The organism is Bacillus sp. SRB_8 (assembly GCF_003264205.1).
GTDB classification, from domain to species: domain Bacteria; phylum Bacillota; class Bacilli; order Bacillales; family Bacillaceae_G; genus Bacillus_A; species Bacillus_A mycoides.
Genome location: NZ_NADT01000021.1, coordinates 34,773 through 92,443 on the forward strand (window position 1 = coordinate 34,773; position 57,671 = coordinate 92,443).

57 protein-coding genes, 1 pseudogene and 1 riboswitch (1 of these 59 only partly in view) are annotated in these 57,671 nt (G+C 35.8%); of the genes and pseudogenes, 18 read left to right on the top strand and 40 right to left on the bottom strand.

The window, feature by feature from the left end:
- From B5P40_RS34395 to B5P40_RS20160, 4 genes and pseudogenes are all read right to left on the bottom strand, one after another.
- On the bottom strand, positions 1 to 333 hold a 333-nt coding region (locus B5P40_RS34395; RefSeq protein WP_483296263.1), incomplete at its 3' end, for a prealbumin-like fold domain-containing protein.
- 15 nt (positions 334 to 348) lie between these two features.
- Positions 349 to 714: pseudogene (locus B5P40_RS34400) on the bottom strand (MSCRAMM family protein); the annotation flags it as partial.
- A 12-nt stretch (positions 715 to 726) separates the two neighbouring features.
- Positions 727 to 3,555 carry a SpaA isopeptide-forming pilin-related protein gene (locus B5P40_RS20155; RefSeq protein ID WP_258402165.1) on the bottom strand — a complete coding sequence of 943 codons (2,829 nt, stop codon included), beginning with the start codon at positions 3,553 to 3,555 and terminating at the stop codon, positions 727 to 729.
- A 421-nt stretch (positions 3,556 to 3,976) separates the two neighbouring features.
- On the bottom strand, positions 3,977 to 4,849 hold the full coding sequence (locus B5P40_RS20160) for a Cof-type HAD-IIB family hydrolase (protein ID WP_113709744.1): 873 nt from the start codon (positions 4,847 to 4,849) through the stop codon (positions 3,977 to 3,979).
- Positions 4,850 to 4,983: 134 nt separating this feature from the next.
- On the opposite strand from B5P40_RS20160, the gene B5P40_RS20165 reads away from it, so the two are divergent.
- Positions 4,984 to 5,598, top strand: a complete 615-nt coding sequence (locus tag B5P40_RS20165; RefSeq protein WP_033729802.1) for a DNA-3-methyladenine glycosylase — start codon at positions 4,984 to 4,986, stop codon at positions 5,596 to 5,598.
- A 179-nt stretch (positions 5,599 to 5,777) separates the two neighbouring features.
- Here B5P40_RS20165 and B5P40_RS20170 read toward each other — a convergent pair whose 3' ends face one another.
- From B5P40_RS20170 to alsS, 4 genes are all read right to left on the bottom strand, one after another.
- On the bottom strand, positions 5,778 to 6,887 hold the full coding sequence (locus B5P40_RS20170) for a glycosyltransferase (RefSeq protein WP_078176315.1): 1,110 nt from the start codon (positions 6,885 to 6,887) through the stop codon (positions 5,778 to 5,780).
- Between the two features lie 50 nt (positions 6,888 to 6,937).
- Positions 6,938 to 8,017 carry a glycosyltransferase gene (locus tag B5P40_RS20175; protein WP_113709745.1) on the bottom strand — a complete coding sequence of 360 codons (1,080 nt, stop codon included), beginning with the start codon at positions 8,015 to 8,017 and terminating at the stop codon, positions 6,938 to 6,940.
- Between the two features lie 218 nt (positions 8,018 to 8,235).
- Entirely contained in the window at positions 8,236 to 8,994 is a 759-nt protein-coding gene (gene alsD, locus B5P40_RS20180; protein ID WP_113709746.1) for an alpha-acetolactate decarboxylase, read from the bottom strand.
- A 16-nt stretch (positions 8,995 to 9,010) separates the two neighbouring features.
- The gene (gene alsS / locus B5P40_RS20185; RefSeq protein ID WP_078176314.1) at positions 9,011 to 10,699 is read right to left on the bottom strand and encodes an acetolactate synthase AlsS; all 1,689 of its coding nucleotides are present in this window, start codon (positions 10,697 to 10,699) and stop codon (positions 9,011 to 9,013) included.
- A 412-nt stretch (positions 10,700 to 11,111) separates the two neighbouring features.
- On the opposite strand from alsS, the gene B5P40_RS20190 reads away from it, so the two are divergent.
- Both B5P40_RS20190 and B5P40_RS20195 read left to right on the top strand, forming a co-directional pair.
- Positions 11,112 to 11,669 (top strand): HAAS signaling domain-containing protein, encoded by a 558-nt coding sequence (locus B5P40_RS20190; protein ID WP_002188462.1) that lies wholly within the window; start codon positions 11,112 to 11,114, stop codon positions 11,667 to 11,669.
- Positions 11,670 to 11,693: 24 nt separating this feature from the next.
- Entirely contained in the window at positions 11,694 to 12,290 is a 597-nt protein-coding gene (locus B5P40_RS20195) for an NDxxF motif lipoprotein (protein WP_002188460.1), read from the top strand.
- 153 nt (positions 12,291 to 12,443) lie between these two features.
- Here B5P40_RS20195 and B5P40_RS20200 read toward each other — a convergent pair whose 3' ends face one another.
- Together B5P40_RS20200 and B5P40_RS20205 are read right to left on the bottom strand one after the other, a co-directional pair.
- Positions 12,444 to 12,797, bottom strand: a complete 354-nt coding sequence (locus B5P40_RS20200; protein ID WP_002125511.1) for a YlbF/YmcA family competence regulator — start codon at positions 12,795 to 12,797, stop codon at positions 12,444 to 12,446.
- 143 nt (positions 12,798 to 12,940) lie between these two features.
- Positions 12,941 to 14,086, bottom strand: coding sequence for a DUF445 domain-containing protein (locus B5P40_RS20205; RefSeq protein ID WP_113709747.1), 1,146 nt, complete (start codon positions 14,084 to 14,086; stop codon positions 12,941 to 12,943).
- Positions 14,087 to 14,211: 125 nt separating this feature from the next.
- Here B5P40_RS20205 and B5P40_RS20210 point away from each other — a divergent pair, with 125 nt between their 5' ends.
- Positions 14,212 to 15,264, top strand: a complete 1,053-nt coding sequence (locus B5P40_RS20210) for a YheC/YheD family protein (protein WP_113709748.1) — start codon at positions 14,212 to 14,214, stop codon at positions 15,262 to 15,264.
- 19 nt (positions 15,265 to 15,283) lie between these two features.
- The gene (locus B5P40_RS20215; RefSeq protein WP_002188444.1) at positions 15,284 to 16,744 is read left to right on the top strand and encodes a YheC/YheD family endospore coat-associated protein; all 1,461 of its coding nucleotides are present in this window, start codon (positions 15,284 to 15,286) and stop codon (positions 16,742 to 16,744) included.
- A 16-nt stretch (positions 16,745 to 16,760) separates the two neighbouring features.
- On the opposite strand, the gene B5P40_RS20220 is transcribed toward B5P40_RS20215, so the two are convergent.
- A complete protein-coding gene (locus B5P40_RS20220) occupies positions 16,761 to 17,006 on the bottom strand; it encodes a hypothetical protein (protein WP_002087367.1) in 246 nt (81 codons plus the stop codon).
- A gap of 490 nt (positions 17,007 to 17,496) precedes the next feature.
- On the opposite strand from B5P40_RS20220, the gene sasP reads away from it, so the two are divergent.
- Entirely contained in the window at positions 17,497 to 17,700 is a 204-nt protein-coding gene (gene sasP, locus B5P40_RS20225; protein WP_000013349.1) for a small acid-soluble spore protein, SasP family, read from the top strand.
- Positions 17,701 to 17,751: 51 nt separating this feature from the next.
- Here sasP and B5P40_RS20230 read toward each other — a convergent pair whose 3' ends face one another.
- The 5 genes from B5P40_RS20230 to B5P40_RS20250 form a co-directional block, all read right to left on the bottom strand.
- The gene (locus tag B5P40_RS20230) at positions 17,752 to 18,486 is read right to left on the bottom strand and encodes an amino acid ABC transporter ATP-binding protein (protein ID WP_113709749.1); all 735 of its coding nucleotides are present in this window, start codon (positions 18,484 to 18,486) and stop codon (positions 17,752 to 17,754) included.
- A gap of 28 nt (positions 18,487 to 18,514) precedes the next feature.
- Positions 18,515 to 19,213, bottom strand: coding sequence for an amino acid ABC transporter permease (locus tag B5P40_RS20235; RefSeq protein ID WP_012260384.1), 699 nt, complete (start codon positions 19,211 to 19,213; stop codon positions 18,515 to 18,517).
- Positions 19,200 to 19,997 (bottom strand): amino acid ABC transporter substrate-binding protein, encoded by a 798-nt coding sequence (locus B5P40_RS20240; protein ID WP_002030008.1) that lies wholly within the window; start codon positions 19,995 to 19,997, stop codon positions 19,200 to 19,202. The genes B5P40_RS20235 and B5P40_RS20240 overlap by 14 nt, the downstream gene beginning before the upstream one ends.
- A 303-nt stretch (positions 19,998 to 20,300) precedes the next feature.
- Entirely contained in the window at positions 20,301 to 22,301 is a 2,001-nt protein-coding gene (locus B5P40_RS20245; RefSeq protein WP_002188440.1) for an ABC transporter ATP-binding protein, read from the bottom strand.
- Positions 22,298 to 24,058 carry an ABC transporter ATP-binding protein gene (locus B5P40_RS20250; RefSeq protein ID WP_113709750.1) on the bottom strand — a complete coding sequence of 587 codons (1,761 nt, stop codon included), beginning with the start codon at positions 24,056 to 24,058 and terminating at the stop codon, positions 22,298 to 22,300. Before B5P40_RS20250 ends, B5P40_RS20245 begins: the two co-directional genes overlap by 4 nt.
- A gap of 627 nt (positions 24,059 to 24,685) precedes the next feature.
- Between B5P40_RS20250 and gapN the strand changes: the two genes are divergently transcribed.
- From gapN to B5P40_RS20285, 5 genes are all read left to right on the top strand, one after another.
- Positions 24,686 to 26,125 (top strand): NADP-dependent glyceraldehyde-3-phosphate dehydrogenase, encoded by a 1,440-nt coding sequence (gene gapN / locus B5P40_RS20265; protein ID WP_002010835.1) that lies wholly within the window; start codon positions 24,686 to 24,688, stop codon positions 26,123 to 26,125.
- A 177-nt stretch (positions 26,126 to 26,302) separates the two neighbouring features.
- Positions 26,303 to 26,484: riboswitch (Lysine riboswitch) on the top strand.
- Positions 26,485 to 26,630: 146 nt separating this feature from the next.
- Positions 26,631 to 28,055 carry an amino acid permease gene (locus B5P40_RS20270; RefSeq protein ID WP_002010833.1) on the top strand — a complete coding sequence of 475 codons (1,425 nt, stop codon included), beginning with the start codon at positions 26,631 to 26,633 and terminating at the stop codon, positions 28,053 to 28,055.
- A gap of 60 nt (positions 28,056 to 28,115) precedes the next feature.
- The gene (locus tag B5P40_RS20275) at positions 28,116 to 29,315 is read left to right on the top strand and encodes an ABC transporter permease (protein ID WP_002188438.1); all 1,200 of its coding nucleotides are present in this window, start codon (positions 28,116 to 28,118) and stop codon (positions 29,313 to 29,315) included.
- Positions 29,316 to 29,597: 282 nt separating this feature from the next.
- The gene (locus B5P40_RS20280; protein WP_002029999.1) at positions 29,598 to 30,113 is read left to right on the top strand and encodes a type 1 glutamine amidotransferase domain-containing protein; all 516 of its coding nucleotides are present in this window, start codon (positions 29,598 to 29,600) and stop codon (positions 30,111 to 30,113) included.
- A 251-nt stretch (positions 30,114 to 30,364) separates the two neighbouring features.
- Entirely contained in the window at positions 30,365 to 30,568 is a 204-nt protein-coding gene (locus tag B5P40_RS20285; RefSeq protein WP_002010828.1) for a hypothetical protein, read from the top strand.
- Positions 30,569 to 30,619: 51 nt separating this feature from the next.
- Here B5P40_RS20285 and B5P40_RS20290 read toward each other — a convergent pair whose 3' ends face one another.
- Complete coding sequence (locus B5P40_RS20290) at positions 30,620 to 31,882, bottom strand: MDR family MFS transporter (RefSeq protein WP_113709751.1); 1,263 nt, start codon at positions 31,880 to 31,882, stop codon at positions 30,620 to 30,622.
- A gap of 251 nt (positions 31,883 to 32,133) precedes the next feature.
- On the opposite strand from B5P40_RS20290, the gene B5P40_RS20295 reads away from it, so the two are divergent.
- Both B5P40_RS20295 and B5P40_RS20300 read left to right on the top strand, forming a co-directional pair.
- The gene (locus tag B5P40_RS20295; protein ID WP_002188434.1) at positions 32,134 to 33,873 is read left to right on the top strand and encodes an SgrR family transcriptional regulator; all 1,740 of its coding nucleotides are present in this window, start codon (positions 32,134 to 32,136) and stop codon (positions 33,871 to 33,873) included.
- Between the two features lie 32 nt (positions 33,874 to 33,905).
- Positions 33,906 to 34,424, top strand: a complete 519-nt coding sequence (locus tag B5P40_RS20300; protein WP_113709752.1) for a general stress protein — start codon at positions 33,906 to 33,908, stop codon at positions 34,422 to 34,424.
- 54 nt (positions 34,425 to 34,478) lie between these two features.
- On the opposite strand, the gene B5P40_RS20305 is transcribed toward B5P40_RS20300, so the two are convergent.
- Complete coding sequence (locus B5P40_RS20305) at positions 34,479 to 35,027, bottom strand: NAD(P)H-dependent oxidoreductase (RefSeq protein ID WP_088038590.1); 549 nt, start codon at positions 35,025 to 35,027, stop codon at positions 34,479 to 34,481.
- A gap of 19 nt (positions 35,028 to 35,046) precedes the next feature.
- Entirely contained in the window at positions 35,047 to 35,586 is a 540-nt protein-coding gene (locus B5P40_RS20310; protein ID WP_113709753.1) for an ester cyclase, read from the bottom strand.
- 169 nt (positions 35,587 to 35,755) lie between these two features.
- Between B5P40_RS20310 and B5P40_RS20315 the strand changes: the two genes are divergently transcribed.
- The gene (locus B5P40_RS20315; protein ID WP_002188429.1) at positions 35,756 to 36,094 is read left to right on the top strand and encodes a winged helix-turn-helix transcriptional regulator; all 339 of its coding nucleotides are present in this window, start codon (positions 35,756 to 35,758) and stop codon (positions 36,092 to 36,094) included.
- A 53-nt stretch (positions 36,095 to 36,147) separates the two neighbouring features.
- Here the strand turns inward: B5P40_RS20315 and B5P40_RS20320 are convergent, their stop codons facing one another.
- From B5P40_RS20320 to B5P40_RS20340, 5 genes are all read right to left on the bottom strand, one after another.
- Positions 36,148 to 37,350: an MFS transporter gene (locus B5P40_RS20320; protein WP_002140503.1), complete on the bottom strand. Its 1,203-nt coding sequence runs from the start codon at positions 37,348 to 37,350 to the stop codon at positions 36,148 to 36,150.
- A 210-nt stretch (positions 37,351 to 37,560) separates the two neighbouring features.
- A complete protein-coding gene (locus tag B5P40_RS20325) occupies positions 37,561 to 38,139 on the bottom strand; it encodes a TetR/AcrR family transcriptional regulator (protein WP_002063960.1) in 579 nt (192 codons plus the stop codon).
- Between the two features lie 138 nt (positions 38,140 to 38,277).
- On the bottom strand, positions 38,278 to 38,592 hold the full coding sequence (locus tag B5P40_RS20330) for a DMT family transporter (protein WP_002063959.1): 315 nt from the start codon (positions 38,590 to 38,592) through the stop codon (positions 38,278 to 38,280).
- A 2-nt stretch (positions 38,593 to 38,594) separates the two neighbouring features.
- The gene (locus B5P40_RS20335; RefSeq protein ID WP_002188428.1) at positions 38,595 to 38,951 is read right to left on the bottom strand and encodes a DMT family transporter; all 357 of its coding nucleotides are present in this window, start codon (positions 38,949 to 38,951) and stop codon (positions 38,595 to 38,597) included.
- A 492-nt stretch (positions 38,952 to 39,443) separates the two neighbouring features.
- Positions 39,444 to 39,803, bottom strand: a complete 360-nt coding sequence (locus tag B5P40_RS20340) for a MerR family transcriptional regulator (RefSeq protein WP_002188427.1) — start codon at positions 39,801 to 39,803, stop codon at positions 39,444 to 39,446.
- 140 nt (positions 39,804 to 39,943) lie between these two features.
- Between B5P40_RS20340 and B5P40_RS20345 the strand changes: the two genes are divergently transcribed.
- Entirely contained in the window at positions 39,944 to 40,714 is a 771-nt protein-coding gene (locus tag B5P40_RS20345; protein WP_002188426.1) for an SDR family NAD(P)-dependent oxidoreductase, read from the top strand.
- Between the two features lie 78 nt (positions 40,715 to 40,792).
- Here B5P40_RS20345 and B5P40_RS20350 read toward each other — a convergent pair whose 3' ends face one another.
- Both B5P40_RS20350 and B5P40_RS20355 read right to left on the bottom strand, forming a co-directional pair.
- Positions 40,793 to 41,248 (bottom strand): N-acetyltransferase, encoded by a 456-nt coding sequence (locus B5P40_RS20350; RefSeq protein WP_002166324.1) that lies wholly within the window; start codon positions 41,246 to 41,248, stop codon positions 40,793 to 40,795.
- 290 nt (positions 41,249 to 41,538) lie between these two features.
- Positions 41,539 to 42,033: an Lrp/AsnC family transcriptional regulator gene (locus B5P40_RS20355; protein WP_002188423.1), complete on the bottom strand. Its 495-nt coding sequence runs from the start codon at positions 42,031 to 42,033 to the stop codon at positions 41,539 to 41,541.
- A gap of 205 nt (positions 42,034 to 42,238) precedes the next feature.
- Between B5P40_RS20355 and B5P40_RS20360 the strand changes: the two genes are divergently transcribed.
- A complete protein-coding gene (locus B5P40_RS20360; protein WP_078176307.1) occupies positions 42,239 to 43,150 on the top strand; it encodes a DMT family transporter in 912 nt (303 codons plus the stop codon).
- Positions 43,151 to 43,183: 33 nt separating this feature from the next.
- Here B5P40_RS20360 and B5P40_RS20365 read toward each other — a convergent pair whose 3' ends face one another.
- The 10 genes from B5P40_RS20365 to B5P40_RS20410 all read right to left on the bottom strand — a co-directional run bounded on the left by B5P40_RS20365 (position 43,184) and on the right by B5P40_RS20410 (position 51,711).
- Positions 43,184 to 43,666: a PRK06770 family protein gene (locus B5P40_RS20365; protein ID WP_002087394.1), complete on the bottom strand. Its 483-nt coding sequence runs from the start codon at positions 43,664 to 43,666 to the stop codon at positions 43,184 to 43,186.
- Positions 43,667 to 43,754: 88 nt separating this feature from the next.
- The gene (locus B5P40_RS20370; protein ID WP_002188421.1) at positions 43,755 to 44,159 is read right to left on the bottom strand and encodes a nuclear transport factor 2 family protein; all 405 of its coding nucleotides are present in this window, start codon (positions 44,157 to 44,159) and stop codon (positions 43,755 to 43,757) included.
- Positions 44,159 to 44,959 carry an MBL fold metallo-hydrolase gene (locus B5P40_RS20375; protein WP_002125460.1) on the bottom strand — a complete coding sequence of 267 codons (801 nt, stop codon included), beginning with the start codon at positions 44,957 to 44,959 and terminating at the stop codon, positions 44,159 to 44,161. Before B5P40_RS20375 ends, B5P40_RS20370 begins: the two co-directional genes overlap by 1 nt.
- A 182-nt stretch (positions 44,960 to 45,141) precedes the next feature.
- Entirely contained in the window at positions 45,142 to 45,546 is a 405-nt protein-coding gene (locus B5P40_RS20380; protein WP_001077751.1) for a DoxX family protein, read from the bottom strand.
- A gap of 152 nt (positions 45,547 to 45,698) precedes the next feature.
- Complete coding sequence (locus B5P40_RS20385; RefSeq protein ID WP_002188419.1) at positions 45,699 to 46,772, bottom strand: DUF871 domain-containing protein; 1,074 nt, start codon at positions 46,770 to 46,772, stop codon at positions 45,699 to 45,701.
- 48 nt (positions 46,773 to 46,820) lie between these two features.
- Positions 46,821 to 48,185, bottom strand: coding sequence for a PTS transporter subunit EIIC (locus tag B5P40_RS20390; RefSeq protein WP_000711310.1), 1,365 nt, complete (start codon positions 48,183 to 48,185; stop codon positions 46,821 to 46,823).
- A 23-nt stretch (positions 48,186 to 48,208) separates the two neighbouring features.
- Complete coding sequence (murQ, locus tag B5P40_RS20395; protein WP_002166328.1) at positions 48,209 to 49,093, bottom strand: N-acetylmuramic acid 6-phosphate etherase; 885 nt, start codon at positions 49,091 to 49,093, stop codon at positions 48,209 to 48,211.
- Positions 49,094 to 49,248: 155 nt separating this feature from the next.
- Positions 49,249 to 50,112 carry a MurR/RpiR family transcriptional regulator gene (locus tag B5P40_RS20400; protein ID WP_002188418.1) on the bottom strand — a complete coding sequence of 288 codons (864 nt, stop codon included), beginning with the start codon at positions 50,110 to 50,112 and terminating at the stop codon, positions 49,249 to 49,251.
- Positions 50,113 to 50,129: 17 nt separating this feature from the next.
- Positions 50,130 to 50,459, bottom strand: a complete 330-nt coding sequence (locus tag B5P40_RS20405; RefSeq protein WP_002186673.1) for a hypothetical protein — start codon at positions 50,457 to 50,459, stop codon at positions 50,130 to 50,132.
- Between the two features lie 124 nt (positions 50,460 to 50,583).
- Positions 50,584 to 51,711, bottom strand: coding sequence for a cation:proton antiporter (locus tag B5P40_RS20410; RefSeq protein ID WP_000899801.1), 1,128 nt, complete (start codon positions 51,709 to 51,711; stop codon positions 50,584 to 50,586).
- Between the two features lie 289 nt (positions 51,712 to 52,000).
- Between B5P40_RS20410 and bcaP the strand changes: the two genes are divergently transcribed.
- Complete coding sequence (gene bcaP / locus B5P40_RS20415) at positions 52,001 to 53,404, top strand: branched-chain amino acid transporter BcaP (protein WP_002188416.1); 1,404 nt, start codon at positions 52,001 to 52,003, stop codon at positions 53,402 to 53,404.
- Positions 53,405 to 53,548: 144 nt separating this feature from the next.
- Here the strand turns inward: bcaP and B5P40_RS20420 are convergent, their stop codons facing one another.
- The gene (locus B5P40_RS20420) at positions 53,549 to 53,752 is read right to left on the bottom strand and encodes a hypothetical protein (protein ID WP_000391506.1); all 204 of its coding nucleotides are present in this window, start codon (positions 53,750 to 53,752) and stop codon (positions 53,549 to 53,551) included.
- Between the two features lie 80 nt (positions 53,753 to 53,832).
- Complete coding sequence (locus tag B5P40_RS20425; RefSeq protein WP_113709754.1) at positions 53,833 to 56,295, bottom strand: LamG-like jellyroll fold domain-containing protein; 2,463 nt, start codon at positions 56,293 to 56,295, stop codon at positions 53,833 to 53,835.
- 353 nt (positions 56,296 to 56,648) lie between these two features.
- Here B5P40_RS20425 and B5P40_RS20430 point away from each other — a divergent pair, with 353 nt between their 5' ends.
- Entirely contained in the window at positions 56,649 to 57,074 is a 426-nt protein-coding gene (locus B5P40_RS20430) for an S-Ena type endospore appendage (RefSeq protein WP_002087412.1), read from the top strand.
- A gap of 59 nt (positions 57,075 to 57,133) precedes the next feature.
- Here the strand turns inward: B5P40_RS20430 and B5P40_RS20435 are convergent, their stop codons facing one another.
- Both B5P40_RS20435 and B5P40_RS20440 read right to left on the bottom strand, forming a co-directional pair.
- Positions 57,134 to 57,478 (bottom strand): DUF3992 domain-containing protein, encoded by a 345-nt coding sequence (locus B5P40_RS20435; protein ID WP_000525803.1) that lies wholly within the window; start codon positions 57,476 to 57,478, stop codon positions 57,134 to 57,136.
- Between the two features lie 20 nt (positions 57,479 to 57,498).
- Positions 57,499 to 57,671: the 3' portion of a DUF3992 domain-containing protein gene (locus B5P40_RS20440; protein WP_002087413.1), read on the bottom strand. Its footprint extends 196 nt past the window's final position; the window shows 173 of its 369 coding nt (coding positions 197–369); its start codon lies off the right edge, out of view — the gene reads right to left on this strand; its stop codon occupies positions 57,499 to 57,501.

Below are 57,671 nucleotides of genomic sequence, written 5' to 3' on the forward strand. Positions count from 1 at the left end.
TGTTTCTGTCTCTCCACATGGTTTCTCTGGACCTTTTCCTGTTTCTTTTTCATTGGTAATTTGAAGCTTTATAACTTCTACTTTCTCATTAGAAATCGTAAATTCAATTCCCTTATCAGATAAATTATATCCTTCTGGAGCCTGGACTTCTTTTAAAACGTAATCTCCTGGTTCCAGTTTCTTCGAAGTTGCTTTACCATTTTTATCTGATGTTAATGTGTCTATTTTTATTCCATCTTTCAGAATTTCAAACACTGCACCTTCTAATTTTTTATCTGTATCATTAGCATCTATCTTTGTAATTTCTACTTGACCTGTGATTTTTTCTTTCACTTTTTCATTCAATACTTCTTGTTTTACTACTTCATTTGCTACAACATTTACTTCCACTTTTAATTCTACCGCTTTGTAGCCTTCCGGCGCTTTCGTTTCTTCTAACGTATACTTACCTGGCACTAAGTTTTCGAATGTCACAACACCATCTTTATTCGTTGTTTTCGCTGCTCCAACTACTTGACCAGTTTCGTTTTTCAGTCTGAATTCTGCGCCTTCTAGAACTTTTCCACTCTCTGCATCCTTTTTGATTACTTGTAAGCTTCCTAGTTCTTTCGCATTTTCTACTTGTACTTGTACTACTTTGTTTGCTTCCACAACGACTTCAATTTCTTCTTTTAGTAATTTATATCCTTTTGGTGCTTTCGTTTCTTTTAACGTGTATTTTCCTGGTTATAATTTTCCAGAGATGACTTTACCTGTTTTATCTGTTCGTAACATCTCTACTTTCTTACCATCTTTATACACTTCAAATTCTGCGTCTGATAAAAGCTTCGTTTTATCGTTTGCATCTACTTTTACGATTTCAAATTGACCAAGGCTCTTACTATTCGTTACTTTTACATCAACAACTTTTTCACCGTCGACTGTTACATGAATTACTTGTTTTGTTAACTCATAACCTTCTGGTGCTTTTGTTTCTTCTAACGTATACTCACCCGGTACTAGTCCTTCTACTTTAACCGTTCCAGACTTATCTGTTGTAATTTTTTCTTTTACAACATTTCCTTTAGCATCTTTCAATGTAAATACTGCGCCTGCTAAACGTTCCGCTTGATTTTTATCATCTGTTTTAATAATTTGTAGAGAGCCCAAGAGTTTTTCATTTTCTGCCTCTACTTTTACTACTTCTTTCTCATTTTGAATTGTTACTTTCCATTCTTTATTTGAAATCTTGTAACCTGCTGGTGCTTTCGTTTCTTTCACTGTGTATTCACCTAATGGTAATTTCGGTAACATCGCTTTTCCACTCTCATCAGTTTTCAACTCTGCTACCTTTTTACCATCTTTATACACAGTAAATTCTGCATCTGATAATAGCTTCGTTTTATCATTCGCATCTACTTTTACGATTTCAAATTGACCCAGAACTTTTTCGTTCATTACTTCCTGTTTTACTACTTCATTTGCTACAACATTTACTTCCACTTTTAATTCTACCGCTTTGTAGCCTTCCGGCGCTTTCGTTTCTTCTAACGTGTACTTACCTGGCACTAAGTTTTCGAATGTCACAACACCATCTTTATTCGTTGTTTTCGCTTCTCCAACTACTTGACCACTTTCGTTCTTCAGTCTAAATTCCGCGCCTTCTAGAACTTTTCCACTCTCTGCATCCTTTTTGATTACTTGTAAGCTTCCTAGTTCTTTCGCATTTTCTACTTGTACTTGTACTTGTACTACTTTGTTTGCTTCCACAACGACTTCAATTTCTTCTTTTAACAACTTATATCCTTGTGGTGCTTTCGTTTCTTTTAATGTGTACTTTCCTGGTTCTAATTTCGTAGATATTACTTTACCTGTTTTATCTGTTCGTAACGTATCTACCTTTTCACCATCTTTATACACTTCAAACTCTGCGTCCGATAATAGCTTCGTTTTATCATTCGCATCTACTTTTACGATTTCAAATTGGCCTGTAGCTTTTTCAGCGATTTTTTTATTCAACACATCTACAGTCACTGTTTTATTAGCAGCTACATCAACACGAACTGAGCTAGATGATAGTTCATAACCTTTTGGTGCTTCAACTTCTTTTAATGTATATGTTCCAACTGGAAGTTGTTTTGATAAAGCTGCACCTTTACCATCTGTAATAATTGTTTCAACAACATTTCCATCTTTATCTATAACATCAAATTTTGCACCTGGTAGAAGTTGACCAGATTCACTATCTTTTTTCAACAATTTAAATTGACCATTCTCTACTTTTTTCGTATTCTTCATAACAATTTCAATTACGTTTGTACCATTAATTGTTACTTTTACTGGTGTATCAACTTTTATATATCCTTCTGGTGCACTTATTTCTTTTACAAAATAGTCACCAAGTGGTAAATCCTTGACTTCAGCAATACCCTTTTCATTCGTTGTAACAGTAGCTACAACATTATTGTCTTTGTCTATAACATCAAATTTTGCATCTTTTAAAACAATGTTTTCATCGTTTGCATCAACTTTTTTAATTTGTAAATTTCCTTTTTCAACTGATGGATTTTTCCATTTCGGCCAGTTAAATTTAAAATTGTGAACCTCAAACCCATCTCTTTGGTGTAATCCCCCAACATAGGCTTGTCCATTAATAGAACCACCCTTTGTCTCTACAACAGCATTTGGAGCAAACACACTTCCTACTACGCCATATCCTTTTGTTGATATTTTTGTAGCATTCGGAAACGCCCAAATTACTTTACTAGCTAACTCAGTAAAAGGTGAATTAGGATCATATGCTTGTGATGTATTAATTAAGTCTGTTGCCATCCCAGTATTTTTCGTATCGTACAAAATTGCACCGCTACCAAAATTCACTTCTTCTGCGTCTGAATAAATAACAATAAAGTCTTTGTTATTTACATTCGGAAGATAAACATCTCTTACATCAAATGTTTTCTTTCCTGTTAAGCCTGAAGAAACATAAATATTAGGATTGTTTACATCCTCTCCGATGCCAAAACTCATATTAGGTTTTGGTTTATCAGTATGTAATTGACTCGCATCTCCAATTACACCATCAACGTCTTTTCTAAATTCTTTGAACTTGGCATCAATCTCTGCTTGCTCTTTATAAGAGATACGGTCATAAGATGACTTCATTGCACCTTCTGGGTCACCATCTTTTGTCATCGCCACTGTTCCATCTTGAATGATTACTTGTCCTGCTCCCGCTTTCGTAAATTGACCACCTAGTAATAATGATGGATATCCTTCATCTTTCCATGTTGCTCCAGCTAAGTTGTTTGCTCCAGTTGCAGCCGCTACGACTGTATAACTTGATGCGTTCATGTTCTTTTGAACAGCCATCGCACCCTCAATATCCGCACTCGTTGCACTATGATCACCAAAAATGATTGCGTTATAATAAGATGTATCGCCTAAACCTTTTAATTCTGTTGTAGCTGCCTCCGCTTTATACGGTAAATGGATTAAAAAATTCATACATACTAACAATATAATTATAAAACTACTGCATATCTTTTTTACTTTTTGACTTAATGATTTCCTCAAGAAATTCATTCCCCCTTTTCAAATTTCAAAAACTTATAACAAGAAGTACATTTCAGATGTACTTAAAACCTATTCATACTAATTTACAAATAATCCATTTAAATAAAACAAAGAAGCTCTACAACTAATTGGCGAAACTACTACAATTCATTTTTGAGATAATACGTGAACTAAACTAACATGCTGAAGTGTTTTTACGTACGGGAGCTCAATAAAATTAACTCGAAGAATATTTCATGTGGTGTAACTATTTTGGCAACATCATCCACTCTACAACAGTTTTCTAAAGTATTCAAGTGAATTGTATGGATTACAGACACAATTCTTCGCCTGAAACGCTTTCATTTCTTATTGGAATATTGATTTAAACTTTTCAAATAAAGTCGACAAAAAAACGTAGCCAAAAAGCTACGTTTTTCTTTCATCGTTTCGGTGTATGTTTATGATTCTTTAAAAAAGGAAGCGGGAATTGCTTACGAAAATGCTCTTTAATCATGTACTCTACGCCGTTCTCAGTATTAGAACGTGTAATCCAGTCCGCCGCTTGCTTTAATTCTACAGGAGCGTTCCCCATCGCTACCCCAAGCCCAACATTTTCAATTACCTCTAAGTCTTCTATGCTATCTCCAATCGCAACCATTTCACTAAGGTTAATATTTAAATGCTCCCCAAGTAATTGTAAACCACGTAGTTTTGATACATTTTGAGGGAGAATTTCTATACGTCTTTCATCACACTCAACGTACTCTACATCTTGAAATGCCTTTCTTAACGTATTCATCCCTCTTTCTTTTTCACCTTTCGTATGGAAAACAATATCAATTTTTGGCGCAGCTACTGGATGATCACGCAGTGCATCCCCTAGCGAATCTACAAATTGAACCGGATAAAATAATGGATCTGCGCTTGATAATACAGTACGCGCAATTAAGTTTGGTGTATTTCTCTCACGATTCCCAATTGAATATCGTTCATGAGAAATGCGAACATTACAATCAAAATGCTCTAACACTTGCACGATATTAAAGGTTTTCTCTTCAGATAATCTCCTTTGAGCGAACGGCTTATCTAACGATGCTGAAACGAAAGCACCGCCATGCGTAACTAATATAGAATCTAATTTTAACGCCTTCGCTATTTTATGAGCAGATTGAAAATTACGATTCGTAAATAATGTAACGTATACATCTTTTCTTTTCACAAATTCAATTGTTTCTCGTATCCCTTTTGCGATTTTTCCGTTGTTGTATAGTAGTGTCCCATCTATATTAAGAGCTAGTAAGCGATAAATCATGTCGCACTCCCCCTCTTCGCTGTTGTACTCTATCCATAATTTATGAAATAAATGTAGTAAATAGAACGAGTTAGAATTACTACTGAAAATTTGGTTTACTATATACATATACAACTGGCAAAGGAGATAGTACAATGCAGGCACCACCTTCTTTTTATGAAGGCGATACATTAGTGGTCGCAAAGAAGTTACTCGGACATAAACTCGTTCATATTGTAGACGGCATAAAGCGGAGCGGAATTATTGTAGAAGTAGAAGCATACAAAGGTCCAGATGATAAGGCCGCTCATAGTTACGGCGGCAGACGGACTGATCGAACAGAAGTAATGTTCGGTGCACCCGGACATGCTTACGTATATTTAATTTACGGCATGTATCATTGCTTTAACGTAATTACAGCACCAATCGGCACCCCGCAAGGAGTTCTCATTCGTGCTCTTGAACCTGTAGATGGAATCGAAGACATGAAACTAGCGCGCTACAACAAAACCGACATTACGAAAGCTCAGTATAAAAACTTAACAAATGGCCCCGGAAAACTATGCCGCGCGCTCGGAATCACTTTAGAAGAGCGCGGCGTATCATTACAAAGTGATACGTTACATATTGAATTAGTTCCTGAAGAAGACCATTTATCATCCACACATAACATAATAGCTGGCCCTCGTATTAATATTGATTATGCAGAAGAAGCCGTTCACTATCCATGGCGGTTTTATTATGAAAAGCATCCGTTTGTTTCAAAATAAAGAAGCTATCCTATAAGTAAGTGAAACCAACTTATAGGATAGCTCTTTTTTCGTAATTCATCACACGTCGAAAAGCCGAAATCCGGGCTCGGATTTCGGTTTTGTTTCTATAAAAGAAACCGTTGTTCCTCCAACATTGCCAAATACAGCTCATCTCCAAAGAGAAAATCTTAAAAGCATTATTTTTTTAATGCATAATAATTATCCAAATTGAATTTCGACATAATGAAAGTTCCTGTTGGCGTTAAAAGTTGTGACATAGATTGTATGACCTGCGGTAATTTCGCTGGCTCAATAGGATGTGATAACAAAATGTACTGGAATTTTTCATCTGTAAATACCTCATGTAACTTGTCATACTCAGCAGAAGTTGTAGGAGCTACCCTATTTGCAAGAGCTGCTGCTTTTTCATTAATTTCTGCTCCAAATATGGGAACTGCCGGGTAACGCCTTTTCATTTCTAATAAAGTTGCACCACATCCAGCTCCTATATGAAGAATATTCACTTGATCAGGCGCAAATCGATCTACAATTGCTAGTAAATCATAATGAATGTATAAACTTTCACCATAAAATCCCCATTTTTCATACAATTTTATATTATTTGCATGTAAAACTACAGAAAATTTCATACTATCTTCTTTCCATGAGACACTTCCGTAGTGATGAATAAATGTATCTTTACATAAATACAGTTTATATCCTTTTTCAAACATTCTTAGTGACAAATCATCATCTTCATAATTCCCCGGTGTAAATCGTTCATCTAATAATCCAACTTCATCTAACACTGATTTTTTTATAAGCATACAGAATCCGATTAATTTCATACGTTCTTCCCATTTATCTTTATCACTTTGATTATATAAAGTTGCAAACTTCTGCATTCCTTCAATATCTTTATAAAAGGTTGGTATAGCAGTATAGTAAGCGGCATTATTAGTTATGGGCCCTACCGCTCCAGTATCCTTACTTTCATATAAACACCGAATTAAGTTGCTTAGCCAATTTTCAGTTACGACCACATCATTATTCAATAATAGAATATTGTCACCTTTTGCCTCTTTAATTCCCTGATTGCATCCCTTTGGAAAACCCATATTCTCCGCATTTTCCACTAGCATAATATCCGATTGTTTTTGTAACCATTCTACAGTACCATCTGTTGACGCGTTGTCCACAACTATTAACTCATACTCTTGTTCCACTGTATAAGTTCTAATACTTTGGATGCATTCTTTTGTATACTGTAATTGATTATGAGTCAATATAATTATACTTGTGAGCATGAATCAAACTCCTCTCAGCAGCCAAAATGATTATCTAGTATTATTAAATATTATTTTTCCGATAAACTATCAAAATATTTTCTATTATATTCAATGCTCGGATTATTAGGTATGAACAGTGCAGCTTGTTCGTTATGATAAATTGCCTTTTCATATTCTTTTATTCGATCATAACAAATACATAGTTGAATATGCGGCAACCATGTATGACACTCTTCTCGAACAAACGGCGAATCCTTTGGTCGTGGCCCGTCAATTGCTGCATGGTACCAATATATCGCTTTAGAATATTCCCCTTGTTGCAAAAATACACGTCCTAAGTGGCAACAAAGTTCTCCTCTAGGCGTGTCATACGTAAATGATTGTAAACAAGACTGTATAGATTTTTTTAAGTCTCCCAATTCTAAATAACATTCGGCTCTTTTTAAACATGCTTGAATGTTATCTTCAACCCAACCCTTTTCTTCATCTAAAAACCTAGAATACCCCTTAACAGCCTTATCAAATAATCTGTGATCCTTACATTCATTTGCATAATAGTACACATCGCGGGGGCTAAACTCTTTTCCACTCTCAAGATGTTTTTCATATATTTTCAAATTACGATTAGTATATGCTTTTTCTTTTTTATGACTTACCCCTACGTCACTATTTATAAGATTTCCATACACCTCTAAATATTCATGAACAAATCCATACCATTGAAAATTTTTACTTCTGTTGACTAATCGATATCTCCTTAAAGAATGTGTTGGATTTCCTTCTATATCAAAAGTTAAATAATATTTCATAGATACTGCATCCGTACTACGATTTAACGTATGTTTTAACTGCAACAATTTCTTTATATCTTCCGTATCTATTATGTCATCTGCGTCTAGCCAAAGAATATATTCTTTTGTAGCTTTAGAAAACGCAAAGTTTCGTGCCGCTGAAAAATCTTCAATCCATTGAAAATCATAAACTTTCGCGTCGTACTTCTTCACAATTTCTTTTGTAGCATCTGTGGAACCTGTATCTACAATAATAATTTCATCCACAACACTTTTAACCGATTCTAAGCATTTTGATATAGTTTGTTCTTCATCTTTTACAATCATGCATAAACTAATAGTAATGGAGTTTTCCATCATATCCCCCCTATCCTTTTGATGTATATGTTTGGAGAGAAATTTATATTTCTTTTGCTTCAAAATTGAGTTTTCATTTTACAAAAGAAACATAATGAGGCGGTGCAGTGAAATTGGATAGGGGAATTTCACTCGAAGATTGCAAATCAATGAAAAAAACCGAAGCCTGAACAAGACTTCGGTTCTTTATATAGAGAATACATAATTTCGATTCCTTTTTACTCCGCACCTTCCGCGGTCGCAATATCATTCTCTAAGTTTTCTCTTGATAATTCCGCCGCCATAAAATCAGCTGTTTCAGGAAGTGCTAAATGCATATGAGCTTTTTGACAAATTTGGATCGTACAGTTTTCTACAACATAGTCGAAAACATGTCCTCCCCCGCTTCTTTCATCATCAATATAATGTAAGTGGAAACCAGCTACACCAATACCTTGCGCATAATCTGGTGTCCAAAATCCAGCTAGCGTACCTTCTGTATCTTTAAACGAAAAAATCGGTTGTGATTTCGTCACTTCAACGAGCGGCGTATACGGTTTTTCTTGTCTTGGAACAGTTCTCGTTCTAACTTCACGGAACGTACCGTCCATTCGAATACCGTAAAATAAGTTTTTACTTGGCATTAACTCATGTAATAATGCTTCCACTTCTTCACGATTCATCGGACGCTCTACCGTATAACTCATTTCTTTTTCAAAAAACGTTACAGTCGCAAAAGGTGTTGTTTCTTCCAGTTCTACTTTTTCCGCTGAACCGTCTGAACGTAAATGGTAAAACTCATTATCAAACGCAATCATTTCACCATCTAATTGATCAAATGTACCGATGCCAAAATCACCACGTTCTTTCAGTTCCTCAAAGTTAATAACACCATCGTATATACCATCTAATAGCGCAAGCATTGTAGATGTTTGATATACTTCATTACTCATTTTCGTTCTTTTTGCATCAATATCAATTAATTGCGCAACAGTCATCTCACTCATGCCCCCATCAGTTTAATTGGTTTGGTAATAATTTTTCGCTTAATTTAATGTTGTCACGGTAGTCAATTGGAATATCAATAATGACAGGACCCTCTGCTTCTAACGCTTCTCTCAATACACCTTCTAATTCGTCTGGTGTATTGACACGAAGACCTATTGCACCGAAACTTTCTGCATATTTCACAAGATCAACATCGCCAAACTCTGTAGCTGATGTTCTACCGTATTTCATCATTTGTTGGAACGCAACCATATCATATGTACCATCTCTCCAAACGAGATGGACAACAGGCGCATTTAAACGTACCGCTGTTTCTAACTCCATCGAAGAGAATAAGAAACCACCATCACCTGACACGGAAACAACTTTCTTGCCCGGTTCAACTAAAGTAGCTGCAATTGCCCAAGGAAGTGCAACACCTAACGTTTGCATACCGTTACTAAATAATAGTCTACGTGGTTCATAAGAACGGAAACATCTCGCCATCCAAATAGAATGGGAACCGATGTCACATGTAACGGTTGTATCGTCACTAATTAAAGAACGAAGTGTACGAATGACTTGAAGTGGATGCGTAACACCTTCTGAAGCACGATTTGGAACTTCTGCTTGCTCTGATAATTTCGAGCGTAATCGTTCTAAAACTGCTTCTGATTTCGTATTTAATACAAGCTTCGGTAATTTCTCCGCAATGCTATTTACAGTTAAAGCGATATCGCCAATTAATTCACGCTCTGGTTGGTAATCATGGTCGATATCTGCTTGGTGATCATCAAGGTGAATAATTGTTCTATCGCCAAGTTTATTCCAGAATTTCGGATCATACTCAATTGGGTCATAGCCGATAGATAAAACAAAATCCGCTTCTTCTAGTAAAATATCACCTGGTTGGTTACGGAATAATCCAACGCGGCCGAAGAAATGATCTTCTAACTCACGTGAAATTGCACCAGCTGCTTGATATGTTTCAACAACAGGAAGTTCTGTACCAGCAATTAACTCACGAACTGCTTTCGTTACTTCATTGGTGCTTGCTCTCATACCGAGTAAAATAACTGGTAATTTTGCTGATTTTATTTTTTCTACTACGTATTCAATATGATTTGTGGGAGCGATTCCAAGCTGTGGCTTAGAAAGCGCACCGATAGATTCTACTGTCGTTTCCGCAGTCATAACGTCTTGCGGAAGACTTACAAGTGTTGCTCCTGGATTTGTAGAAGTAGCACTTCGAAATGCATTAGTAAGTGCTTCTGGTACATTATCAGGATGCTCGACTTCTACGCTATATTTAGTGATTGGTTCGAATAATGCAGCATTATCCATAGATTGATGCGTACGTTTTAATCGATCTGTACGCGGAACTGCACCAGCTAAAGCAACAACGGGATCACTCTCCGCATTCGCAGTAACAAGACCTGTCGCTAAATTTGATGTCCCTGGTCCTGAAGTTACAAGACATACGCCCGGTTTCCCTGTTAATCTACCAATAGCAGCTGCCATAAAAGCTGCATTTTGTTCATGACGACAAACAATTAACTCTGGTCCTCTTTCTTGCAGTACATCAAATACAGAGTCAATCTTCGCTCCTGGAATACCGAAAACATGTGTAACACCTTGTTTAATTAAACAATCAACAACAAGATCTGCTCCTTTTGTTTTTGTTTTCACGTCGGTTGCTTTTACACCTGTACTCAAACTAATCATCCCTTTATTTCATAATGTGTGTAATAAAGATTTTAATTTTATATACTTCACCACATTAATTAACATAGTGTAATATATCTCGTTTATCATTATAGTACAAATGCATTATTTTTCCAACGATATGAATTTGACAGTTTTTTGACAACCTCTAAGGAATACGCTTACAACCCTTTGTTTATCCTAAAATAATATTTTTATATCTCCTCTAAAAATGCACGAAAAAATCCCATCTAATCACAGTATTAATAAGATTATAGTACCTTGCAAAGAACACTACTAAATGATATATTTGTAAATATTGGAATGCCCAATAATTGGAACGAACTTTGTAATTCGTATCCCCCTTTTCAAAAGATAGGATTCTCAGCTGTAATTCATCATTTTATAAAGGAAAGTGATTGTTATGAACAAAAGTGAATTTTTGGAACAACTTAGTTCTTCCCTGCGGAATATGCCTAGTTTAGAAAAGAAAGATATTATTTCAGAGTATGAAACTCATTTTATCAGTGCTAAACAGGATGGGAAATCTGAAGAAGAAATTTCCAGGAAACTAGGAGACCCTAAAACTATTGCTAAAGAACTTAATGTTTCCTATGCAATACAAAACGCGGACAATAAACGAAGCTTCAAAAATATGATAACCGCACTATTTTCTGTTATGAGCTTAAGTGTTTTAAACTTTGCCTTTATCATTATCGCCTTTTTCGTACTACTCTTTTTATTACCGATTCTTCTAGCCCTTATCATTGCCACTCCATTATTAATCATTTCACCTATTTTATTAATAGGGTTAGGCTTTTTTAAAGGATTTCATCAAATTAGTTATTCCGATGTTTATAATGTGTTCATCGCTTTTTGCAGCGGTTTACTCATATCCGTCATATCTTACCAAATGGTAAAACATCTATACGCAACTTTAGTAAAGTATTTGAAATGGAATATAGCTATTTTACAAAGATAATAATGAATATAAAAGGAGATTAAAATGAAGAAGTATACTTTATATCTACTCATGTTACTTACAATTTTATTTCTATCAGCTTGTTCAAACAGTGCACAACCTAAGGAAGAAAACGATGTGCAATCTATTAAAGATGTAACGATAAAAATTCCAGAAACTATATTCACTTCCTCAAAAAAGAATGAAACGATTAACGAAAACGAAATGAAACAAAATATAAAAACTTATTTAGATTATAGCGGAGAGTTAGACGAAAACATCGTTCCACTTTCATCATCTATGTCTGACGAGAATGTCACGGAATCCGACCGAGAGAAATTAAAGCAACTAGTAGATTTAGCGCAACAAAATGATGCGAATTTCCATGATTTTATTAGTAACAATACGATCCCTGATGATTACAAAAAACCTTCGAAAGAAATGTATGAATTCATTTCAGCATCTACGGCACTTTCAGTAGAACTAGAGCACGAATTAGACAAAATCGCGCAAGATGGTAACTTATTCAAAACTGATTTTTCTTTTACAAAACGCTTTGAGAAAGTTAATGGTAGGAAGCAAAAAGAAATTGAAAAGTTTTTGAAAGAAAAAAATATTAGAACTGAGTATTTCAACAAGTAATTATATATGTAAAAGAGAAATTGAAAGATACATCATATATCCCCTTCAAAACAGTCACTAACACATGGCTATTTTGAAGGGGATTTTTTTGTGGAAGGACTATCAAATTTCCTACACAAAAAAACGCCCCCATACTAGGAGCGTCTTCTATCATTACGCTTGTTGCGCGCTATATAATTCTTCAAGTGGCTTCATGATAATTTTGTTAACGTCAGTGATAACGATGTTTAAACGTTGCTCAGTTTCCATTAACTTTGTGATTTTTGCATCTTGTTGAATGCGAGCTACAACTTCTTGTGCTTTTTGGTTGTCTTCTTCAGTGATTTCTTGGCCTTGCATCATTTTTTGTTGTAAGCCAAGTTGCATCGCGCGGAACTCTTCGAATAAGTTCTTTGACTCTGCATCTCCTTGTACTGCTGCGTAGCTTGCTTTTAATGTTTGGAAATCTTCGTTTTCAGCGATTGTTTTTTGTAATTCATATGCAACATCATGAATGTTTTTTGTCATTTTATTTTTCCTCCTTTAGAAGGCTAGCGCTTTTCGCTCGCACTGCCTTTTAAGTGCATTTACATACGCACCTCTTCCTACCATATCAAACTATGCAAGAGATGGGAAGAAATTTCACTTTTATTTCTATGCACCCATCTTTATTACTTAAGGAACAAGAGTAACAACCCTTGAATAAATCCAATTGTTCCTCCTAATAACGCCCCTAAATATGTAATCATTTTTAACTCATTTTTTGTAATGGACAATACGAGATCTTCTAGTCTCTCTGTTGAAAATGTAGATACTTCTTGCTGGACAATTTCCGCAAGCTGTAGATTTCCCAATATACTTCCCACATTTTCTGTCCCCCACTTCAAGCCTTTCTCTACTGCGCTAGGGACCACTTTTTCAACGATTGTTTCTCGCACTGGCTCACATACTTGCTGAACAGACTGATTTAAAAATCTACTCACTGTTTCCTCTACTTTAACCGCTGACAATATGGAGTTCACAATCATTTCTTTCTCTACGAACATTTCTAATTCTTTTACGTCTCTTCCTTTTAACTTTTCCCACTCTTTTTGCAGTACATCTGTTAACAGACGCTCTGTTCCATCTTGTCCTAAAAACTTAATGACTTCCGGCTGCACGCGATCAACTAAACTTACATTCCCTAAAAACATACCAACTAAGTTAAGCAGCGTTCCCCTGGAAGCGAAAAAGTCATCAATCATTTTTGAAAGGCGTTCCTTTCCTTCTTCACTTTCCAAAAAGCTAATTCCTCTTTTTAAAATAAAAGATGCTACATTCGGAATCGCATTCTCTACTTTTTCATGAACAGAATGAGGTAACGCCTGTTCCCATGTATATGTATAGTACTCTGCTAAAAATGCATGAATTTTTTCTGTAATAACATGTTCGATTTTCCCAATCGCCTCTTCTTCTACATGTTCTAAATTCCATTTTTCTAACATATCCCGTAACGACTGTTCATTTGTAATTACTTTATCAACTTCCACTTGTGTCCAGCGAATTAAACTGGTTTGAAAATCTTTATTTGTTAGTTTTTTTCCGATTCCTTCTGGTGTTAACAAATGGTCTACAACCATTTTACCTAATTGAACAGCAAGCTCATCGCGGCGCTTCGGAATTAACCCTGGCGTAAATGGAACCTGAAACTTCCCAATATAAATCGGACGATGAGGACGAAATAACATTTTTATCGCTAAATGATTTGTGTACCCTCCAATAATTGCCCCGAGCCCTGTCGTCATTAACATATTTAACCATATATTCATCACAATCAACCTTTCACTTCTCCAAAACTATAGCATATCATCATACGGACAAAAGTATAATGGTATAAAAACGTATTTGCAATATATAGCTTCGCCTATAATGCAAACATCTTATTACTAAAGGAGTGATTTCGTTGGTTCTTGGTCTTTTAACTTCCGGGCTCCATCACGAGCAAACGTATTACACCGAAATCGCTAAGCGAGCTCGTCTTTATCATAACGTCGTTGCCCAATTCACACCGTTTAGCATTGATTCAAAGACAGATCTTGTTTCTGGTCTTATTTACGATACAGATACAGGAAATTGGATAGATCAAACCTTTCCCATTCCTTCATATATATATGATCGTTGTCATTTCAAAGAGGATGAGGAATTCCAACAAGCAAATGCGATTATTCATTCATTACACAAACGTTCTTCCACTACTTTTTTAAACAACACACTTATTAACCCAAGCGATTTACACAATCTTTTTCTTACTAATAAACGTCTTTCCCCTTACGTACCAAAAATAATAAAAGGAACAGTACAAGGAATTTTTAAATTACTACTAGAAACAAGAGATATTATTATAAGACCAATCAATATACACTCCAATGAAAATTTATATCGGGCCACTTACAAAAATAAAACATTTCATATCGATACAATAAATGAACAACATCATACTTCTACTCAATTCAAACGAACAGATAAATTTATATCATGGTGCAAATCGAACATACACTCATTCCGTTATATGATTCATCCAATGTTACAACCTCCAAATCAACTATCATATCCGATTCATATTCGAACCATTATGCAAAAAAATAAAGAACAGAATTGGAAAGTGCTCGGTCAATTTATACAAAACTCTTCATTCCCAGCACAATTTTTACTTTCAGCAACAGAACGTTCTATGTTACATCCATTTTCTAAAATTAAATATTTACTTTCTCCAACTGGCGTTCAATTATTAAAAGATGCTTTACATGATGTTGTAAATGAAGTGTTTAAAACACTCGATCAGTCCTATTCTTCATTATTTGAACTAGAGCTTTCTACCATTATGGATCAAAAAGGTGCCATTTGGCTTATGTACGTCAATACGATGCCTTCTTACGAAGTTTATACTAGGTACAACGACGAACTGGCTGAACAAATTTTTCATGGTCCATTAAAGTTTAGCCGATTTACACCATAATGAAAGGAGGAAATCCCCGTTGAAAGAGCACATATATACATTAAGTATTTCAGATGAGCATCCAAATAGTATTACTTTACCTTACGTTTTTTCTATTACACCACCAATTACATCCTTTTTCTTTGGCTTACGTTATATTACATGTGAGAATATTAAAATTCATTATTCATTCACGCGAGAAATTATTATTGGCGAACAGATTGCAGCCGATCTTTTACTACCGCATTCAGCAACAATCCATGCCTTCTTACACAATCAAACCATTGTTTTCGGCCCATTAATCGGGATTTTCACAACTGGCTTTAACGATGATTCTAATTCTCCTTTAGGAAGTCGTTCCATCTCTCTCAGTGAGTTATTAACACCACCATTCACATTGCAGCCATTTGTATTTGTCTTTGGCATTCAACATATAAACTGGGAAGAGGAAACAATTGAAGGGTACTTCTTTCAAGAAGGAAAATGGGTAAAAAACAAAGTCCCTTTACCAAATGTCATTTACGACCGATTACCAAATCGGCAAGCAGAAAATTACAAACCTATCGTAAGAGCAAAAAAACGTTTAGAAAGCGACTATGCGATTCCGTGGTTTAATCCGGGATTTTTCAATAAATGGGAAGTGCATCAACTTTTAATGAAAGAAGATTCAATTAAACCATTCTTACCAAATACAGAAGTATTTCAACATTTTGAACAAGTAGAACGACTTCTCGGTACGCATAAGTACATTTATATGAAACCAATACACGGTAGCTTCGGAAGAAATATTCATCAAATACTCTATTCTCAAACTGATAATTGCTACTATTGTCGTTATCGTGAAAATGAACAAAACAAACTAAGAAAGTATCAATCATTAGAAGCCCTTCTTAACCATGTGTTAAAAGGACATGATTTAAAAAAGTTTATCGTACAACAAGGTATCTCACTGCTCCGCTTCGAAGGGCAACCCGTCGATTTTCGCATTCATACAAATAAAAACCATTTTGGTAATTGGGTAGTCAGTGCAATCGTCGCAAAAATCGCCGGCAAAGGTAGCTTAACAACTCACGTAAATAGCGGCGGTGATACGAAATTACTTCAGGAACTATTTCCTGATTCAACAAAGCAAGTTCAAATTGAAAATAAACTAAAACAAACAGCCTTACAAATCAGTTATGCACTTGATGGGCAAGTAACCGGGAACATTGGAGAAATTGGTTTTGACATTGGTTTAGACACCACGGAAAACCCGTGGCTATTTGAAGCAAATTCTAAACCGGGGCGAACTGTATTCCAAGATGAAAAGTTAAAAGAACAAAGTGAACTTACGCGCCAATTATTTTATGAATATGCCATCTATTTAACTGAACACTCTTTGCGCGACACGAAAGAAAAAATGTCACAAATAAAATCAGATCCCTCGTCACATACCGAAAACATCCCTTCCCCTATGATTAACTCACAAATACAAAAACAAAAACTTCCACCTCCTTCATAAGGTGGAAGTTTTTTATTTAAACGAGCTTCACTACAACTTCTGTTTCCACATTACATACTCCGCAATAAAAAACATGATTGCAATACTCCTGTGAATTATTATGTGTTAAACCGTCTACTGCACTTAATAATTCTTGATCCATATATGCACTGTAATCGTCTATGTAATCTACAGTTTTCCCATAATCTTGGAGTATACCTTGGCAATTTTGACAAGAATATGTTTGTGATTCTAGCGCGTTGCAAAGCGGGCAAATTCCCATCATGATTCCTCCATACGTTATCGTTTAAAAACAATTAAAAAGCCCTTTTTTTAGATTGAAGAGAGCATCTAGCCGTGCATAGACGCGGTCAGTTCCTTTTTCTGCCCCATCCTGGGTTAAAACAGAACTATGTAGTTGCTCCCGATTTAATTTTCATTTTACTAAACTGGAATTTGTCTCACTTTAACAAATCATAAGTTAAGTAAGCCAAGCTGGTTATACAAGGAAAAAAACGCATATGATTTCGCTCTTAGTTTAGCCTTCTTTCTTAAAAATACAACGATTACTCTTATTTCATAATTTACGAAATGATGAAATATTTTTTACAAAATTTACAAATTATTTTTTTGTATATCTTTCTAGGTAACATCCATACTATGAGTACAAACTTAATTACCGATGGATTAGCGCCAAACGGGGCGATAATCTGGTTCAAATCCAGCTAGTCCAACCAAAAAAATTTTTATAACTCTAAGGAGGATATATTCCTATGGCAAACCAAAGTTCTTACAATCAATTAGTAGTACCAGGTGCAACAGCAGCAATCGATCAAATGAAGTACGAAATCGCTCAAGAATTTGGTGTACAATTAGGAGCAGATTCTACGGCTCGCGCTAACGGTTCTGTTGGTGGAGAAATTACAAAACGTCTAGTTGCAATGGCTGAGCAAAGCCTTGGCGGATTCCAAAAATAAATATATATGGCAAAAAGGTCTCAAGGCATATGCCTTGAGACCTTCCTTAATTTATTGCAACATTTGTAAAAACTTCTTCGTTCGTTCTTCTTTTGGATTTGTAAATATATCTTCCGGTGTACCTTGTTCGACAACGACACCGCCATCCATGAAAATAACACGGTTCGCAATTTGATGAGCAAAGCGCATTTCATGCGTTACAATGACCATCGTCATTCCTTCTTTAGCAAGTTCTTTCATAACCTTTAAAACTTCTTGAACTAGCTCAGGATCAAGTGCTGACGTTGGCTCATCAAATAGTAAAACTTCCGGCTCCATCGCAAGCGCACGAGCGATTCCAACGCGCTGTTGTTGTCCACCTGATAATTGGAACGGATATAAGTCTACTTTATCCGCAAGACCAACTTTTTCAAGGAAATAGTTTGCTTTTTTCTTCGCTTCTTCTTTCCCCATCTTTTTCACTGTAACGAGCCCTTCCATTACATTGTGAATTGCTGTTAAATGAGGAAATAGATTATGGTGTTGGAATACCATACCTGTTTGCGTACGAAGATTTACAATATCTTTCTTCGATACTTTTTGAGAGAAATCGAGCTCTTTATTGCCGATGCGAATGTTACCAGCGTTCGGCGTTTCTAACACGTTGAGACAACGCAAGAATGTCGTTTTACCAGATCCAGATGGCCCGATAATAACAACCACTTCGCCCTTCTCAACTGATAAGTCTATATGTTTTAATACGGTATTATCTCCGAAACTTTTTTGTAAATGTTGAATTGAAATCATAAAAACAAAAACTCCTTTTATGAAAGGGTTATTTTAGAGTATAACGTTCTGAACGTTTTTCTAATATTTGTTGCACGATAGATAATAAGAAGCAAATTACCCAATAAATTAGACCTGCTTCAAAATAAACAATTAAAAACTCATAGTTCATTGCCGCAATTTCCTGCGCTTTTCGGAACATTTCTGTTACTAAAATTAACGACGCTAATGAAGTATCCTTCACTAAACTAATAAATGTATTCGAAAGCGGCGGAATTGATACGCGTGTTGCTTGTGGTAAAATAACACGTTTTAATGCTTGCGGGTATGTCATCCCAATTGTGTAAGCTGCTTCCCACTGTCCTTTCGGGATTGAAAGGATAGAAGCACGAATAATTTCAGATGCATATGCACCTACATTTAATGAAAATCCAATAACTGCTGCTGTATATGGCTCAACTTCAATATTAAGAGTTGGAAGACCATAGAAAATAATAAATAACTGTACAAGAAGTGGCGTTCCGCGAATGATAGATACATAGATACGAGCAATCCATTGTAAAATACGACTACCTGAAATACGTGCGAGCGCTGTTAACGTCGCAAGTATAATACCGATAACAAATGTAATAAGCGTTAACGGAATTGTCGTAAAGACAGCTTCCTTCAGCATAGGCGCGAAGGAAGTCTGCATAATATCTATCCAAGTAGACAATCGATCTGACATCAATGCGCTACTTAGATACATTTTCACCGAACCATTTTTTCGTTATTTTATCGTACGTACCATCTTTTTTCATATCTTCTAACGCTTTATTTACTTCTTGTACAAGTTTGTCGCTACCTTTACGGAATAAGAATCCACTTTGTGACGCTTCTTTTTCTGTATCTACAATTTTAATTTTTGCATCTTTTTTCGTTTCTAAATAGTTTAACACTGATAATTTATCATTGATTGTGAAATCAACGCGGCCAGAACTTAATAATTCTGCTGCTTGGCTAAATCCTTCTACACCTGTGATTTCCGCACCATTTTTCTTAGCAATATCTGCGTAGTTACTTGTTAAAGATTGTGCTGCTTTTAATCCTTTTACGTCAGCAAATGTAGCAGGTTTATCTTTATCTTTCGCAATAACTAATGCTGCTGAAGAAGAAATATATGGACTAGAGAAGTCATATTTCTTTTGGCGATCTTCACGAATACCAACTTCGTTCGCAACCATGTCGAAACGTTTTGCATCTATTCCTGCAAGTAAGCTATCCCATTGTGTTTCTTTAAATACAGGCTTTACACCTAAACGTTTTGCAACTTCTTCTGCTAATTCAACGTCAAACCCAGTTAATTTATCGTTTGTATCGTGGAACGTAAATGGTGGATATGTACCTTCTGTACCAATTACAAGCTCACCGCTTTGTTTTATCTTCTGTAATGCATCTTGATTAGCTGTATCTTTTTTCTCTTCTTTACCGCAGCCCGCTACAATCCCAATCGCTAATGTAGTTACTGCAAGCACTGAAAATAATTTTTTCATGATAGTAGTCCTCCAAGTATTCTGATAGGAATTTAAAAACTATATTGATTGTATGCAATTTCGAACAATTTTTCAATGAAAATGTTCTTATTTAGTTTAACCTTTTTCTTCATAATCAAACAAAATGGAAAAATAGCGCTACATACAAAAAATAAGTAACATTTTTTAATATAGCATTTATAAAGAAAAAGGTAAAACAATACCTACTTATTTATAAGTTTTTCAGCCGGTGAAATATATTAACTTCTAAGCGGACAATCCGATCAAAAAAGAACTTGCGAAAATCGCAAGTTCTTCTAAAAATTAAGCACTCTGGTTTCCTTCCATTTGCGTTTTATACATATCGTAATAACGCCCGCGCTTTTTCATTAATTCATCATGGGAACCTTTTTCCAAAATCGTTCCTCTATCAAGCACAATAATTTGATCAGCGCTCTTAATTGTTGAAAGACGATGAGCGATAATAAACGTCGTTCGTCCTTTCTTCACAACTTCTAGCGCTTGTTGAATCATCGCTTCTGTTTCTGTATCAATACTGGAAGTCGCTTCATCTAAAATTAAAATAGCAGGATCAAAAGCAAGTGCCCTAGCAAACGATATAAGCTGACGTTCTCCGGTTGAAAGTGTACTTCCTTTCTCCGTAATTTTTTCATCTATATTGTTCGCAAACCTTTCCGCACCAACATCACGTAACGCCTTTACGATGCGATCTTTTGAAATTTCTTCATTTTCTAAGCTTACATTGGATGCCACTGTCCCGCTAAATAAAAACGGATCTTGCAATACAATTCCCATATGTTCACGTGTTGCTTGTTTCGGCATCTCTGTTACATCGTGACCATCAATCGTAAGCTTCCCTTTTTGAAATTCATAAAACTGAAAGAGCACATTCATAATGGAACTTTTTCCTGATCCAGTATGACCGACAAGTGCCACTGTCTCCCCTTGTTTCGCTTCAAAAGAAATATTTTTTAATACTTCATCTTTTCCATTGTAAGAAAACGAAACATTATCGAATTTCACATTTCCGGTTAAGCGAGGCATACGTTCTTCTTCTACTGCCTCTCCCTTTTCCTCTAGCAATTCAAAGACGCGCTCTGATGCAACACGCGATTGCTCTAAGTTAGCAAGTTGGTTCACCATGTTCGTAATTGGCGAGAACAATCTCGTTAAATAATCGACGAAAGCATACAGTATCCCTAGAGAAAGGAGGCCAGAAGCACTTAATGAAGCACCACCGAAATACCAAATTACACCTGTAAAAGCGATGTTTCTTAATACAGACACTAAATTATGCGAAGTTGCTGCATTTAAATTTAAAATTTTATTTTGATATTTAAAATAATCACCATTTAACTCTTCAAATTCCTTCTTCGTTTCATGTTCTTGACGAAATGCTTGAATAATTGGCATCCCTTGAATTGATTCATTCACTGTTCCGTTAATATCCGATAAACGCGAACGCATTTTATGATTGTATACAGACGCATACTTTCTATACATAATCGCCCAAACAATTAAAATTGGGATGATGAGTAAGCATAGTGCCGCCAGTTTTACATCAAGTAAAAATAGCGCAGCGAAAATCCCGATAATATAGATGATACTAGAGACGAATGTCGCAAGCACTGTTACATATAAATCACGAATCGCTTCTGTATCATTCGTTACACGCGATACAATTTTCCCTGCTGGTAAATGGTCAAAATAACGAATTGGCAACGTTTGAATATGGGAAAAGACGTCTTCCCTCATAATTTGAATAATTTTGTTTGCCGCCTTCTGTAAGAAGAACTGCTTTCCGTATGCAAATAATGATACGACTACTAATAAAGCGAAATATCCACCGCCAAGTAGTAATAACCTATTTATTTCTGGTTTATAAAACGCAAATACTTCTTCTTTCGTTAAGGCTTTCGATTTATACACTTGCACTGCCTTACCACTTTGTACTGTAAGCACATCACCCTTAACAGAACGAGTTCCTTCAAGCGTTATTTTATTCGGTACAAAATAGTACTGAAAACCAACTTGAATCACTCGGACTTCTTTCCCTTTTTGCTCACCTTGTTCAAAGCGATCACTTCGCTTATAAAAGGCGCCATTATATGAAACAGCATCCTCACTCTTTTCTGTTTCATACCAGGGTCTCTCTATTCCAACGATATGCTCATCGATCATCGTTTTTGCGACGAAAGGACCCGCGAGTTCTGCAATAACGAAAACAAATAGCATCGCCATCGCTGCAAAAATCGGCCCTTTTACTTTCATCGCGTATTGAAACAATCGTTTTGAAACACTCATATTTTCACCCCACTATCCGTACTTTCACTTTCACCTTGTTGTCTTTCGAACTGCTCTGCATACCAGCCCCCATTTCGAACGAGCGCTTCATGCGAGCCTTCTTCAATAACCTCACCGTTATCCATAACGAGAATCCAATCAGCATGCTGCACTGCTGACAAACGATGCGTCGTTATAATCGTCGTCTTCCCGCTTCTTTCTGTTCGTATATTTTCAATAATTGCTGCTTCTGTACGAGCATCAACAGCTGATAAAGAATCGTCCAAAATTAAAATTTCCGGATTTTGAATAACAGCCCTTGCAATTGAAATCCTTTGCTTTTGCCCACCTGATAAAGAAACACCTTTCTCTCCAACGAGCGTTTCTAAACCTTCCGGTAAAAACTCTAAATCTTTTTTAAACGCAGCTATTTCAATCGCTTTTTCAAGTTCTTCTTCAGTCGCTTTTCTGTTTCCGAATAAAATATTTTCCTTCGCTGTTTTTGAGAACAAAATGTGTTCCTGAGGTACATACCCAATCCAGCCAAGTACGTTATCATTCGTAATTTTATCTAGCTTCACATCAGAAACCGCAATATCCCCTTCTCCAAGTGGATATTGACGAAGAAACTGACGAACGAGCGTCGTTTTCCCGCTTCCTGTCTTCCCAACAACTCCAAGTGTCTCTCCTTGTTTTAAAGAGAACGAAACATTTTTCAAATTCGTTTCATTTGATGAAGGATATGAAAAAGTAACGTTATCAAACTGAATGTAATCTGGCTCTTGTACAACCTTTGGATCTTTCGGATTCTTTACATCCGGTTCATAAGCTAACGTTTCATTTACACGGTCGAGCGACGCATTTCCTCTTTGCATAACATTAATCAATTCACCAATTGCAAACATCGGCCAAATCATCATCCCTAAATAGACGTTAAAAGAAACGAGCTCACCAAGTGTCACCTTTGATTGGAATACGAGATATGCACCGTACACTAAACCAATTAAATAGCTAAGACCGACGAGCATTTTTACAGTTGGCTGGAATAATGCATCGATTCTTGCTACTCTCATATTTTTCTCGTATACGTCATCTCCTAAATGATGAAACCTTTCTTGATCAGCGTTCTCCTGTACATACGCACGAATAACGCGTACACCCGCAATTGATTCAAGTACTTTATCGTTCATATCCCCGAACGCATCTTGCGCGACTGTAAATCTTTCATGCAACTTCTTTCCGTATCTATTCATCGCATACGCCATAATCGGAAGCGGTATAAGCGCAGCAAATGTTAACTGCCAACTAATTGAAAAGCCCATCATACAAACGATTGTAAGCATATATAGACTAGAATCAACGAGCGTTAATATACCAAAACCAGCTGTCATGGAGATTGCTTTTAAATCATTTGTCGCTCTCGCCATTAAATCGCCAGTACGATTTTTTTGATAAAACGTCGGTGTCATCTTAAGTAAGTGCCCCATAAATTTTGAACGCATCGTTTTCTCAAGTACGAACGCACCGCCAAATAGTTGGTGCTGCCAAATGAAAGTAAGTACATACCCACCAATCGTTACCCCAAGTAAAATAAGAATATATTGCATAATCGCCTCATTCGTTAAGGCTCCCGTTTTAATATTATCAATTGTAATTCCTAACACTTTCGGTGGAATTACCTCTATCACGTTTACAATTAAAAGTACCCCAATTGCAATACTATACCTTTTCCAATGCTCTCTAAAAAACCAGCTTAACTTTAGTAATACTGAAAACAATATAACCTCTCCTTTCTCGTTCCCGTTTGATTCACATTTCTTATCCGCTATCCAAACCCATCACATTTACATTTCGTAAGCCATACAATTTCATCACATTTTTCCACCTTCCAAATTCTGATTTTTTATAGTAACAAGGAAAATAAACAAAAAAAAGCATACCGCCGCTTGACGATATGCAATAGAATGCATAAAAGCGTACGTTACGATATACGCAACGTACGCTTCTCATAAGACAAAAAGGTCCTATATATCCGCACGGGTTGCGTAATGATATGAATGTTTTCCGCCATTTAACAGAGCTAAGCCCATTACATTTACGATTACAATCATTACGCACACCCCCTTCATTTATTTTCCATTTATAATCTTACAACTTTATTGAGTATTCTGTCAATTGTTTTTTTCGCTTTAGAATAAAATAATCTTTTATCACAAAAAATAAAAGTGATGCATTCTACTTATAATTCAGTTTGAAATAAGAGAATCTTCTGTAAGAAAGGGCATACAAAATAAAAAAATAGTAAGAAATCGTTTTCACAAACATTTCATTTGAAAAATATTATCAAACCACCTACAATCACCTTATACTCACTCTTACAAGTTGCTATTTTAGGAGGACTAATCATGACAACTAGCAATACGTACAAATTTTATTTAAACGGAGAATGGAGAGAAAGCTCTTCAGGTCAAACAATCGACATTCCATCTCCATACTTACACGAAGTAATTGGGCAAGTACAAGCAATTACGCAAGGAGAAGTAGATGAAGCAATTGCATCTGCAAAAGAAGCTCAAAAATCATGGGCTGAAGCTTCTCTACAAGATCGCGCAAAATATTTATATAAATGGGCTGATGAGCTCGTAAATATGCAAGATGAAATTGCCGATATCATTATGAAAGAAGTCGGTAAAGGCTATAAAGATGCGCAAAAAGAAGTCGTTCGTACAGCTGACTTAATTCGTTACACAGTTGACGAAGCACTTCACATGCACGGTGAAAGCATGATGGGTGATAGCTTCCCTGGTGGCTCTAAATCTAAACTTGCGATTATTCAGCGCGCACCACTTGGTGTTGTATTAGCAATTGCACCATTTAACTACCCAGTAAACTTATCTGCTGCAAAACTTGCACCAGCACTTATTATGGGTAACGCTGTTATCTTCAAACCAGCAACTCAAGGTGCAATTAGCGGTGTTAAAATGGTTGAAGCACTTCATAAAGCTGGCCTTCCAAAAGGTCTTGTAAACGTAGCTACAGGACGCGGTTCTGTAATTGGTGACTACTTAGTAGAACATCCTGGTGTAAATATGGTATCGTTCACAGGTGGTACAAATACAGGTAAACATTTAGCGAAAAAAGCTGCGATGATTCCACTTGTATTAGAACTTGGTGGTAAAGATCCTGGTATCGTTTGTGAAGATGCAGACTTACAAGAAGCTGCAAAGCATATCGTAAGCGGTGCATTCTCTTACTCAGGTCAACGTTGTACAGCTATTAAGCGTGTACTTGTACATGAAAATGTAGCAGACGAACTAGCTGGCTTATTAAAAGAGCAAGTAGCTGAACTATCAGTTGGATCTCCAGAACAAAACAGCACAATCGTTCCATTAATCGACGACAAATCTGCTGACTTCGTTCAAGGTTTAATTGACGATGCTGCTGAAAAAGGTGCAACAATCGTTATCGGTAACAAACGTGAGCGCAACCTAATTTATCCAACATTAATCGACAACGTAACAGAAGAAATGAAAGTTGCTTGGGAAGAGCCATTTGGCCCAATCCTTCCAATCATCCGTGTTTCTTCTGACGAACAAGCGATTGAAATTGCTAACAAATCAGAGTTCGGTCTGCAAGCAAGTGTCTTCACAAAAGACATTAACAAAGCATTTGCAATTGCTAACAAAATCGACACTGGTTCTGTTCAAATTAACGGACGCACAGAGCGCGGCCCTGACCACTTCCCATTCATCGGTGTAAAAGGTTCAGGTATGGGCGCACAAGGTATTCGTAAGAGCCTTGAGTCTATGACTCGTCAAAAAGTAACTGTATTAAACTTAGTTTAATCTTATATGTAGCAGCTGATCTAATATTTAGGTCAGCTGCTTTTTAGTTAAAACTCTCCAGGACCTAATAACAAATTCTTCTCTATAATCTGATTATTACTATATCCATTGACGTATAAAAATACATTTGTTACTCTTAAACATGTTAATTTAATACATAAATCCTCATTCGTATCTCGGTGAGGTAGAGGTTGCAGTCATTAAGAGTATCATTTCAGGAGATGTAGTGGCATTGATGAAGAAATGAGAAAGGAATGATTGCCGAAGTAAGTCGTGTCCACCACACACGCTTGCTGGGTCTGCATTTAATAAGTGCAGAACTGTCACAAACGTTTCGTTTGTGGAGAGCTATCGAGAGGTATGTCGTGGGTTTCTTATAAGATAGAAAGCATGTAGCGGCAAATTACGTGCTTTTTTTGTTTTGTTTGGACCTTCTCTTCCTTATCAGGAAGACATACATATCTCCTCGCTTGACTTGGTTATACTAACTTTGGAGGTATTTTCTATGCAACAAAAAAAATGGGGCTTTTGGGTACTAACAGCTTTCGTTGTCGGTAACATGGTTGGCGCTGGTATTTTCATGGTGCCAAGTACGTTAGCACAAACAGCAAGCCCACTCGGTGTCACTTTAGCTTGGTTAACAACAGGGTTTGGTGTTTTAATGCTAGCTCTTGTTTTCGGTAATTTAGCAATTCGTCGTCCTGATTTAACGACAGGACCACAAAGTCATGCATATGCTTTATTCTCAACACCAAAAAGAAAGAAAATGGCTGGTTTCAGCATGGTATGGGGATATTGGGTTGCAAACTGGGCAAGTAACGTTGCCATTATTACATCTTTCGCGGGATATTTATCGCTCTTCTTCCCAATTATGAAAGATACACGACTACTATTTTCAATTGGCTCTTTCAATATAGAAGTTGGAAAACTAATTACATTTACTATTTGTTCCATCTTACTTTGGGGAACACATTTAATTTTAACAAACGGTGTAAGCGGAGCTGGGAAGCTAAACTTCTTAGCAACAACAACGAAAGTAACTGGATTCCTTCTATTCATCGTCGTTACGTTATTTGCGTTCGAAGCTTCAAAATTTGGACAATGGTACACACCAATGATCGATAAAGAAGGCGTATCACACGGTCTACTTTCACAAGTAAACTTAGCTGCTCTTACAACACTTTGGGCATTTATCGGGATTGAATCAGCCGTTCTTTTATCAAACCGAGCTACCTCTCCAAAAACGGTAAAACGCGCAACTGTTGCAGGATTACTTATCACAGTTGCAATTTACTTAGGAATTACAATTTTAACAATGGGTGTACTTCACGTTGATAAATTACAAGCTTCTGAACGTCCATTAGCAGATGCATTAAACGCTGCAATGGGTCATGGCGGCGGGAAACTTATGGCATTACTTGCTCTTACTTCCCTATTCGGTTCAATATTAGGCTGGATTTTATTAAGCTCAGAAGTACCTTATCAAGCAGCAAAAGAAGGTTTCTTCCCTTCCTTCTTCGCAAAAACGAATAAAAAAGGAAGTCCAATTCATTCACTACGATTAACAAACATTATGTCGCAAGTGTTCTTATTCTCAACATTATCAGGAACAATTGCGGAAGCTTATACATTCGTTATTACCGTATCAACACTGGCCTACCTCATTCCATATCTCGTTTCACCAATCTTCCAGTTAAAACTAGTCGCAACTGGTGAAACATATAAAAATGAAATGGGTTCAAGAATTATGGATGGTGTAGTTGCAGTTATCGCACTTTGCTATGCACTATGGGTTATTAAAACCGGCGCATCCGATATAAAAACATTTCTTCTCGGAATTGGTTTATTCGGGATTGGCTTTGCCTTCTATCCATTAATGAATCGTGATCAGAAAAAAAATAAAGAAAAGAAAAACGAGCAAGTTGCGTAACGCAATTTGCTCGTTTTTTACTTTATAAAACATATATAATAGAAAAAAGAGGTGAAAAACATGTCAATCGAATCACTATGGAGCTCTCGCTTTCAACAACATATTCAAAATGCCATCACATACTTTGCACGTATGATTAACGGTTTACTATATAGCTTCATCTTCGTCTCATGTGTAGGTGCATATTATTACGCTAAGTTTCTTAAAACGGATCCTTCTAAAGGAATATCTTTATTACTCATCACGATCGTACTTACACTCATTATAACGAGATGCCAAGTTCGCACATTTATTCAAAAACCGGACGCTGTCTATTTACTTGCATTAGAAGAGAAATTAACATCTTATTTTAAAAAATCTCTTCTATATAATTACATCATTCAGCTTTTCCCGCTTATATTTACGTTCCTTGTTATCGTACCGCTTGCCATGCAATCATTACAACTAACCGTACCTTTCTTATGTACAATCTTTATAATTTTAATGATTCTAAAGGGCTGGAACATATACATACATTGGATGTGGCGTGATAGTTATGAAAAAAGCATATGGTTTATCATTCGCATTGCTTGTAACGCCCTGATCATTTACATGCTGTTTTATACTGCAAATGTGATCGTGTTAGGCGGACTACTCTTACTTCTTGCTTTCCTACTTCTATACACGAAGAAACAACCTACAAAACGAATACCGTGGGATTACATAATCGAACAAGAAGAAAAAATGGACGTTCGTTTCTATCAATTTGCTAGCATTTTCACCGATGTTCCGCAACTAAATAAGCAAGTAAATAAAAGAAAATGGCTTACAAATTGGATTGAACCTTTATTACATAAAAAACGAGCAACTTTCTTCTATTTACATACACTAGCATTTTTACGCGGTAATGATTATTTCGGTATATATATTCGCTTAGGGTTGATCGGTACTTTCGCTCTATATTTTATTCCGAATATATATGTAAAAGGTGCTATCGCTTATATCGTCCTATATATGATTTCTATGCAGCTTCGTTCTCTATGGAAATATTTTTCGGGAAATATTATTGTAGCATTATATCCAATTGATACTGAAAAACGAATGAATCAATTTCTCCGCTTAATTTTCATATTGCTAAGCATTCAACTCATTGTATTTTCAAGTATTATACTCATTGCTACAGGGCAATTTTCACATAGTCTTATCATTATGATTATCGGGTTAATCTGGATCAAATTTATTATTGTACCAAAAACGAAGCAACGCGTTTCTTCGTTTTAACGAAAAGAATTATCTTAAAAGCCAAGGAGAAAATAAATTACCTCCTTGACTTTTTTATTTTTCTTCCTCAAACAAGAATCACTGAAACAACCGATATTTTATGATTTTTACATACAAAAACGATAATACATGTTTACGTCCTAATAAAAAGGGTATTTATTAAATTAACAGGGCAAAGGAACTGGAGGGAATGAAAAAATATGAATTAAGGTTTCACTTTATAAAAGGCGTTGCTCAAGGACGATTCTGGAACCGATTATATAATATAAGGAGCTGATTGCAATGAGTAAAAAAATTGCTATTTTAATAACGGATTATTTCGAGGACACAGAATACACAGAGCCAGTAGAAGCTTTTAATCAAAAGGGATACGAATTAACAACTATTGAAATGGAAAAAGGTAAAACGGTACACGGTAAACAAGGAAAAAGTGAAGTCGTAATTGATAAAAGTATTGATGATGTTTCTCCAGAGAACTTTGATGCCCTCTTTATACCAGGCGGATTTTCCCCAGATATACTTCGTGCAGATGAACGTTTTGTTCGCTTTAGCAAAGCATTTATGGATGCGAAAAAACCTGTTTTTGCTATTTGTCACGGCCCCCAATTACTCATCACTGCACAAACACTTGAAGGACGCGATGTGACTGGATATAAATCCATTGCGGTCGATTTGAAAAATGCCGGTGGAAATTTTCATGATAAAGAAGTGGTTGTATGCCAAAATCAGCTAGTAACAAGTAGACAACCAGAGGACATCCCAGTGTTTATTGAAGAATCATTGCGTATATTAGGATAGTTATTATAGGTTAACCAAAGTAGTTAAATAACTACTTTGGTTAACCTTTTTATTTGTAAAAACCAAAATTAACACCATATGAAACATTTCTTCATCTTTAATGATTTTTTGAGACAGCCTCTTTTTTCGTCCCAAAATTTCTAATCACTTTTCATAGGCAGTTCTCATATAGTGAAAATGACTATATAATTCCTATCCATAAGTTAAATAATGATTTTACACATATAAATAAAAAAGATAGGAGCTCTATTATGAACAACAATCCACCTGCAACGCCCCAAAACAACTCAGAAGAAAATAGCCGTGACATTAAATTGCAAACATTACGTGTCATCGGACTCATCGTCCTTATTAGTGGTTATATCCTCGTCGCTCTCTCAGAAGTAGGTGAGCTGAAAACCTTATTAACAAACCCTAACGCCAATCCTGATTTAGCTGAAGTTGATCCGTTTTAAAAATTATATAAAAAGCGAGTCCCAGTATAACTGGTTCGCTTTTATATAGTTTCATCCAATCTGAGAAACATTTCCTTCATTCTGATACTTCTCTTTCCCTATCGCCTTCATAAATAATAAAATACTGCTCATACCAACGATGAAATATAGAGTGCTCATGCCCCAAGATGCAATAAATGAACCTAACATAACTCCTAATGCACCGTTCATTTTCGCCACTTGAAAGACCATTCCGTTAATCGCCATATATGAACCTCTTGCCTCATCCGGCACCATGTCCGCCATTATAGATTGACGAACTGGCACATACATCATCTCTCCTACAGTTTGGAAAAGCCCTGCGATTAATAAGATCCATAACCTATTGCTCGTTCCGAGTATTGTAAATCCAATTGTATAAATGAACAAACCTACATATAAGATTTTCAAATCATTGAATCTTTTCAGCATTTTAATAAGAAGCGCTGAACATAACACAACTAAAATTGTATTCTCTGCCGATATCCAGCTGAGCATTCGAATACCTGTTAAATCGAATGTAAAACCATTCCCAAAGAAAAAGTGCACCGTTTCAAATTCCTTCTGTAAACGTATCCCTAAATAATTATTAATTTGAAACTCTAACGATAGTGTACATATACTTGCTGCACAAAAAATTAAAAACGCTCTATCTTTCATCACGACTTTATAACTATCTGCCATATCTTTTAATACATTTTTCTTCTCCACCGTTTTTCGTGCCACATACACTTCTTCCATATATACAGCCATCACATATAAAGTAATAACTGCAATAACTGTTAATCCGATAAACAATTGCAATCTATAGTTCTCAAATAGTAATCCGCCAAATATTGCTCCAATCGCAATTGATAAGTTAATAGCCCAGTAGTTAATGCTGTACATCACTTTTCGATTTTCAGGTGTACTCACATCTATTAACATCGCTTCCGTCGCTGGATTCATAAGTCCAGATCCTAAACTATTCACTAACATAAACACAAATGTTAGCCACGGTGAATCTACATAATCTGAGTTCGCAACTCCCATACAAGCTATGGAAACGACTTGTATACTTTGGCCGATAATCATTACTTTTTTACGACCGAGCCGATCTCCAACATACCCACCATATAAACCGATAATTAATGCAGCTAGCACATTGATGAGTAATAAAGCACCAGCAATCGCACTACCTAACTTTATTGAAAAGTAAATTGCCATAAATGGAAAAATCATTGTGGATACAGTGCGTGTTAAAAACGAAGTTATAATTCTAATTTTTATATTTCGGTGCATACTCCAAAATCCCATTGTTTCCCCCTCCTTATGCTTATTCATTTTACTTTGAAAAAGAGGAAGAAAAAGGTTAGAATATTCTAAAGAGTTTCCCCTTTTATCCCGCATTAACGGGCAGTAAGACCCCCACCTCAAAATTCAGCGAAAGCAAAGAAGTTAGGTGGGGATCAACTGCCCGTAAAAGCCCGATTAGTGAAGGCTAATAATCAGTGGGGGGCGTCCCCCACTGATTAAAGTTTCACTTTATTATAGAAGGAAGTGTATATATGAAAATTATGGACTATTACATTCGTTTAAGATTACATGCACAAGACCAACAGCATATACGAAATAGCTTACAAGAATTAGCGGATGTTTTATATTGCAGTACGAAAAACGTAAAGATTTTATTAAAGAAAATGAACGAGGAGCAATTCATTAAGTGGACACCAGGGCGTGGTCGCGGAAATAAAACAGAAATTATATTTGCACATACTTTAGCAGAAGCGATTGAATCCTATACAGATGAACTGTTGACCCAAGAAAAATTAAAAGATGTCTTTCTTCTTTTAAAAGAGCCCCTTCCTCTTGCAATTCAAAAAAAGATAGAAAATAAACTACATCATCATTTTGGATACGAACCTTCAAATGATATGTATGACATATTGAAGATCCCTATATCAAGAAAGATATTACCATTAGATCCCGCTTTTACGGCTGTAACAACAGAGGGTCATCTTATTAACCAAATTTTTGATACATTAGTCATTTATAACGATATTACAGAAAAAATGGAACCACACATTGCACATACGTGGGAATTAAGCGAAGACGGGCTTACGTGGACGTTTCATTTACGAAAAGATATATATTTTCATAACGAAACTGTTCTAACTTCTAAAGATGTACAATTTTCATTTGAAAGATTGCAGCAAGCTCAATCTCCTTACGCATGGTTAACACAGGAAATTGTTCAAATTGAAACACCATCACCACTGCAAATACGATTTCATTTAGCAAAACCTAACGTTTTTTTCTTACGTTATGTGAGTTCCATTCAACTCGCGATTTTACCACATGATGCAGTCATTCAAAATCATCATTATGTAGGTACTGGACCTTTCAAACTTGCTCATTACTCTGAAGACAATATCGTCCTCGAAGCGTTCACCCACTATTTTAAAGAGCGCGCGTTACTAGACCGTATTGAATTTTGGGGTATTCCTGATCATGTGCAAATAGATGCTGATTATGAACTACCAAATGAAGAAGAAAATGAAAGACATAATATACAAATAGAAGAAATAGGTTGTATTTATGCTAGCTTCAACTTTACAAAACCTGGTCCTCATCACGACATGTACTTTCGAAAAGCTTGGAGAGAACTATATGACGTTGAAACGATACTTCGTAGCATAGAGGGTCGACGGACAATTGCTGCATCAAGCTTTTTCCCTGAAAGAAGCCGCCAAGCTACTAAAAGGTCCTACTCTTTAGAAAAAGCAAAAGCGTATTTAAAAAAGAGCACCTATAACGGAGAAACGATACATATTTATTTCTTCGCATTTAAAGATAGTGAAAATGACGCACATTTCCTAAAAGAACGGTGTGAAAGTTTAGGTATACAAGTAGAGCTTCACCCATTTCTCGTTTCAGATTATATGGATCGTTCTATTGATAAACATGCGGATATTATTTTCATGGGGGAAGTATTTGCTACCGATCATGAAATTGCATTTTTAAATGTATTTAAAAATAAAAGTTGCTTCGTAAATCGATTCATGGACCCACACTATGCAAAACAAATTAATTGTTTACTTGATACCTTTTTATTAGAAGACAATAAAGAAAAACGGTATAAGCTCATGTATGAGATTGAAGAGTTTTTACAAGCTGAAAACATCATTTTATTTAACTATCACGTTTTAAAAAGAAAAACATACCCTTCTTCTTTAAAAAACGTAACAATTGATTCATTCGGTTGGGCGAATTTTGCGAAGTTATGGATACAGCCATCCCCGCATTAAAATGTGAAGTTTTTTATAAAAGGAGAAGAACCATGAAAAGCAACCTAGAAAAAAGGCTTTCCTATCTATACACAGGTGAGTTATTTTCAGTCATTACTTTTATTTTCACAAGTTACTTACTTAATTATGCTTATCCTACGTTACATTTATATTGCTTATATTCTTTTTGGATCTCATTTCTTCTTTTAGAGTTTATCTTATTACAAGGAACACTTTACTGGTACGTAAAGTGGAAACGACTAAAAAAAGAGAAAACATCTGTTACACCCATTAGGATGATTCAATATTTAAAAATACTTAAAAAGATAAATATAGCATTACTTATCACGGGATTTATTACGTTTACTATTGATTTTGTAATTTGGTATCCCCACTTACCTTTAGGCGGGGTATCATTCACTCTATTTATTTATATTTTTGCATTACTTGAGTACATTAACTATTATCATACTCAGCTTTCATACGATAACATCTCTGATATTAAACATTTAATCAAATCAAAAAAACTAAAACCGTCCTGTATAAGTAAAGATTTTCAACGTATTTCATGAAAGAGAAGGTACTACATCCTTAGTAGTACCTTCTTCACATACAGATACAAACTATTATTTAATTACTCTATCTAAGTGATCTTTCAAGTTCAATAAATATTGCTCAATATCCGGATTTTTCACCACATCATAACAAGCAAAACTCTTTAACGGACTCATGCCAAGAAACTTCTGCACACGATGTAAATGACTAAGTGCTGATTCTAAACTTTCTCCTTCAAAGAACTTCGTCTTATCTCCAAATGCTTTTTCAGGTGCGTTCCAAGTTGTAGAAAACATATACTGCTTCTCTTTTAATAAACCACCTGTTCCATATTCATCTGCACCTTTAAAGAACAAACCGTATTCATACACTTCATCCATATATGTTTTAAATAATCCCGGTACACTAAACCAGTAAATAGGTGTTTGATAAATTACAACATCAGCCCATAGAAATTTATCTTGTTCTTCTTTCATACTATATCCATCTTGAATCGTCGTTGTTTTCACATAATGATTCTCACTTAATACAGTTATCATATAATCAACTAACGTTCTATTTAATCGACCTTCTTTCGTACCGTATTTTTCATGTCCATTTATAATAAATATATTTTTCATCACTTTTCTCTCCTTTATTTTATTCCTCAGCTATTAACCCAAGTTGTTGTTTCAGCGTAAGATTATCTTCTAAATGCCAATCTTCCGTTATCTTGCCATCCTTCACATGCAAAATATCAATTGCAAAAAAACGAATGTTTTTACCATTATGAGTTCCTGTAAAAGAAAGACGAGCTGTTACTTTATCACTAACCACTAATAAATCTTCAATTTCACAATGTATGTCTGGAACTACTTTACGAAAGTTTTGCGCTGCAAGCTTTAATCCTTCAGTGCCTTGTGGTCGACCTTTCGGCAGTGTGTTATCGAAAAATTTTTCAGTAACCGTCTGCGGAATAAGCTCCTCTTTACCTGTATCCCAAAATGCATAAAAACGCTGAGCTGCATGCACGATTTCTGTCGCTTCCTTTTTACTTAATGAAGAATCAATTGTCATTGCTTTTGGCTTCGGCATTTCCTTTAATAACTGAATTTCATTTTTTTGCTCAACACTACATGCTACAAGCACAATACAAATGACAAAAAAACTAAGAAACATAAACAACTTTTTCATACCCATGGAAATCACCTCCTCCTCATACAAACCCTTTGTATTTCGTATTGCTATTGTATATGCACTAACTTCCTTTATGGAAGTAGTGATATTTTTTTCATATAGTTACCAAAAGTATAGTTTTGTGATACGATAAGGAAAATTCATTCAAAAAATTTTTATGGAGGCTATTTCCATGAGCAATATAGATCCAGTTGTATTAACGAAAGGTTTACCTGGTATACCTTGTCCTATCGCTAAAACTCTTGACGTAATTAGTACAAAATGGACGTTTTTAATCATTCGCGATCTTCTTATCGAAGGAACATTAAGATTTAGCGATTTACAAAAATCAATGGATGGGATTAGTCCGAAAACTTTATCGCTTCGCCTAAAAGAATTGGAAACGCAAGGGATTATAACGAGAAAAGTATACCCAGAAGTTCCGCCTCGCGTAGAGTACACGTTAACGGATAAAGGAAAGCAATTAGAGGGGATATTTATTGAATTAAAGCGGTTTGGATTAAGTTTATAAACGAAAAGCCCCTTACTATAAAAATAGTAAGAGGCTTTTCGTTATTCACTACATTACTTCGCAAAACTTTGAGCTAGTTGTTTCTCTCTCCACATAAATGTAATGCCGAGACCAACGATTAAAACAACACCTGAAAATGCATATGGATAATTAATGTTTATATCAAATAATATTCCGCCCATCGCTGGTCCTGCGATATTTCCTAAACTCGTATACGTTGAGTTCATACCAGCAACGAATCCTTGCTCTTTTCCAGCTGCTTTTGATAAAAACGTCGTTAAAGCTGGACGAAGCAAATCAAATGCTAGGAAAATAAAGCAAGTAACGAGAAGTACAATCCAATAATTAAAGACTACAGTTGAGACGAATGCTAATACTGCACCTACAATTAAACATATTTGAATTAATACTTTCTCACCGAACATGTCAACCAATTTGCCAAACATAAATACTTGCACAACTACCCCAAAGATGGAGCTAATCGTAATAATTGCAGCAATATCTTTCGGTGTGAAACCAAACTTATGATCAGAGAACAGGCTAAACACAGTTTCATATGCTGATAATCCAAATGCGAGTACAAATACAATAATAAATGCGATTGCATACATTGGATTTAATGATTTCTTTAAATCTCCGATAAAGCTGGATTCTTTCGTATTAGCTGCAATCTCTGCAAGTTCTTCTTTCGTTAACGGCTCTTTCAAAATAAATATAGAAATCACGCATGCAACAAAGGCAATCACTGCTGCCACAAAGAACGGCACACGTATACCGTATTCTGCAATAAACCCGCCGATTCCAGGCCCTATAATAAATCCGGTACTAATAGCCGCTGAAAGATATCCCATCGCCTTTGGACGTTCTTGAATAGAAGTAATATCAGCAACATATGCCGTAACACCCGGCATAATAAACGCGGCACTAATTCCGCCTAACACCCTAGCTGCATAAAGCATCCACACATCTGTACCTAATCCAAAAAGAAGCTCTGAAACACCAAAAATAAATAATCCAATGATTATCATTTTCTTCCTACCGTAAATGTCGACCCAACGACCCGTAATAGGTGAAGTAATAAGCTGCGCCATTGCAAACACTGCAACGAGATAACCCATCGTCTTTCCTGTTAAATTCATATCATTCATAAAGGACGGCATAACCGGAATGATTAATCCAATCCCTAAAAAAGCGATAAATATATTACTCAAAAGAATGATCAATACCATCTTTTGTTCTTTTATCGGTTTCTTCAATTTTTAACACCTCTTCCCGTAGTTCCTCTCAAAAATAATGCCCAAGAAGCTTTTTCTTTATCCTGCTATTTGTGGGCTCACACTGAGTAAAGATGTCCCCACTCATTAGAATTTCACTCTATCCTTCCACACATACATAAACACAGGGTGAATGACTATCATTCAGTTTCCCGCAGAAATGAACCTACCTTTTCAGACAGGTTCATCTTACTACTTCTTTATATGTAGTGCATGTGTTAAAAAATCTAGTACTTCTGCCTTTTGTAGCTCGACTTGCTCATCATCTTTATGATCATATAAATAAACTTGTTCCGCTGCTGATTCAACAAGAGCGATAAATAACTTCGCTGTTCGCTCAGCGTGAACCGAATCACGAATTTCACCTGATTCTTTTGCCTCACTTAAAAAGTCACTTAGCCATATATAAAGAGGCTCATATACAGCTTCCCATTCTTTTATATGTTCAGTTGATGCAAGGCCCGCATACATTAATGCTTGTATTTCACGATATTCAGCTATAAAGGTAAATACTGCATCTATTACTTGCTCAACTTTACTTGAAAAAGGTGAATCGTTCTGTACTTTTTCTTTCACTGCAAGTATCATCTTCTCAACCATCACTTCTGCTATTGCAGGCATAACAGATAACTTAGAAGGAAAATATAAATAGAAAGTTCCTTGTGCAATGCCAGCCAATTTCACGATATCAGAAATCTTCGTTTTTTCAACGCCCTTTTCCTGAAACACCTCAATAGCTGCATAGACAATTTTTTCTTTTTTATTCATCATCTAAACCCTTTCACACGCGTATTGAATGACTGTCACTCATTTTATAAAATAACTAGCTGTACTGTCAATCATCGTGCACTTTTCATAATAAAAATCTCCCAACAAATCGTTAGGAGATTTAACTTTAATATCCTTTTCTTATGAAAGAGCCTTTAATCCCGTAACTCCACATACGATAAGAGCTACACTAATCAAACGTGCCTTACTTTTCGATTCACCAAACAGAAACATATTTAATAAAACAGCTCCTGCTGTTCCAATGCCAATCCAAACCGCATAAGCTACACTTACTTGTAAGAACAAGAAAGATGTGTATAAGAATGCAAAGGAAGTTGCAAATCCACCTATATAAATCGCTCCATTTGTTAACGTCTTATCTTTACTATACATTTTAAGGCCTATCACACCGACTATTTCACTAATTGCAGCAAAAAATACGAAAATCCAACCCATTTTTAAGCAGCTCCTTTCACAATTTCTTCCGCGGTTTCTTCTTTATTATCAGCTAATTTTAAACCGATCACGCCCGCTACGACCATTACGATAAAGAATAGCTTTCCTAAACTGAAACTGCCGCCGAAAAGGAATACATCCATTAGGAAAGTACCAACCGTACCAGCTCCGGCAAACACAGCATATACAGTCCCTGTTGCAAGATGTTCGCACGCTTTCGATAGGAAGTAAAAATCAACAGCGATAACTCCTACAATAATGACCCAATGCCACCAAGTATGAGCTGTATTAAAACCAAACACCCAAAAGACTTCAAAAATACATGTTAATATGACATATAACCAAGCTTTATTTTTCATATCTCTCACCTTCTATTATTCACTGACTGACCGTCAGTCATTTTTAATTTAAAAAATATAATCTCACTCTAACTACTATTTAAAAAACCAATATCATCCTCATTTATCCTTATATTTGTTCCGTTATTAAGCTAACTACATATAAAAGTTGCTTATCTACACCCTTTCACAGAAAAAATGACTGAATGTCATTCATAAACATTCTACATGACCAATTGATAAAGTGTCAACACCCGGATTCTATTAACCAAAAAATATTTTAAATTTCTTAAATCCACATGAATATTTCTTAATAATCTGTCAATAATGGTAGTAACATAATATTTTCTCCATTCCCCCCTTGGAGATCCCTTTGAATCGAGCAGTTGCTTTTAGCTAACTGCTCTTTTTTAATTTATCGGCACATTATAATAAAATACTCATAGATAAATTCCAAAACAAAAACCTGTACTCCCTTTTCAACATGCAACAAAGAACGAAATATTTTGTACGCTATTTACTTTTCAACGAGTCTTTGTATGCAATAATTTTATTTTCGAGCATCTTCTCTGTAACTTCTAAATTTTCTCTTTGAATCTGAATAGATTTCCTATGATCTTCTAAGAGCTGTAAACGAGCTTCGGTTGTATGCTCCCCTTCTAAATATAATCTAGCATATTCTCTTATTTTCGCTATCGGCATTTGTGTTTGTTTTAATTTCATTACAAACTGCAACCACTTTATATGTGACTCTTCATACAATCTATTCCCATTTGCATCGCGATTTGCAATTAATATGTTCTCCTTTTCATAATAACGTAATGTATGTGTGCTCACTCCTAATAATTTAGCTACCTCGCTAATTGTGTACATAACCATTCTCCCTCCGCACGCCATTTACTCTCATATATTTTACTGCCTTATCCAAATTATAAAAAACATTTGACTTAGAGTATACTCTAACAAATACAATCTAACCATGATAAATTAATTTGAATTTAGGAGGCTTTTATATGAAATATACTGTTATTACTGGTGCTAGTTCAGGAATTGGCTATGAATCCGCTTTAGCCTTTGCATCTCGCGGAAAAAACTTAATACTTGTAGCTCGAAGACAAGCAGAATTAGAAGAATTAAAATTGAAAATTAACGAAATGCATCCGGAATTGGATGTTGTCATTCGAAGAACTGATTTATCAGTCACTGAAGAAGTTTATAAATTTTATGAAAGTCTACAAAGTTTTCAAATTGAAACGTGGATTAACAACGCAGGTTTTGGTAATTTCGCCTCAATTGCTGAACAAAATTTAAACAAGATAGAAACGATGTTGCATGTAAATATAGAAGCACTAACAATACTATCTTCCCTTTTCGTTCGAGATTATTCAATGACCGCAGGAACACAGCTTATTAACGTTTCATCAGGCGGTGGATACACGATTGTTGCTGATGCTGTTACGTATTGCGCTACGAAATTTTATGTAAGTGCATTTACAGAAGGACTATCTCACGAACTGAAAGAACAAGGTGCAAAACTACAAGCAAAAGTTTTAGCTCCTGCTGCAACTGAAACAGAATTCGCAAAACGTTCATTTGATATTGATGAGTTCCAATACGATAATGTTGTACCGAAATTCCACACTGCAAAACAAATGGCACAATTTATGCTCGACCTTTATGATAGCGATAAAGTTGTAGGGCTTGTCGATGGTTCTACGTATAACTATGAACTTAGAGATCCACTTTATAATTTTGCCGTGAGAAAAACGAATTCAAATTCCTAATACCATCTCATTTTGTATTAAAATATAGATACCCACTATTTCTTAAATAATAGTGGGCCTTTTTTCTCTCTAAAAATTTCATCCAACATACCGTATCATCGCCACCTCATCACAATAATTGACTTTTGGACAATGTCTACAATCAACCCATACTTTCTCTGGCAGCAATTCTTTATTTACAAAATCAAATCCACACTTTTGAAAAAATACTGTTTCATACGTTAAAGAAATCACTCTTTTTACATTTATTTTCGTCGCTTCCTCCATCACATGACTCACGAGCATACGCCCTATCCCTTTTCCTGCATATGTATGCGAAACTACTAACGATCGTACTTCTGCAAGGTCCTCTCCTAACACATGTAAACCAGCAACTCCAACGACTTCCTCTCCTTCTTTCATAACATATAAACATTGTAAATATTGATAGAGAGACAAAAGAGAACGCGGCAAAACAACTCCTTCTTTTGCATACATTTCAATGAGATTATAAATTTCTTTCACATCACTTGTAACCGCATTAAAGATTTTCATATTATATCCCCTTGCCCCAGTGTTAATATTTATAACATTATATGAATTTTAATTCATAATTTCATATAATAATACATCTCTCTTTTCTCTCCGTCAATCACTTTTCTGAATTTTATCCCGCATTAACGGGCAGTAAGACTCCCACCTCAAAATTCGGCTGAAGCAAAGAAGGTAGGTGGGAGATCAACTGCCCCTAAACGCCCGATTGGTGAAGGCTAATAATCAGTGGTGGATGAACAAAACCCCCACTGATTAAAGTTTCACTTTACACAAACAAAAAACCAAGCAACTTAATCGATGCTCGGTTCCTCATTTCGTATCGGCAATACCGTCGAATATTTAATTTCACGAAGTGCTAAACTCGTCTGTATCCGTGTAATACCAAGCTTGTTCAACTTTCTAATAAACTGCTCCAGTTCTTTACGATCACGATTCGCAACTTTTAATAAATAATCATACTCTCCTGTTAAACAGTGACATTCTAACACTTCAGGCATAGATTCTAATTCTCGTTCTAACACTTCCAGCTTTTCATACTGATGAATATTCGTACTCATAAAAATGAAACATAATAAATCAAATCCAAGCTTTTCTTGATTTAAAATTGCTACTTGCTTATCAATAAAACCTTCCCCATCTAACCTTTTTATTCGTGCATGCATCGCAGCTGGAGATAAATTAACACGGCGTGCAAGCTCTGCATTACTTACTTGTGATTCTTTCTGCAATATATCTAAAATTTTTACATCCAAATCATCAAGCACTTTAATAACAGATGACTCCATCAAAATTCCCCCTTTTTTCTTACCGACGATTATTCGAAGAAACATCTCATAACTTATATAAAACTGAATGTTTTTCTGTAAATAAGATTTCTAACGAAACATTTTATCGAGTTTTTACCATTATACAAAATAATATATTAGATAATAAAGAAAAATGCTAAAATTATTTACAGTTCATTCTTATTTCAACAAAGGGGTTTTTAGTATGCCTTATTTTTACGTCTTTTTACTATTATTAACAAGCTTATTATGGGGAGGAAATTTTGTCGTTGGGAAATCACTTGTCGATCATGCGTCTCCGATGACACTGACAAGTTTAAGATGGATGATTGCGATTGTTTGTTTATTACCACTCGTATGGTTTAAAGAGAAGAAAATTATTCCACCGCGTGCTGCTATAATCCCGTTAGTAATTATGGGAATTACAGGCGTCGCTCTTTTCAACATTTTTCAATTTTTAGCATTAGAAAAAACATCCGCAACGAATGTAGGTCTTATTTCTACATTGAACGCTATTTCAATTGCATTATTTTCTGTGCTATTTCTAAAAGAAAAAGTAAATACGCTTCAAGTTCTTTCTATGATTCTTTCATTTTTCGGGGTCATCCTCGTTCTTTTAAAAGGAAACTTTGCTCTTTTATTTTCACTACATTTTAATAGCGGGGATTTATGGATGATTGCGGCTGTTTGTATTTGGGGAATCTATTCTGTTTGTAGTAAATGGGCTACAAAAACAACTACACCACTCATGGCAACATTATATTCTGGTATTTTCGGCGTTATTTTATTACTACCATTTAACATAGGAAGCTTCACTGTTTCCAATATTAATTCTTCTTTCATTACATCACTTTTATATACAGGACTCATTTCAACGGTACTTTGTATGGTGTTTTGGAATATTGGTATACAGAAATTAGGCGCTACTACATCGGGGATTTTTCTAAATTTCAATCCAATTTTCACAGCTATTTTAGCATTTATTTTCCTTGGAGAAGAATTAACATGGATTCAAATTTTCGGTACAATCATCGTCGTGACAGGGTGTTATTTATTTTCTCATTTTAAAACTGTTTCTCCTCAGACGACTAGAGCTTTAGTACGAAAGCATTCTTAATGAAAAAACATCGCCACCAGAGTGGCGATGTTTTTATTTACCTTTCATTTCTTTCACATACTGTTTTTCTTCTTCTGGCGATAAACGTTCTGTTGCCTTTCCGGTATCACCACCTTGAATTTCCCACAAAAAGTTATGCTCCTCAACCGTCTGTGAAAAATCCCCTTTCTCCCAGCGCTCTAAAGTAGAAAGTAGCTTTGATTTATATTTAAAATTAGTACTGCTTTCTACTGCGTTCTTCGCACTACTAATTTCCTTATTTGTCATTTCGATAAATCCCCATTTCTCAGAGGATTTCACTTTTTGATGTACCATCCTATGCATTGTAGAAATAATTTCATCTTCACTAACTTGTGGCTTCTCTTCCTTTACTTTCTTCTCCTGTTGATCCATTACTTTTTGTACTTTAAGGCTCTTCTCCTCCTCCTCTATATAATTAAGAAGTTTAGTAACACCGAATACAGCTCCTACCGCAATTACAATCATTGTAATTGTCCCTATTATCCATTTTTTCATATTATGTACTCCCCATTCCCCCTAATAATTACATAAACAAATGGAATCGCCTGCACATAGTCGATTCCATTTGTTTCCTTATTTCATTTTAAGCCTTCATCGCTTCTCGTACAATGTAACTGTCCACATATTGCTTAAATTTCACGATTTTTCCATTTTTAAGCTGCCACACATGAACAAATTCCGCCTCAAATGATTTTCCCGTCTCTTTATAAACTCCTGAGTAAACACCTTCAGCAATAATCACATCTTTTCCGTTTACTTCATGGTACGTCTTTACACTCGCTTTATAATCATCCCATTCTGATCCTAAACGACTAAATACATTTTCCATTATAGCTTCTGTACCTATATACGTTCCGCCGTACGGAAAACCTTCTGCCTCTGTCCATTCCACTTTTTCAGAAAATGCTTCTGCTAAATGTTTTGCATTCGAAGAAGCTGATCCTTCATATGTGCTTCGAACAATTTCTAAATTTGTTTTTTGCTTCATTATTTTTTCACCCCAAACGCGTTTGCCGCTAAAACAAGTCCAATTTCTAACGCTTTAACGTGCGGGAACCGTTCCTTTATTGCCGTTTGAATTTCTTCACTTGAAGGATTTCCTGCAAGAACTTCATCAAATGCAACTAAATATTTACGAGTATGTTTAATCGCGTCTGCTGTATTTGGTACGTCATAATCACGATGACCCGCTACAACAATTTCAGGATGAAGATTTTCAAGTTCACTTAATGTTTCTAACCATTTATGACGAGCTTCAGCATCTGTTTCTAACGTCCATACGAAAGTATTGTTATAAACGATATCGCCTGTAACAACGGCTTTTAATGATGGAATCCATACATAACTATTATTCGGTGTATCACCTTGCAAACCACCTTTAATGATTAAATCATTTCCCTCTAAAATCAATTTCTCTTCTGTTAATTCCTCTGGAACAATTGGTTGATGAGGAACATTATGCCCAATAGATGGTTTCCACTGTTCCACTTTCTTCTCAAATGTGTTACGAATATCTTCAACAGTATTCCGTAATGCAACAATCTTCGCTTCTGGAAATGCTTCATGTAATACATTTAATCCAAAATAGTGATCTGGATGAAAATGAGTCACATAAATATGAGTTAAATTCTTTCCTGTTTCAATAATTTGAGCTGCTAAACGGTGCGCATCACTTAATAAAAATTGTGCATCGATAAGAATTGCATCTTTTTCTCCGTATACAATTGTGGATGTAACTTGAAATGCTTGCTCAGATCCTGTAAAAACCTCTAAATGTAATTTTGACATGTTATTTCCTCCACTTTTTATTTACTCTTTTATATTCCTTTATTCTTTAAGCTTTATTCTGGTTGTAACTAAATTAGTTACAACCAGAATAAAAAAATATACGAATCATTTTATTACTAATCGACTTGATGTAATCATTATAGTTACACCAAGTCGTCAAGTCAACACTAAAAAAATAAAATTTACTTCGTTTTCATTACTTTCTCTTTTAAGAAGCGATCTACATATCCTTCTGCTTTTACAACGAATAAATACGCACCCATTGATAATAATGCAAGATCTAATTCATATCCCGGATTCTTTCCATCTCCTAATAAGCCTGCTGCTCCATTTACCTTTACGATAGCTCCAGCCAAAATAAGAGCGAATAACAATCCTACATACCTCACGCCTAAACCGATAATTAATAATATACCACCAACTAATTCAACTGTTGCTACGCCATATGCAAGACCACCTGGTAAACCGATGCTTGTAAACCATCCTGCTACGTTATCTATACCTGATTGAAACTTTGCTAAACCGTGTGCAAAAAAAGTAACTCCTAATACGATACGAATAATTAAATTACCAATATATTGATTCATTCTGAACTCTCCTTTTTTGTTTCGTTATGGTGAACATTTATTCACAAGACAAAACAATACGGTATTTCTTTTCATTCGTCAAATGCTTTTTTAAAGAAACAAAAAAACATTATCCTTTTTGCAGATAATGTTTTTTATAAAATAGTGCTAATTCAAGCTTTTACTCTATCACACAGAAAAAGTTGAAAGTTTTTTCCAGCACCAATATAAGGCAATAACGGCACGTCCTCTTCCACAACCATTCCGACAACATTCACTTTCTCATCTACAGGTAAATCATTTACAACAACTTGCATCTCCCCAGCATATCTACCGTACAATTCATTATCAATTGTAATACTGCCTCGTTTTCTTGAAATTGTATTCATCGGTTGTAATGCAACTTTATTTTCTTCGCGCGATTCTACAGAACGAATTACATCACGAGCCGGATCTAACCTATTTGTATGCACTTGCTCTACCACTTTTAATACTTCACTTGCATTTATAAATGACTCATATCGCACTGGAATAATCCCACCACTCGCACTCGAGATTTCTTGTACACTTTCTAAACTCCCGCTTATATCGCCAATTAAAACTTTATCAACAGCACAATCTTGCACGAGTTCTAAATATGCTTGAAGCGGGCGCATACTGCGATGTTTTTCTAAAGTTGGTAAACCCTCATATAACGGACCGCGTTTTTCACCATCTCCCGGAATAAACGCCATCGTTTTTATTCCGCACTCATGTAAATATTTATTTTGTTTTTGCAAAAACGACTTTGCTAGTCCTGTTTCTGGACGTGGATAAAAATTATGCCACGCTTCTACACGATCTACTCGTATATTTTCCGCAAGTAACTCTTTCCAAAATGATTCTGTAATCGTACTCGCATTTAAAGCTACCTTCATCTTATGAGATACACGTGCGATTTCTTTTGGCGTAATACCGTAATCCATTCGTAAACCAGTAATGCCCCAGTCTACTAACTCTTCGACATTTTCGTACGTCATACCTAAATGGTGTAACGATTTTGAAGAAACATCGACCATTAATTCCATTTCATTTTCAAGAGCCTGTTTCCCAAGTATTTGAATTAACTCTTTATACGTACCAGGATCATCCTCTGGTATATGAAGTGATGTAAAAATAGATGAAAACCCGTTTTCCTTCGCTACTTTTAGCCACTCTTCTTGCTTCTTTACTCGTTCTTTTGCAAGATAAATTGAAACTCCGATCATATGAATCTCCCTTTCTATGAATAGAAAAAGAGAAAGGAATCCCTTTCTCTATATGTTTTCTGCCATTTCTTCTTTGAATCCGAAGAAGTACGTAAAGATGAATCCGAACGTATATGCCACTACTAATCCAAGGAAATATAATAAATATTTATTATCAGCAATTAACGGAATTAATGATAATCCTGATACACCGATTCCGAGTGCGGCTGTTTTCATAACTGCTTGGAATGCACCGCCAACTGCTGCACCTAAACAAGCTGTAAGAAACGGTTTCCCAAGTGGTAATGTAACCCCGTATAATAACGGTTCGCCAATTCCTAAAAATCCAACTGGTAATGCACCTTTAATTACGTTACGAAGTCGTTTGTTTTTTGTTTTTACAAAAATCGCAATCGCTGCTCCTACTTGCCCAGCCCCAGCCATTGCTAGTACTGGTAATAAAGGCGTTACGTGCGTTTGATTAATAAACTCCATATGAATTGGTGTTAAACCGTGATGTAATCCGACCATAACGAGAGGTAAAAATGTTCCAGCAAGCACTGCTCCAGCAAATGCGCCACCAATACTTAAAATACCATTAATTCCGCTTGTAATTCCTTCAGATAAGAAACCTGCTACTGGCTGAATCGCTAACATCGTTACGATACTTACTACTAACACAGTAATGAGCGGTGTCACGATAATATCAACTGCATTTGGCACTGCTTTTCGAACTTGTCTTTCTACTACAACCATAAGCCATGCTGCAAAAATAACTGCAAACAATCCGCCCCGTCCGGGTACGAGCGCTTCACCGAATAATTTTACATTCGCCATCGCTGGGTTGAAAATTAAAATACCTGCAATTGCCCCAAGAACTGGTGTCCCGCCAAATTCTTTCGCTGTATTCCAACCGACTAAAATTCCTAAGAATGTAAAGATACCGCCGCCAATAAGTAGTAGCATTTGTAGCCACGTTGCATTCGGGTCAGCACCTGCGTTTTTCGCAAAGTTAGCAACCCCATTTATAATTCCTGACGCAACAAGCCCCGGAATTAGCGGAATGAAAATACTTCCTATTTTTCTTAAAAAGTTTTTCACTGGTGTATTATTTTTCTTCTTAATCTCTGACTTCATCTCTTGCCCAAGATCTTCAAGGTGGTGATCTGCCACCTCACCAATTCGCAGTCCCGTTAAACCTTCCATCTCAGCTGCTACTTTATTTACTGTCCCTGGTCCAACAACAACTTGAAGCGTCTCATCTTCAATAACGCCCATAACCCCTTCAACCTTTTTCAAAAGGTCCATATTCACTTTACTTTCATCATGAAGCGTTAATCGCAGTCTCGTCATACAATGAGCAATGCCACGAATATTTTTTACTCCCCCAAGTTGCTCTGAAATCTCTTTGGCCATTCTCTCTTCTTTCTTCATAATAGAATCCCCCTCCCCAAAGTTTAAAGTGCTTTCTTCACAAATCCTTTCGCACCTTTTAATTTTTCTAGTGCTTCCCCATATTCACACTGTAGTAATATCATAACGATTGCAGCTTTCACATTTCGATCTGCTTTCTCATAACACTCTGTAGCTACTTCATAACTAGCGCCTGTCGCTTCAACAATAATTCGTTTTGAGCGTTCTACCAATTTTTCATTTGTAGATTGAACATCTACCATTAAGTTTTTATATACTTTCCCTACACCAATCATAGACGCTGTAGAAATCATATTGAGTACTAACTTTTGCGCTGTTCCAGCCTTCAACCGTGTTGAGCCTGTTAATATTTCTGCGCCTGTTTCCACTTCCACATTTAGTTTTGCATATTTACTTATTTCAGCATTTTTATTACAGGAAATACTAGCTGTACTTGCTCCCACGCTACTTGCATATTTCAATCCGCCAATTACATAGGGTGTTCTACCACTTGCTGCAATTCCAATAACCGTATCTTTCTCGTTTAATCCAATACTTTTTAAATCTTCTTTTGCTAACTCTTCACGATCTTCGGCACCTTCCACCGCCTTAGTAAACGCTTTCAATCCACCTGCTATAAATCCTTGAACCATGTTATCATCTGTTCCAAATGTCGGGGGACATTCCACTGCGTCTAAAATGCCTAAACGGCCACTCGTACCAGCCCCAATATAAATTAAACGGCCTTCTTCTTCAAAAGACTTAGTAACAATTTGTACAACCTTTTCAATTTCTTCTATTTCATTTTCAACTGCTAACGCAACAGTTCGATCTTCTTCATTCATACTTTGTAAAACTTCTTTTATACTCATCTCATCTAGATTCATCGTTTTCTCATTACGGTGTTCTGTCGATAAATTCTCTAACATATTGCCACCCTCTTCGAAATTATATTTCACACTTTTATTATAACTTTAAGAAACTAAAAATCAATAACTCTTTCTTATTTTATGAAATGAAATTTCACAACATGACATATTTGTGTCAAAGATAATAAAAAAGATGAGTCTCCCCATCTTTTCTTCTACTTCAATTTCCGTAACCGTAATGCTTCTTCTCTCGTCTCCATAAATTGATCTAATACTTTATTACCAATTCGATTGAAAGTAATCACATATAAAGCATCAATCATATTCAGTTGCGTCATTCTCGAAGCAATACTCGCAATGCGATGGTCTTGCTCTACATCTGGCATACAAAGGCGAATGTCTGCCGCTTTATATAACGGAGATGATTGGTCTAGCTTCGTAATCGCAATAACTGTAGCCCCTCGCTTCTTCGCATATTGCGCCATTTCAAGTACATCTTTCGTACGACCAGAAGTTGAAATCGCAACAAATATATCATCTTCTTTTAAATTCGTCACAAGCGGTAACATCATATGAAAATCAGATAGCATCATCGCTGTAAATCCGAGTCGTGTAAATTTATAAGCCCCGTCCATCGCTGGAGTAGCTGAACCACCTACTCCGTAAAATATAACTTTATCCGCATTTACAATACGATCTGCAGCTCTCTCAAGTTCCTTCTTATCTATCGCCGTGACGCTCGCCTCAATTGCAGCTTTATTCACATATGTAACTTTATTAAACAAGTCGTACGGTCCATCTTCCGTATTCATCACTGAAAAATCATTAATATTATAATCAGCAATCGTTAATTCACGAACGAGCGCGATTTTAAATGATTTAAAGCTCCCAATCCCAATCGACTTACAAAAGCGAACAACACTTGCCTCACTTGCGCCTGCATTCGTTGACACTTCTTTCGTCGTTAAGTTCGGAACAATTTCTGCATTCTCCATTATGTACATGGCAACCTTCTTTTCGGCTGGTGAAAATTGATCCATATTACTTTCAATTTTAAATAGTAATGTTGAAGCTTTCACTATTTAACCTCCACTTCTTATGGTTGCGTATATTCTCTAATATCATTTGTATCATATAGATAAAAACCATCATTGCCAGGTGGATGGTGAACAATTACAGTTCGATCCCCTTTTTTATATGACGTTATTTCACCTTCAGATCGCTGTTTTTCCCATCCATGTATCCAAATTGCAAAGTCAGGTACAAAAGCAGTGTACTTATAGTCTTTCGGATTTTCATCTTCTACATAGGAAGAAAAAATAGAAACTGGAAAATTTTTCACTTTTGAATCTTTCCATGCAGTAAATGGTATACATAGTGCAATAAGTATGATTACACCTATAACTTTCCCCTTTGTAATCTTCACACTTCCCTCTCCTTGTCATATCACATACATAGATTTTATCATAATTACAATCCATTCATGCTACATGACCACTGCATTTTGCAATAAAAAAAGAGCTTACCTACATCAGATAAGCCCTTCCTCTCTATACAAAATACTTCTTCAAAAGCGGCGGCGTAATAATTGTCGTCAATATAACAACAATGACAATCGCTGTGAAATTTTCTTTCGCTAACAAATTCGCCGCAAGTCCATTTGCTGCGATGATAAGCGCCACTTCTCCGCGCGAAACCATTCCCGCACCGATACTAATAGAAGATTGAAGGTTGAATCCTGTCAGTCTTGCGCCTAAACCTGATCCGATTAACTTTGTGAATATCGCAATAAGAGTCATGATGATAATGAACCAAAGCTGGCTTCCTATACCTTGAAATGTAATTTCCATTCCGATACTTACGAAGAACACTGGAACAAATATTGCATAAGCAATTGGTTCAATTTTATGTTCCACTTCATGCTTATACTCTGTTTGAGAAATGGCAATTCCAGCTGCGAATGCTCCAATAATACCTGCAATCCCCATCATTTCACTGTAATACGAAAAAGAGAAACAAATAATAAGAGCTGCACTAATTAATGCTTCTGTTACGCGAAGTGGTACGAGCATTTTCATAATCCATGGAACAACTTTCCAAGAGATGAAAACAATACTTACAAAAAAGATAATTTTCTTTGCAATGACTAGCGTTACATTTACATCTTGTGTACCTAAAAAACTCATCACAAATGCTAATAAAATAACGACAATTACATCATCAAATACAGCTGCACCTAAAATCGTCGTACTTTCTCTCGTATTCATTTTCCCTAAATCTCTTAGTGTTTGAACAGAAATACTAACCGAAGTGGCACAAAGTAATAACCCTAAAAAAATCGCATGCGACTGTAACATTCCAAACGCAAGTCCTGCTAAATACCCACCAAGGAATGGGAAAATAATTCCTCCCATCGCTACTGCGAATGCAGATTTTAAATTACGATTTAACTCTTCTAAATCAGTTTCGAGTCCTGCCATAAACATAAGTAGCAAAACACCAATTTCGCTAAGCTCATCAATAAGTTCTGAACTATTAATAATACCTAGCAAAGCCGGACCGATAATAATACCAACGATTAATTTACCGAGTACAGAAGGCTGGCCAAGTCTAACGCTAATATCACCAGCTAATTTCGTACAAAGTAAAATGACGACAAGTTCAAAATAAAATAACATAACATCTTCTCCTACTATAATAAAGTAAAACTTTAATCAGTGGATTATTCTTCATCTCTACTGATTGTTAACCTGCATCTATTTCTGCACATAGTTTCTCCTTACAACCGGCTTTTTATTTGTTAAAATTTTATTTGACAAAATATTCTGAATTATAATAAGATTAACCCAGAAATTTTAAAAAACTACATACCATAACTGTATTTTCATTCACTTACATACTCTTTTCCAATGGGCTCGTACTATATTCGCAGTTATGGAAATGAAAACTAAAGGAGGAGAGTTCAAAGTGAAGTCATTATTACGAAAAAAAGCGCTTAGTACTGAATCACCACGACAGCTAGATCGAACATTAACGGCACTTGATTTAACGTTTTTAGGAATCGGCGCCGTAATTGGGACAGGGATTTTTGTATTAACAGGTATCGTAGCGGCAAAACATTCTGGCCCTGGTATTATGCTATCATTCCTTATTGCTGCATTTACTTGTGCTTGTGTAGCCTTTTGTTATGCCGAATTTGCTTCTTCTATTCCTGTCTCAGGAAGTGTGTATACTTACGCATACATGACAGTCGGGGAAGTCGTCGCCTTTATCGTTGGTTGGTGTTTAATGCTCGAATATTTACTCGCTGTTGCAGCGGTAGCTGTTGGCTGGTCTGGATACTTACAATCATTGCTTCAAGGGTTCAATATACACCTTCCCACCATTATTTCCTCGGCCCCTGGTACAGGAAAAGGTGGTCTCATTGATTTACCAGCTGTTTGTATTTTACTTCTCATTACTGGGCTTTTAAGTTTTGGTATACGCGAAAGCGCACGCATTAATAATGTTATGGTCCTTATCAAATTAGCAGTTATTATCGCCTTTATCGTAGCAGGCGCAAAATATGTAAAGCCTGAAAATTGGACACCGTTCATTCCATTCGGGTACGACGGTATTATTACCGGAGCTGCCACTGTCTTCTTCGCCTTTTTAGGTTTTGATGCAATCGCAACCGCGGCAGAAGAAACGAAAAAACCGCAGCGTGATTTACCAATTGGCATTATAGGTTCCCTTCTTATTTGTACAGTTTTATACATGATCGTATCTTTCGTTTTAACAGGCATGGTTCCTTATACGCAATTAGACGTTTCTGATCCAGTTGCATTTGCACTACATTTCGTTGGTGAAGATACTATTGCGGGGCTACTTGCAGTTGGTGCGATGACAGGAATGACAACCGTTCTTTTAGTCGTTATGTATGGACAAGTTCGTGTTTCTTATGCAATGAGCCGAGACGGCTTACTCCCAAAAGCTTTATCACGCGTAAATAAAAAAGTAAAAATCCCTTTATTAAACACATGGATTACTGGAGTATTTGCAGCTTTATTAGCAGGACTTTTAGACCTACATTTACTAGCGAATTTAGTAAACATCGGTACGTTAACAGCCTTCACATTCGTTTGCTTTGCTGTACTTATTTTACGGAAAACTCATCCTGATTTAAAACGAGGCTTCCGCACACCACTCGTACCTGTACTACCGGTTGTCGCTATTCTTTGTTGTTTATATTTAATGACTAATTTGTCCAAAACGACATGGATCAGCTTTTCATTTTGGCTTATAGTCGGTTTATGCGTATACTTCTTCTACTCTAGAAAACATAGTCATTTAGCTACTAAAAAAACAAATGATGAGAAAAAAGAAGTATAAAAAAATAGCTCGCCTATAATAAAGGCGAGCTATTTTCATTAACGATTGTAAAACGAAAAATATACCGATCAACTTTTGTATACTTATCCCGCTATTTGCCGGGCAGTAAGACTCCCACTGATTAAAGTTTCACTTTATTCTCCCTTACTTCGTCTCTTTCTTTTTCTTTCTCCACGCGTTTACACTATCAAAGAAAAAGTTAATAAATAGCGTTCCTAATCCCGCTAATAAAAATGTCATTAAAAATAGAATCCATATACTTTTATCTTTTAATAAATAATATCCTACAAGGAGCACAACGGCGATCCATACATATTCAAGAATTCTTTTTAGCTTTTTCTCTTCCAAATTATTCGCTCCCTTTTTCTATACTACTTTTAGTATAACAAAAAAAAAGCCTATCATGATAAGCTTCTTTTTCTTATACCTTATTTGTTGATGCTTTTTTCAACAAGTGAAATAGCGTGCTCTAGCGTACGATTCATTGATTCCACATACTCATCTTTTACATTTTTATCTTTTAACACAGCTTCCGCAACTGTGATTTTTTGACTTAATGATTTAACAGAACCGTCTGTTACATTTCCATCTTGCGCTTTCTTTACTAAAGCTTTTGCAGATTCAATATTCACTTGTAATTTTTCTTTCGGTGTTTTTGGCTGTTCTTCTGCTACCTTTGATTGGACAAATGTTTGGTTTGCTGTTTTTAATTCATTATACGTTTGAACAATTTGTTCTCCTGTACTCGCTATATTCTCAAACACTTTCTTTGCATTGTCATAGCTTCTTTGTAATTCGTTAAAAGCTGCTTGTGAATACTGACCTGGCTTTTCACCAAATTCATAAGTACCTGCCAATACTTCTTTCACTTTTCCGATTTCTTCATATAACGTATTTACTTGCTCTAATTTTGTACGAGTAGAAAACTCGTTATATGCCGCTACTACTTCTGAAGAACTTAATGCTTTACTATATAATTTTGCTAATGCAATTTGTCCATTTAACGGAATACCGCCATTTCCGTTGCTATCAGGATCTGCACCAAGTGCGAATGGTACGTTCGGGTGATATACTTTCCCTTGAGCCGGCTGACTATTTACTTTTTTACCATCTACATAAATTGCTACTTCACTGCCGTTATATGTTCCTGTTAAATGATACGTTTTGTTTGCTTCTAATTGAACACCCACACGTTTATAGCTTCCACCAATATGAGCCCATAATTCTACATAGCCACTTCCTGTAGACTCAAAACCAATTCCACCGCTCTCTGTATTTTGCAAAATACCTTGTCCACGAATTTCATTCATTGAAAATACAGTTTCTAACGTAAATGAATTTGCTACTTTTTCTTTTTGTGCTGCTGAAAATGGAAGGTATCCAAATGTATTTGCTTTTCCGTTTAACTTCATAACATTCTTTTTCAATGCTTTATCATATTCAATAGTCACATTGCCCTTAACATCACCTTTTGTACCAAATGATGAACTGTCTTTAAATGTACCATCTGCAAAGTTTACATCAAAAACATCTGCCTTTGGTACTTTCACATTCGGGTCAATATTATCTTTTTTCGTAGTAATTTCTGCCGTTAATGGTTGTACACTTTCATTGCCAAATGAATCAATCGCAACAACTTCAAGTGTATATGTTTTCCCGCCATCTAGTCCTGCAAGTGTAAATGTCAGTTCTTTCGGCACTGGATCTCGATAAAACTCTGAGAATGCTAATAGCTTATTTTTAATCTCACCTGTTTGTTTATCCTTTGCTTGCAAGCGATAAGAATGAACAAGAAGGTTGTCCAATGCTTGCGGGAATGTTACTGTTGCCGCATTTTCCGTTACATTTGATACAGCAAGCTTTGCATCCTTCGCAAAGTATGGCTTTTCTTTATCACGATCTTCTCCATAGTTGAATCCTTCTTTTTTCGTTGGTAATTTAATTTTCCAAGGCTCACCTGTCCAAGAGTTTGTATGGAAATCACGGCGATTAATTGTTACCTCTTTGTCATCTACCTCTACCAATAAACCTTGGCTTAATGTACTAGCTCCTGGCGGGATATTCCCTTGTACTTTACCGCCTTCAACTTCCATATAGCTTACAGAAGATGTTCCAACAGACGTAAAATCTTTTTGATGAATCGATTTTGGATCATCTAACGGATAATGTGAATGACCTGAAAACGTAATTACTTGTGGGTATTCTTTTAATACCGCATTAATTTTCGCACTATCTTTCGTTCCCCATTCTTGGCTACCGTACACTGTATCTTTAATATGTTGATGTAAAAACACAAAAATCGGTTTTTCTGGATCATCTTTTTGTGCCTTTGCCATTTCTTCTTTTAACCAATTAATTTGCTTGTCCGAATAATAGCCATGTGTTGTCCCATCCTCTGGAGACATAACAAGGAAATGATACCCTTTTACCACCTTATGATAATAAACCGATTCCATTCCTGTCTTTTCTAAGAAACGCTTCTGTGCTCCCTCTACAGATAAGCCGTTCCAATAATCATGATTACCTAGAGAATTCATTCGTACCGCATCTTTATTTGCATTTTCGTTATACACTTGCATGAAACGATCATATTGCTTTACTGAACCCGAATCAGTAAAATCACCTACAATGACAAACGCATCTTGCTTTGGTGCAAGCGTATTAAATTGCTCAATCGCTCTTTTCCAGCGGAACGTATCATCTGTTCCACTATCTTTAATATGCACATCACTTACAACTGGGAAAACGATTTTCTTCTCACTTGGTGCCTTTTCTTGCTTTTTCTCTTCCGCTTTAACCGACGTACTCCACGGTAATGATACAAATGCCAATACAAACACCATTAATAATCCAATAAGACCTTTTACTTTTCGTAAAGCAGTTCTTTCCACGTGAATCCTCCTCATAATAATTGATTCATTACAAGGGCTATTTTATCTTAAACATATTAATATCGTTTAAATAACAAATGAATTTTATTAGTTTTTTGTAAATATACAGTTAATTAAGTGTTAAGTCCAACATTACTCGTACTATTGTATACAACCACCTTTTGTCTAAAAGAGTCTGATCATTCTTTTCCCATGTCTATTCACATATAATCTTTTCTATAACATTAATGATAAGTTAAGCTGTAAGCCTATTAGACAATCTTAATTTTAAAAATTTTCTTCTTTTCTTAACACATCGGCCATGCTTCTACATTTAATAGTAGTAAAAGACAACTTAAAAAGGAGGGGTTGTATTGAAGAACAAAAAAAATATTGGCTGTTTCGCTCCTTTATCTATCATTTGTCCAGACCCTTGTCCACCGCCCCCTCCCCCAAATCCAAGTTGTGAGCGAGTAACAAATGAATTTGCAGGGAATTTCCTCATAACTAACAACACCATTCCCTCTACCAAAGATGCACTACAATCAATGATACTGTGGCAAAGTGATGGGATACTGCTTATATCAGGTACTGTCTCGGTTTACAATAGTACTAGCAGCACTGAAGCAATTACAATTCAAATCATTGGAGCAGTAACCAATATTTTCACTGTGTTTCCTGGCAATACAATATCTTACACAGGTAAAGATTTAAAATCCGTTAGTATTATTAATATACAAAATAATCCTTCACTATATTTAGAAGGCAAGTACTGTTGCCAATTTACATGTTGCTTATAGAATACCAATTTTATTACTTCCTCAATTAAAAAAAGCATACCATTTACGGTATGCTTTTTTTATGAAATTGGATAACGTACTGTAATACAAAACTCGCCTTGATTAACAGTTGTTCCTGTCGTAGTAATTCGGACAGTAGTAAAATATCGTACAGTGAAAGTACCACTACTTTGTGGTTGTACAGTAATTGTATCAACTACTGTAGCACCGACTAAAAAATCAACTGTAATGGGATTCGCGCCTACATCATATTTCACATAACCTGAACCATATACTTCTTGTGTAATATTATTCGTATATACAATTTGAGTACCAGCACCTGTAATAGACCAGTCTGTACATACTTGATCTTGCACAAGTGTTTTATTAGAACAACAAGACAAACCGGAACTTCTCATTCCCATTTCGATCCTCTCCTATTCTACTATGAAAGTGGATAACGTGTTGTAATACAAAATTCTCCCTGATACGTTCCACCAGGTGTTGCAGGTAACACAACTTGTATACTAGCAAAGCGGCGATACGTAAAAGCGATACTCGTTCCTGGGTTTAATGTTTGTGTATCAATTGTAGCCCCAGCAGAATCAAGCGCTTCTA

Excerpts from the sequence above, each read along its gene's own strand:
- B5P40_RS20295 (WP_002188434.1), top strand. The coding sequence starts at position 32,134 with ATGAAAATTATGGACTATTACATTCGTTTAAGATTACATGCACAAGAC.
- murQ (WP_002166328.1), bottom strand. The coding sequence starts at position 49,093 with ATGTTAGAGAATTTATCGACAGAACACCGTAATGAGAAAACGATGAAT.
- B5P40_RS20240 (WP_002030008.1), bottom strand. The coding sequence starts at position 19,997 with ATGAAAAAATTATTTTCAGTGCTTGCAGTAACTACATTAGCGATTGGG.
- B5P40_RS20365 (WP_002087394.1), bottom strand. The coding sequence starts at position 43,666 with ATGAAAAAATGGATAATAGGGACAATTACAATGATTGTAATTGCGGTA.
- gapN (WP_002010835.1), top strand. The coding sequence starts at position 24,686 with ATGACAACTAGCAATACGTACAAATTTTATTTAAACGGAGAATGGAGA.
- B5P40_RS20200 (WP_002125511.1), bottom strand. The coding sequence starts at position 12,797 with ATGACAAAAAACATTCATGATGTTGCATATGAATTACAAAAAACAATC.
- B5P40_RS20350 (WP_002166324.1), bottom strand. The coding sequence starts at position 41,248 with ATGAAAATCTTTAATGCGGTTACAAGTGATGTGAAAGAAATTTATAAT.
- B5P40_RS20370 (WP_002188421.1), bottom strand. The coding sequence starts at position 44,159 with ATGAAGCAAAAAACAAATTTAGAAATTGTTCGAAGCACATATGAAGGA.
- B5P40_RS20380 (WP_001077751.1), bottom strand. The coding sequence starts at position 45,546 with ATGAATCAATATATTGGTAATTTAATTATTCGTATCGTATTAGGAGTT.
- B5P40_RS20170 (WP_078176315.1), bottom strand. The coding sequence starts at position 6,887 with ATGCTCACAAGTATAATTATATTGACTCATAATCAATTACAGTATACA.
- B5P40_RS20235 (WP_012260384.1), bottom strand. The coding sequence starts at position 19,213 with ATGTATCTAAGTAGCGCATTGATGTCAGATCGATTGTCTACTTGGATA.
- B5P40_RS20245 (WP_002188440.1), bottom strand. The coding sequence starts at position 22,301 with ATGAGTGTTTCAAAACGATTGTTTCAATACGCGATGAAAGTAAAAGGG.
- B5P40_RS20230 (WP_113709749.1), bottom strand. The coding sequence starts at position 18,486 with ATGATTTCAATTCAACATTTACAAAAAAGTTTCGGAGATAATACCGTA.
- B5P40_RS20340 (WP_002188427.1), bottom strand. The coding sequence starts at position 39,803 with ATGTACACAATTAGCGAGGTAGCTAAATTATTAGGAGTGAGCACACAT.
- B5P40_RS20315 (WP_002188429.1), top strand. The coding sequence starts at position 35,756 with ATGAGCAATATAGATCCAGTTGTATTAACGAAAGGTTTACCTGGTATA.
- B5P40_RS20410 (WP_000899801.1), bottom strand. The coding sequence starts at position 51,711 with ATGTTATTTTATTTTGAACTTGTCGTCATTTTACTTTGTACGAAATTA.
- B5P40_RS20300 (WP_113709752.1), top strand. The coding sequence starts at position 33,906 with ATGAAAAGCAACCTAGAAAAAAGGCTTTCCTATCTATACACAGGTGAG.
- B5P40_RS20310 (WP_113709753.1), bottom strand. The coding sequence starts at position 35,586 with ATGGGTATGAAAAAGTTGTTTATGTTTCTTAGTTTTTTTGTCATTTGT.
- B5P40_RS20165 (WP_033729802.1), top strand. The coding sequence starts at position 4,984 with ATGCAGGCACCACCTTCTTTTTATGAAGGCGATACATTAGTGGTCGCA.
- B5P40_RS20355 (WP_002188423.1), bottom strand. The coding sequence starts at position 42,033 with ATGGAGTCATCTGTTATTAAAGTGCTTGATGATTTGGATGTAAAAATT.
- B5P40_RS20175 (WP_113709745.1), bottom strand. The coding sequence starts at position 8,017 with ATGGAAAACTCCATTACTATTAGTTTATGCATGATTGTAAAAGATGAA.
- B5P40_RS20285 (WP_002010828.1), top strand. The coding sequence starts at position 30,365 with ATGAACAACAATCCACCTGCAACGCCCCAAAACAACTCAGAAGAAAAT.
- B5P40_RS20305 (WP_088038590.1), bottom strand. The coding sequence starts at position 35,027 with ATGAAAAATATATTTATTATAAATGGACATGAAAAATACGGTACGAAA.
- B5P40_RS20335 (WP_002188428.1), bottom strand. The coding sequence starts at position 38,951 with ATGAAAAATAAAGCTTGGTTATATGTCATATTAACATGTATTTTTGAA.
- B5P40_RS20390 (WP_000711310.1), bottom strand. The coding sequence starts at position 48,185 with ATGAAGAAAGAAGAGAGAATGGCCAAAGAGATTTCAGAGCAACTTGGG.
- B5P40_RS20375 (WP_002125460.1), bottom strand. The coding sequence starts at position 44,959 with ATGTCAAAATTACATTTAGAGGTTTTTACAGGATCTGAGCAAGCATTT.
- B5P40_RS20220 (WP_002087367.1), bottom strand. The coding sequence starts at position 17,006 with ATGGGAATTTGCCCGCTTTGCAACGCGCTAGAATCACAAACATATTCT.
- B5P40_RS20280 (WP_002029999.1), top strand. The coding sequence starts at position 29,598 with ATGAGTAAAAAAATTGCTATTTTAATAACGGATTATTTCGAGGACACA.
- B5P40_RS20325 (WP_002063960.1), bottom strand. The coding sequence starts at position 38,139 with ATGATGAATAAAAAAGAAAAAATTGTCTATGCAGCTATTGAGGTGTTT.
- B5P40_RS20435 (WP_000525803.1), bottom strand. The coding sequence starts at position 57,478 with ATGGGAATGAGAAGTTCCGGTTTGTCTTGTTGTTCTAATAAAACACTT.
- B5P40_RS20290 (WP_113709751.1), bottom strand. The coding sequence starts at position 31,882 with ATGGGATTTTGGAGTATGCACCGAAATATAAAAATTAGAATTATAACT.
- B5P40_RS20360 (WP_078176307.1), top strand. The coding sequence starts at position 42,239 with ATGCCTTATTTTTACGTCTTTTTACTATTATTAACAAGCTTATTATGG.
- sasP (WP_000013349.1), top strand. The coding sequence starts at position 17,497 with ATGGCAAACCAAAGTTCTTACAATCAATTAGTAGTACCAGGTGCAACA.
- B5P40_RS20195 (WP_002188460.1), top strand. The coding sequence starts at position 11,694 with ATGAAGAAGTATACTTTATATCTACTCATGTTACTTACAATTTTATTT.
- B5P40_RS20190 (WP_002188462.1), top strand. The coding sequence starts at position 11,112 with ATGAACAAAAGTGAATTTTTGGAACAACTTAGTTCTTCCCTGCGGAAT.
- B5P40_RS20345 (WP_002188426.1), top strand. The coding sequence starts at position 39,944 with ATGAAATATACTGTTATTACTGGTGCTAGTTCAGGAATTGGCTATGAA.
- B5P40_RS20330 (WP_002063959.1), bottom strand. The coding sequence starts at position 38,592 with ATGGGTTGGATTTTCGTATTTTTTGCTGCAATTAGTGAAATAGTCGGT.
- B5P40_RS20385 (WP_002188419.1), bottom strand. The coding sequence starts at position 46,772 with ATGATCGGAGTTTCAATTTATCTTGCAAAAGAACGAGTAAAGAAGCAA.
- B5P40_RS20275 (WP_002188438.1), top strand. The coding sequence starts at position 28,116 with ATGTCAATCGAATCACTATGGAGCTCTCGCTTTCAACAACATATTCAA.
- B5P40_RS20160 (WP_113709744.1), bottom strand. The coding sequence starts at position 4,849 with ATGATTTATCGCTTACTAGCTCTTAATATAGATGGGACACTACTATAC.
- B5P40_RS20270 (WP_002010833.1), top strand. The coding sequence starts at position 26,631 with ATGCAACAAAAAAAATGGGGCTTTTGGGTACTAACAGCTTTCGTTGTC.
- alsD (WP_113709746.1), bottom strand. The coding sequence starts at position 8,994 with ATGACTGTTGCGCAATTAATTGATATTGATGCAAAAAGAACGAAAATG.